The following is a 57,671-nucleotide window of genomic DNA, read 5'->3' as shown; positions in this document are numbered from 1 at the left end:
GAAGATCAGCACCCCGAAGACGGTGCCGACGATGGTGCCGCGCCCGCCGGCGAGCAGGGTGCCGCCGATGACGACCGCGGCGATGGCGTCGAGCTCGTAGAGCCCGCCGTGGGTAGCGCTGCCGGTCGTGGTGCGGCTGACCAGCATGATCGCGGCGATGCCGCAGCAGACACCGACGAGGACGTAGAGGAGCACGGTGTGGCGGCGTACGTTGATGCCGGCCAGGCGCGAGGCCTCCGGGTTGCCGCCGATGGCCAGGGTGCGCCGGCCGAAGGTGGTGCGGTTGAGCACGACCCAGCCGATCACGGCCACGATGACGAAGATCCAGACCAGGACCGAGATCCCGAGGATGTCGCGGGAGAACGCGTCGGTGAAGCCGGGCACGCTGAGGATCTGGGTCTTGCGCGCCGAGATGATCTCGGCCAGACCGCGGGCGCTGGCCATCATCGCGAGGGTGGCGATGAACGGCACCACTCCGCCGTACGCCACCAGCAGGCCGTTGATCAGACCGGCGCCCGCGCCGACCAGGAGCGCCGTGGTGACGATGAAGATCCAGTGGTAGTCGTTGGCCATGGCCTGCGTGGACAGCGTCGTGCACCAGACCGAGGAGAGCGCGACCAGCGCGCCCACCGAGAGGTCGATGCCACCACCGGTGATGACGAACGTCATCCCGATGCTGACCACGCCGATCACCGCCGCGAGGCGCAGGATCGTCATCACGTTGTCGACCGAGGCGAACCGGTCGCCGCCGGAGATGACGCCGACCAGGGCCAGCAGCGCCAGCGCCAGGACCAGGCCGAGGTTGTGGCCCGCGCCGCCGCGCAGCAGCCGAGCGACGCCGCCGGGCTCCGCCCGCCGCCCTCCGGCAGCCTCCTTCTCCACCCGGACCGTGTCCACCGGGGTCACAGCGTCTGTGGGGGTGTCGCTCATGCGACCTCTCCTTCCATCACGAGGTCCAGGACCTTCGACTCGTCGATCTCGGTGGCGGGTCCCTCGTGGACGACGGAGCCCTCGCTGATGACGAGGACCCGGTCGGCGAGACCGAGCACCTCCTCCACCTCGCTGGACACCACGACCACGGCGACACCTTCGTCGGCCAGGCGGCGGACGAGGTTGTAGATCTCGGTGCGTGCCCCGACGTCGACGCCCCGGGTGGGCTCGTCGAGGAGCAGCACCTTGCAGTCGCGCAGCAGCCACCGGGCGAGCACGACCTTCTGCTGGTTGCCGCCCGACAGGTTGCGGACCGGCCGGTCCACCCCGGCCGGGCGTACGTCGAGCGAGCGGCTGAGCTCCTCGGCGGCGCGGCGCTCGGCGCCGGTGTCGAGGAAGCTGCCCTTGGAGAACCGGTTCAGGGACGAGACGGTCACGTTGCGGTAGACCGCCTGGTCGAGCAGCAGCCCCTGGCTCTTCCGCTCCTCCGGGGCGAGGCCGATCCCGGCGGCCACCGCGGCGCGTACCGAGCCGCGGCGCAGCCGGCGGCCGTTGACGGTGACCGTGCCCGAGCTGGAGCGGCGGGCGCCGTAGACGGTCTCGAGGATCTCCGAGCGGCCGGAGCCGACCAGGCCGGCCAGACCGACGATCTCGCCGGCGTGGACGCGGAGGTCGACGTCGTGGAAGCGGTCGCCGGACAGGCCGGTGGCCTCGAGCACCGGCGTGCCGTCCCGACCGGGTGCGATCGCGGGGCGCTCTGGGAAGACGTACTCGATCTGGCGGCCGGTCATCAGCGTGATCAGCTCCCGGGTCGGGGTCTCCTCGACCGAGAGCCCGGTCGCCACGGTGCGGCCGTCCTTGAGGACCGTGATCCGGTCGCCGATCTGGCGGATCTCCTCGAGGCGGTGGGAGATGTAGATGATCGCGACGCCCTCCGCGGTGAGGCCGCGCATCACCCGGAAGAGGTTGTCCACCTCCTCCTGGTCGAGAACCGCCGACGGCTCGTCGAGGATGAGCAGGCGGGTGTCGTGGGACAGCGCCCGCGCCATGCTGACGATCTGCTGCCCGGCGGGCGAGAGGTCGCCGACCAGACGGTTCGGGTCGACCTCGCTGTGGCCGAGCCGAGCCAGGAGCGTACGCACCCGCTGGGTCGCCTCCGCCCGGCGGCTGAACCCGGCGGTGGCGAGCTCGTGGCCGAGGAAGATGTTCTCGGTCACGGTGAGCCCGGGCACCAGGTCGAGCTCCTGGTAGATCGTCGAGATGCCGCGCTTCATGGCGGCGACCGGCGTGGTCAGCCGGACCGGCTCGCCCTCCCAGAGGATCTCCCCCTCGTCGGGCTGGTACGCCGCCGAGAGCACCTTGATGAGGGTCGACTTGCCGGCGCCGTTCTGGCCGAGAAGGCAGTGCACCTCCCCCGCGCGGACGTCGAGGTCGACGCCGCCGAGGGCGAGCACGCCGGGGAACCGCTTCACGATCCCGGTCATCTCGAGCAGTACGTCACCCCCGTCTGCGCTGGCGGCGGGGCCGTCCGGCGACGGCTTCGGGGTCTGGGTCATCGGGTTCCTCCGTGCAGTTCGGGCAGGTCGGCGAGAACGGTGGGGTCGGAGAGCACCGGTTCCAGGGAGACCAGTGCGCCGCCGCGTACCGCGGCGGTGGGGCCGAAGGCAGAGATCGCGACCTGGGTGCCACCGGCACGCGGCGCGAGGACGTCGGCGGCGAGCCGCGCCTCGACGGCCGGGCGCAGCCACTCGCCGAGCACGGCGAAGTAGCCGCCGAGCACGACGGTGCCCGGGTTGAGCGTGTTGACCAGGACGGCGGCGCCCGTGCCGAGCCAGGTCCCGACCTCGTCCAGCGCGGCCAGGGTGCGGCCGTCGGCGAGCCGGGCTCGCTCGACCAGGGTGGCGAGGCGCTCCTCCAGGGTCAGCACGGGGTCGCGGACCGGGTCGTCGGGGTCGGTGGCCGCCTCGAGCAGCGCCCGCAGGCCGACCACGGTCTCCCAGCAGCCGGTGCGGCCGCAGCCGCACAGCCGACCGCGAGGGTCGACCGGAAGGTGGCCGATCTCGCCGGCCCAGCCGTGCCGGCCCGGGGCCACCCGCCCGCCGCTGACGATCGCGCCGCCCAGGCCGACCTCGCCGTAGAGCACCACCATGTCGGCGCGGTCGGGATCGGCCGGGTCGAGCTCGGCGGTCGCGGCGAGGGTGGCCTCGTTGGCCACGCGCACCGGCGGCACCGGCGCGGCGCCAGCGGCCAGCCGGCGGCGTACGTCCTCGGCGGCGTCGATGTCGCGCCAGCCGAGGTTGGGGGCGAGGGTGACCCGCTGCGTGGCGGTGTCGACGAGGCCCGCGACACCGATGGTGATGCCCGCGACGGTGGTGCCGGCGGTCCGCGCCTCGGCGAGGGCGTCGTCGACCAGGCCCGCGACCTCGGCCAGCACATCCTCCGGCGGAAGCCTGCGTCCGTCGATGCCGCGACGGAACTCGGCGATCACGGACCCGGCGAGGTCGACGGCGACGACGGCGAGATGGTCGACGTTGATCTCCGCACCGACCCCGCACACCGACCTGCCGACGAGCCGGACCTGGACGCCGGGGCGGCCGGCGCCGCGACGGTCGGCGTCCTCGCAGGTGACCAGCCCGAGCTCGGCGAGCTCCTCGATCAGTCCGGTCGCGACCGTGCGGGTCAGTCCGGTCTCCTCGGCCAGGCGCCCACGCGAGCGCGGGCCGCGGTCGCGGAGCGACCGCAGGAGCAGGCCCATCCGCGCGGCCCGCACTGCCGCCGGGTCGGCGGTGGCGGAGACCCGCACGGTGATGTCTGCGTCGCGCACGGGTGCCTCCTGTCCGGGGTGAAGGGGTCCATCACAGACACAGCCTGTGATGGCAGTCACAGAATTCGGTGACCGAGAGACAAACTAGTGACCGCGCTCACGTTGTACAACCCTTTCGCGGCGGTTTCTGCAAAGTTTCTGTCGAACTTTGAAAAGTGATTGGACAAAGTAGCCGAAAGGGGCACCCGGCCACGGCTGGCCGGATGCCCCTTTCAGGTCGATCGCGAGGGTCACTCGCTGGGTGCGATCACCACCTCGTCACTGCCGGTGAGCGCCGGGATGTCACCCTCGCCGGGGTCGGTGTACTCCGCCACGAAGACGGCGTTCAGATCGTCCTGCCCGGGGTCGTGGCCACCGGGGACGGTCGTCACGATCGAGCCGCTGCAGCCGTTCGCGGTGGACTGCGGGTGCCCGTGCTCGTCGTGGCCCAGGACGTACGTCACCGAGACCCGGGAGCAGTCGACGGCCTGGTCATCGGTCACCTCGACCTGGAACTGGACGGTGTCACCGAAGTGGAACGCCTCGCCGGGCGCCGGGCTGGTCGTCAGGGTCACCACCGGAACGTCGTTGCCGACGACAATGTCGACGTCCGCCGAGGCGTGCTTGCCGCGGCCCGCCTTGCCCTTGTCCGTGACGGTCAGCGTCGCACGGTAGGCCCCCGGCTCCTCGTAGGTGTGGGTGGCGGTCTTCCCGGTGGCGTCGAAGGTGCCGTCACCGTCGAAGTCCCACTGGTAGACGAGCTTGTCGCCGTCAGGATCGGTCGTCCCGGCGCTGTCGAAGGCGACAGTCAGCGGCGGCTGACCCGCGGTCTTGTCGGCGCTGATGACCGGCTTCGGGCTGTGGTTGCCGGTGCGGGCGATGTAGTCGATCCGGGAGACCTGGGCCTCCTCGTTCTCGCTGAAGAACCCGTCGCCGTACTCGAGCATGTAGAGCGAGCCGTCCTTGCCGAATTCCAGGTCCATCACGTTGTCCGTGACGAAGCTGGAGAGCACCGACTCGATGCCGGTGAGCTCGCCGTCGGCGTCGAGCCGCATGCCCTTGATGTAGTCCCGGCCCCACTCCGCGAACAGCGGGACACCGTCGTAGTACGCCGGCCAGGCGCCGGAGAGCGGGTCCTTCGTCGCGGACTTCCGGAAGTCGTATGCCGGTCCGGCCATCGGCGCGATGCCGCCGGTGCCGAGCTCGGGGAACTCCGCGGACTGGCCGTAGGTGTACCAGACCGTCGGCTGCGTCACCGGCGGGAGCTGGGTCAGACCGGTGTTGTGGCGCGAGTCGTTGACGGGCGCCTCGCAGTCGAACGCCGGACCCGAGACCCCGGTCGCGAAGTCGTAGTCGCGGTAGGGCAGCTCAGCGGTCGCGCACAGCGGCCAGCCGTAGTTGGCCGGCTTCGTGACGACGGTCCACTTGCCCTGGCCGGCCGGGCCGCGGTCCGGGTTCGCGGAGGAGGCGTCGGGCGAGTAGTCGGCCACGTAGACGCGGTCGGTCTCCCGGTCGATCTCGATCCGGAACGGGTTGCGCAGACCCATCGCGTAGATCTCGGGGCGGGTCTTGTCGGTGCCTGGCGCGAACAGGTTCCCGGCAGGGACGGTGTAGCCGCCGCCGGCCTTCGGCTTGATCCGGAGGAGCTTGCCGCGCAGGTCGTCGGTGTTGGCGGCCGTACGCCTCGCGTCGAAGGCAGGGCTGCGGTTCTCGCGGTCGTCGAGCGGGGCGTACCCGTCGGACTGGAACGGGTCGGTGTCGTCACCGGTGGCGAGGATCAGGTTGCCCGCGGAGTCGAAGACGATGTCGCCGCCGACGTGGCAGCAGCGCCCGCGGTCCACCGGTACGTCGATGATCTGCTGCTCGGTGGACAGGTCGATCTTGCCGCCGGCGTACTGGTAGCGCGAGAGCCGGATCGCACCCTTGAAGGGCTCGAAGTCGGCAGGCGTGCCGTACTCGGGGGCGTCACCCTCGTTGACGTCCGGCGTGGCCGGGTCGTCGACAGGGGTGTTCATCGGGGGCGAGTAGTAGACGTAGACCCACTTGTTGGTCCGGCCGTTGTATCCGGGGTCCAGAGCGATGCTCTGCAGACCCTCCTCGTCGTGCTGGTAGACGTCGAACTGTGCTGCGACGCTGTTGACGCCGGTGTCGGCGTCGTTGAGCCAGACCTTCCCGGCCCGGGTGGTGTGGAGGACATCCCCGTTGGGCAGGACCGCAAGGTCCATCGGCTCACCGGGGCGGTCGTTGAGGGTCACCTTCTCGAAGTCGGCGTCCGGCGGAGGGGCGGCCGTAGGGGCCGCGTCCGCGGACGTCGTGAGGGGGAGAACCAGGAGCCCTGAGACCACGGTCGTGGCGACGCTCCAGAGGGTGAATCTGCGCACGGTCCATCTCCTTCTCTCGCTGTCATGGAGGGGAGCGAGATCGTCCGCGAACGTATCGATGTGACGCCGGTCACGTCAAGTGACTTGCGTACTTTCGCAAGATGATTTCGAAAGATGGGACGATAGTGCGCCTCTGAGACGGCCGAGAGTGGTGTTTAGACCTCGCCGCTGCTGGGCGCGTACACCGAGGCGCTGATCAAGTGGGCGGCCCCGATGACGCCGCCCTCGTCGCCCAGCTCGCTGAGCACGATCGGGAGGTTGCCTGTCGCCAGCGGCAGCGAGCGGCGGTAGGTCACGCTGCGGATCTCGGCGAGCAGGCCATGGCCGAGCTTGCTGACCCGGCCGCCGATGACGATCAGGCCGGGGTTGAAGAACGAGACCAGGCTGGCCAGGACCTGGCCGATGCGGTGTCCGCTCTCCCGGATGAGCTGCACCGCCTGGGCGTCGCCGCGGGCCACCGCGATCGCGATGTCCTCGGCGCTCAGCTCACCCTTCTCCGCGAGCAGCTCGGCCAGCACGGGCGAGCGTCCGGAACGGGCCGCGGCGAGCGCCTCGCGAGCGAGCGCCGCCCCGCCGGAGAACGCCTCCAGGCAGCCGGTGTTGCCGCAGGCGCAGGTCGGCCCGAAGTCCTCGACGCGGATGTGTCCGATGTCCCCCGCGCAGCCGTCGACGCCGCGGTAGAGCTCCCCGTCGACGACGATCCCGCAGCCGATGCCGGTGCCGATCTTGACGTAGAGGAAGTCACGAGCGGTCCGGGCGACACCCGCGTGCTGCTCCCCTGCCGCGAGGACGTTCACGTCGTTGTCGAGCACGACCGGACAGCCCAGCTCCCGGGCGACCGCGTCGCGCACCGGGTAGCCGTCCCAGCCCGGCATGATCGGCGGCGACACCGAGACGCCGCGGTGGAAGTCGACCGGTCCGGGTACGCCGACGCCCGCGCCCATCGGCTCGGTGACGTCGTGCTCGTCCAGGAGCGCACGTACCTCGTCGAGGGCGGTCGCGAGCACCTTCTCCGGGCCGCTGCGGATGTCGCACGCCCGGGTGCGGGTGCCGATCACCGACAGCCGGCCGTCGGTGAGGCCCACCGACATGCTGGTGGCGCCGATCGAGATGCCGACGAACCGGATGTCCGGCGCGAGGTCGACCAGGGTCGAGCGCCGGCCGCCCCGGGAGGCCGCCGGCCCCACCTCGTGGGCCAGGCCCAGCTCGGTGAGCCGGCCGACCTCGGCCGCGATCGTGGTGCGGGAGACGTTCAGCCGGTCAGCGAGCTGAACCCGCGACAGCGGGCCCTCGTCACGGAGCTGGGCGAGCAGTCGTGCCTGCATGGAAGTCTCGGCCCGGCCGGCGAGTGAATGGCGCATACCGGCGATCCTGCCATGTGACACGCCTTCCTAGCCCAGGAGCGCGTCGACGAAGGCCTCAGGGGTGAACGGTGCCAGGTCGTCGGGACCCTCACCGAGGCCGACGAGCTTGACCGGAACACCGAGCTCGCGCTGCACAGCGACGACGATGCCGCCCTTGGCGGAGCCGTCGAGCTTGGTGAGGACGATGCCGCTGACCGCGACGGCCTCGCTGAAGACGCGGGCCTGGATGAGGCCGTTCTGGCCGGTGGTGGCATCGAGGACGAGCAGCACCTCGGTGACCGGGGTCTGCTTCTCGATGACGCGCTTGACCTTGCCGAGCTCGTCCATCAGGCCGGCCTTGTTCTGCAGCCGGCCGGCGGTGTCGACGATGACGGTGTCGACGCCGGTGTCGAGGCCCTCCTTGACCGAGTCGAACGCGACGCTGGCCGGGTCGGTGCCCTCCGGGCCGCGGACGACCTCGACGCCGACGCGCTCCCCCCAGGTGGTCAGCTGCTCGGCGGCGGCCGCACGGAAGGTGTCGGCGGCGCCGAGGACGACCTTGCGGTCCTCGGAGACCAGGATGCGGGCGAGCTTGCCGGTGGTGGTGGTCTTGCCGGTGCCGTTGACGCCGACCATCAGCACCACACCGGGGGCGCCGTCGGCGCCGCTGACCTGGAGCCGGCGGTCCATGCCCGGGTCGACCAGCTTGATCAGCTCGTCACGCAGCGCCGCCTTGGCGTCGACCTTGCCGCCCTCGACGCGCAGCCGGGTGCGCAGCCCCTCGACCAGCTCCTGGGTCGGAGCGACGCCGATGTCGGCGGTGAGCAGCAGATCCTCGATGGACTCCCAGGTGTCCTCATCGAGCCTGTCGGAGGAGAGCAGGTTGAGCAGACCGCGGCCCAGCGCGTTGGAGCCGGCCAGGCGCTGGCGCAGCCGCACCAGGCGGGAGGCGGTGCTCTCCGGCTTCTCGATGACCGGCGCGGCGGGCTCCGCGGGCACGGTCTCCGGCTCGGCCTCCCCGACCGTCGGCTCCTCGGGGCGGGTGATGACATCGGTCCCCGCCTCGGTCGGCAGCGAACGGTCCTTGCGGCGCCGGGTGCTGGCGACCAGACCGGCGATGCCGCCGCCGATGATCGCGACAGCGGCGACCGCGATGATGACGATGAGGGTGACCATGTCCATGGGCCTCATCCAATCAAACTAGCCCTGATTTTCCGTAGTTCCTGGCTTGCGCTCACCGAGCAGCTCGGTGAGGCGGTCCTCGCGGCGGGTCTGCAGCCGGGTGGCCGGGCTGAGCGTGGGGGCCGTGTCGACGGCCCGCTCCATCGCCTGACCGAGCTTGGTGGCGTACGGCATCTTCTGTCCGCGGTGGGGGAAGACCGTGTAGACGATCACGAGTCCGGCCAGCGCGACGATGAGCAGCATCGCCACGAAGATGACAAGGATGGTCGTCACTGGCTCGGCCAGCCTCCTTCTGGATACGCACGGACGGCGTCCACCCTCGCACACCTCGCGCCCGGAGCACACAACGGCACGCGCGGGCACGCGCGCCCGCGCCCGATGCATCCCGTCGTACGGCGCGGGATCTCGACAACGTCCACCGGGCCGGTAGTGTTTCACGGCATGAGGATCATCGGGACAATGATGGTCCGGGACGAGGTCGACATCGTCGCCGCGATGATCGAGCACCACCTGGACCAGGGTGTCGACACGTTGATCGTCACGGACAACGCGTCGGTCGACGGGACCACCGAGGTGCTCGAGCGCTACGCCGCCACGGGACGGGTCGAGCTCCATCACGACCCCGTCCACGAGAAGCAGCAGGGCAAGGTCGTCACCGCGATGGCCCGACGTGCCCGCACCCACTTCCGCGCCGACTGGGTCCTCAACCTCGACGCCGACGAGTTCCTGGTGCCCAAGGACAAGGGCCTGACCGTACGCCAGGCGCTCGAGGCCACTCCCCTGTCGCTGAACGCCTTCACCGTCGAGGTCGAGAACCTCGTCGGCCCGCCCGCCTGGACCGGCGGCGGCATCAACCGGCTCCAGTGGCGCGACCGGCGCTCCGACGAGCGCCTCGAGGCGGTCGGGCTCCATGCGCATCCGACGCCCAACGCCATCCACCGCGGCGAGTCGGACATCAAGGTCGTCCAGGGCAACCACTTCGTCTCGCTGATGAGCAACGGCCAGCCGCCCGACGAGGTCGCTCTCGAGGTGCTCCACCTCCCCTGGCGCTCCTGGGCCCAGCTGGAGCGCAAGGTGATCAACGCCGGCAAGGGCTACGAGGCCAATCCCGACCTGAAGCCGAGCCCGCGCCACCACGGGATGCGCGACTACCAGCGCTACCTGAGCGGCACGTTGCAGGACGCCTACCTCGCGCGCACGCCGACCCGGGCCGAGCTCGCCGCCGGCGCCTTCTCCGGGGACTACTCGTTCGACGACTGGCTGACCTACCACCTGCACATCGTGCTCGGCCGATCGCTCATCCCCGACCTCATGCGTGACGTGCTCGATCCGGAGAACGACAAGGCGGTGCCCGACGACGAGCACGCCCTCGGTGCCGAGCGCGGCCGGGCCGCACTGGCGGCCGAGCCCTACATCCCACCCCGCACACGCTGAAACTCTCTTCTCAGGAGGACCTGTCTTGCCCACCTTCAGGGGCGCCGTACGCCGCGGCCTCGCCGCCGCAGGTCTGCAGACCGTCCGTGCCGCCGACGCCGAGGCCGCGCGCCTGCACGGCCGGATCGACGAGCTCAAGCAGCGCAACCAGAAGCTGCGTACGAAGGTGGAGGGGCTGCAGGGCGACCGAAACCGCACCACAGCGGTGCCGGCCATCCCGGGCCTGGACCGGCTCGAGCTGCGTCGCGAGCAGGTGCTCGCCGGGGTCAAGCCCGACGCCCTGATCTTGGAGATCGGCCCCGCGCACAACGCGATCCTGCCCAAGCGGGACGGCTATGACGTACGCATCGTCGACTATCTCGACCGCGAGGGTCTGGTTCAGCGCTATGCCGGTTTCCCCCAGTACGACCCCGACGACATCGAGGAGGTCGACTACGTCTTCCGGCCGGGAACTCCCTGGTCAGACGTGATCCCGGAGCGCTTCGACCTCGTCGTCGCCTCCCACGTCATCGAGCACACGACCTCGATGATCGACTTCATCAACGAGTGCGAGAAGCTGCTCAACCCCGAAGGCGTGCTCGCCCTCGTGATCCCTGACCACCGCTACTGCTTCGACCGGTTCCGCGAGCGCGCCTCGCTCTCGCGCGTCATCGACGCCTCCCTCTACCCGTCCTCGGTGCACACCATGGGCGCGGTCATCGAGGAGCGGCTCAACGCGGCCAAGCACGGCGGCATCACCGCCTGGGGTCCGCGCCACAAGGGCGACTACACCTTCGCCCACGGCCTCGACGCCGTGAAGGCGAGTGGGACCGAGGCCCAGCGCGGGGAGCGCTACATCGACACCCACAACTGGGTCTGCACCCCCCACCACCTCCGCCTGCTGCTCCAGGACCTCGCCGACCTCGACTTCATCTCGATGCGGGAGACGTCCTTCCACGACACCGTCAAGCACGAGTTCTTCATCAACCTCTCCCCCACCGGCGAAGGCACCAGCCTCACCCGCGAGGCGCTCGTCGTCCTGGCCGACGACGAGCGCCGCGTCCTCGACCAGGCAGTCTTCGAGAAGTAGGTGTAGCCGAGTCGGCGCAACTGCGCGCCCTGGTGTAGCCGAGTCGGCGCAACTGCGCGCCCTGGTGTAGCCGAGTCGGCGCAACTGCGCGCCTTGGAGCGAAGCGAAGCGAGCGAGGCGCGCGGTTGCGCCGACTCGGCGCGTAATCCTCTACCTCATCGCCCCATCGCCCGAAGCGTCACCAAGGACGGCCGAAGCGTCGCTTAGGTCGGCCGACTTGGCACCGCCATGACGCCTCGGCCGGCGTAAGTGACGCCTCGGCCGACCGGCGTGACGTCTCGGCGGGTCAGCGGCGCCGAACCTCACGAAGCGCAAGCGCAGCGGCAAGGCCCACGACGACCCCGAGAAGCGTCTCGACGAAACGTGACCACAGCAGAGCGTCGACCGGCTGTGGGTGGCCGAGCTGGACCATCAGCAGCGAGAGCGGGGTGATGGCGACGAGGGCGAGGCCGTAGTGACGCCCGACGAGCAACTCGGTGACCGCTTGGAGCGCGGCGACGACCACCGCGACGACGAGCGCGGGGAGGGAGACCGAGAGCAGCACCGCTGCCAGGACCAGGCCGACCAGGGTGCCGACCACACGCTGCAGCCCGCGGGTCGTCTGCGCCAGCAGCCCGGTGACGCCGAACGGCACTGCCGCGGCCACCATCGCCCAGTAGGTGTGGCTGAGCCCGAGCGCGGTGGAGACCGTACCGGCGACCACGACCGCCACGACGACCGCGGTGGCGTGGTCGAGCCGTACCTCACCACGGCTCGCCTCGACCGAGGCTCCGCTGCCGACCAGCCGCTCCTCGAGCAGACCGAGGAGCACGGCGATCAGGGCCGCGGCGGCCGCCACGCCGACCGCCACCACGACCCCCGACGGGGTCACCGGGAGCGCGGCACAGGTCGCCACCGCGAACACCGGGAACATCGGTCCCGGAGGCCGCAGCACGAACCGGTCCGAGAGCATCGATCCGGCCGCAGCCCAGACCGCGGCAATGGGGATGACGAGCCAGGCCCGCTGCGAGAATGTCGCCACGAGCGCGCCGCACAGGACCGCGAAGCACATCAGCGCCCCGGCAGCGGCTTGGGTCCGCCACCGTCCCCGCAGAGGCTGGCGCCCGCCGTAGATCGAGGCGAAGGTGCCGAAACAGGCGTACGCCGCCAGCTCGATGTGTCCGGTCACGGCCAGCGCGATCAGCCCGACGAGCAGCGTCACGCTCGCGCGCCAGGCGGGCGAGTGGCTTCCTGGCGCCGGTGAGACCCGGAGTGACTCCTCCATCAGCCGCTCGAGCCGGCTCCGGTCGCCGCCCAACCCATCTCCCCCGTGCCGTACCGCCCTCATCGCACCAGACACCTTACGGCCACCCGGAACCACCAGATAGTCCAGGGAGTTTCCGTCCGTACCAGCCGGTCGAGCGACGGAAACTCCCCGGACTACCCGGCGGGTTCAGCTAAGCCGGTCGAGAAGCTCAGCGACACCGTCCCCGCGCAGGTCCGCCATCACCTCGCGCCTTCCGGCCATCGCCATGACCAAGTCGAGCAGGCGCCCGTTGATCTCGGGGCCGTCGCCGGCCACGAACTCGGCGTCGACCGCTCGGAGCCGAAGGCCCTGCACCAGCGACTTGCTGTTGACCGCGAAGTCCTTGGTGGCGAAGAACCCGGCGACAGCCGAGAGCCCTTCGGGGTCGGGGTCGTGCCGGATGCCGAGGGGCCGCCGGATGTCCTCGCCGTGCACGATCATCTCCCCCAGCCCGCCGACGCTCTCCTTCCGTGGCAGCGCGATGGGTCCGATCCGGGCGTACATCTCGAGCGTCTCCTCCGGCGAGGATCCGCGGAACTCCTCGAGCCGCCTGCGGTTGTGCACGGCCGGATCGAACCGCGCCCCGATCATGCTGCGCAGCCAGGCCGCGAACGAGAGTCGCGAGGCGGCGCCGAGGTGCGCGACGACCTCCTCCGCGTCCCACTCCCCGCAGAGGGTGGCCGAGCGCCACTGCTCGGGCGAGAGCGACCTCAGGTCATCGACCAGTGCGTCCCGCTCGCGCAGCTGGATCACCGACAGCTTCGTCATGCGGACACTCTGACAGGTCCCTAGGAGCGGTCGCGCCTGGCGCGCTCCTCGAGCGCGATGTCGAGGAGGGACCGGGCGCGGGCGTCGAAGCCGTGGTCGCGGTGGATGCGGGCGGCCTCGGCGCGGATGTGCTCGTCGGTGCCGAAGACGACCGAGGGGTCGGGCATCGAGGACCACTTCACCAGGTCCTCGGGGGTCTCGTAGACCTGCACGGTGTCGCCGAAGACGTCGCGGAGACCGACGACGTCGTCGGAGATGACCCGGGCGCCGGAGGCGACGGCGTCGAAGAGCCGGTTGGAGATGAAGCCGTAGTCGCGCATGTCGGACCAGTGGTCGTTGAGCACGACCCCAGCGGCCCGGTATTCGGCGCCGAGCCGGGTGTTGGACATGAACTGGGCCTTGACGTAGTGGCGCGGGATGTAGGGCTCCCAGCCGTGGCCGTAGACCGACAGCGGCAGTCCTGCCGAGACCGCGTCGTGGATGATCGGGCGCTCGACGTCGCGCGAGGTGCCGACGAAGAGCACCGCGTGACCGGAGTCGGGCAGCGCCCGGTCGGGGTTGAACAGCTCGGGGTCGGTGGCCTGCAGCAGCGGGTCGATGCGGATGCCCCACCGCGCCGACATCCGCTCGGCCCAGATCGGCCCGGCTGCCAGCAGCCGGTCGAACGAGGCCGCCTCGGCGCGGGTGACCGCGTCGGGGTGGGAGATCACCCAGCCGATGTTGATCCGGCCGTCGGGCGCCGGGAAGTAGCGCGAGAGACCGCGCAGGGTGACCACGACGTCGTCGTCGAGCGCGCTCGGCCGCTCCCACTCGTAGTGGTGGTCGACGACCGCGGACTGGCCGAGCCTGCGCAGCGAGCGGGCCAGCGCACCGGCGAAGTGGGTGTCACCCCACCGCTCCCCCTCCGGCGCGCCGGGCGCGGAGATCTTGATCGACCAGCGCAGCTGCGGGACGCCCTCGACGACCGAGGCGCGCGGCATCGGGGCGAGGATCGGGCGGGTGGCGGCGTACGTCTTCGCGGGGCCGGTCGGGTTGCCGGCCGCCGCCCGGCCGACGACCTGGTAGCCGCAGGCCGCCCAGGCGGCGACGTCGTCGCGGGGCTCGGTGCGCCCGAGCCAGCGGTCGAGGTAGATCAGCCGGTTGCGCGGGGCCCGGGCGAAGCGGCCCTTCGACTTCGACTCGTGGTGGACGACCTCGGAGGAGGTCACGACCCGGAACGAGCCCGGCCGCAGCGCGACGAGCCGGTGGCACAGGTCGACGTCCTCCATGCCGTTGGTGAAGATCGGGTCAAACCCCTCGCATGCGACGACGTCGCGGTAGCGCATCACCAGCGCGGCGCCGGTGAGCGCGGAGAACCGGTGACCGTCGAGGCCGGCGGCGTCCTCGGGCGGATACTCGGCGAGCATGTTGTAGGGCAGCCCGCCGTAGGGCGGGAAGACCACCCCGGCCGACTGCACCGACCCGCTCGGGTAGAGCAGCAGCGGCTGGACCGCGAGCACCTCGGGATCCTCGAGCGCCTCGACCAGAGGCGAGAGCCAGCCGGCCAGCGCCGTGGTGTCGTTGTTGAGGAAGACCACGGTCTCCCCGGTGACGTACGGGATGGCGAGGTTGTTGCCGAGCGCGAAGTTGTGGTTGACGGTGCTGTGCACCACCTTCACCTCGGGGAAGCGAAGCGGCAGCGAGTCGAGCACCGCCGAGACCCGGGCCGAGGAGCCGTTGTCCCAGACCACGATCTCGAGCCGCTTCTCCCCCGCGCCGTGCTCCATCGCGGCCTCGACCGCGCCCACCGTCAGCAGCGAGTCGTCGTAGGTGGGGATGACCACCGAGACCACGTCCGGGTCCGGCGTGCGGGAACCGAGCGCGGCCCAGTCGATGAAGGTCCGGTTGCGTACGACGTCCTCCCACGACTCGAGGTCGAAGGGGTCGAGCGGGAGCCGGTCCTGGCGCGGACGGCGGGGGTTGATGCCCTGGCGGCGCTCGACGCCGACCTCGGGCACGACCTCGATCACCGCCTTCGAGGTCAGCCGCAGCGCGAGGTCGTAGGCCCAGCCGAAGCCGATGTCGTCACGGGGCCCACCGACCTCTTCCAGAAGCGGCGCGGAGATCAGCAGTCGCGAGACCAGGGTCCGCATCAACGGACCGGGCACGTCGGGTCCCGGCGAGGCCGGAGGTACGTCGATGGCGAACCGCTGCTCCGCCTGCCACGGGCGCTCCAGCACGTCGGCGACCAGCGGCCTCCCGGCCGCATCGGCCACCGAGACCAGCCGCGCGAGACGGCCGGGCCTCCAGACATCTCCCCCAGCGACGTACGCGACGAAGTCGCCGTTGACCTGCGAGAACGCAGCGACCACGCCGGGCTCGCCGCGGTCCGGATCGCCGAGCACCACCTGGGCGCCAGGGACGACCTCAGGGATGACCTCGGCGACCGACGGGGTCAGGCCGCGGTCGATGACGATGACCTCGGTGCTCACCCCGGTCTGGGTGGCCACACTGTCCAGCGTCGCCCGGGCGAGCTCGTCGGAGGCGCCCAGATCGACGATGACGGTGACCGTGCCGACCGGCTCACGACCGGCGGGGGCAGCCGGGACGCGGTCGATGTCCGGCCGCCAGGTCTTCGGGCCGCCCTGCCGGGCCTGCCACTCCGCGCGCCGGTCGCGGATCCAGTCGCGCAGGTCGGGGAACCGGCCGTCGACCTGCTCCAGCCAGTCGTTGGCGCGGCGTCCGTTGCGGGCGCCCCGGTCGACGTAGTGACCGATCGCGCCGCCGTAGAAGTTCTCGGTCTTGCGCCGCTCGGTGTAGCCGTCGGTGTCGAAGAGCGGGTGCGTGGGCTGCAGCCACAGCTCGGCGCGCAGCCAGTAGAGGAACGGGTCCTGATCGCCCATCTGCTTGCGCAGCCGCGGGGTCAGCCGCGCGACGAAGAACTCCGGGTCGAAGAGCGGGCTGGGCTGCGCCAGGGGCTTGGCCGGGTCCTGCTCGAGATAGTGCCGGGCGGCGCGTTTGCGGTCGAGGCGCTGCCCGACCTGCTCGGCGTACCACTCGTGGTCGAACAGCGGGCAGTCGACGAGCAGACGTACGTCGTCGGCCCGGCTGTAGAGGGGCGAGTCGTTGTAGACCTTGCGGGCAAGGTCTCGCCCCCTGCGCAGTCCGCCACGTGCGATGCGCTTCAACTCTTCGTCCACTAAAGGTCCCCCAAGACGCTCTAGATCGTGCTTCGGCAGTGGGTCAGACTGTCACAGTGCCGAGTGGCGGTGAACGGCGCCACGCACGTTCACCCAACTGTCAAGGTCAATTCTGCCGCCACAGCGGCATGACCGCCTCCCGGATCTCGTCGGGCATCGGCGTCACCGGACGCGACGGGTCGGTGTTGTCGACGTACACGTGCACGAACCTGCCCTCCGCCGCGGCCTCCTCGCCCGGCCCCTGGAAGAGCCCGATCCGGTAGATGACCGACGAGCTCCCGACCTTGTCGACGACCAGCCCGGCCTCGACCGGCTCGGGGAACCCGATCTCGCGCAGGTAGCGGCACGAGGTCTCCGCGACGATCCCGATCTTCGGCAGCTTCCGCACGTTCACGCCGGTCGTCTCGAACAGGTAGGCGTTGACGGCGGTGTCGAAGTACTCGTAGTAGGTCGCGTTGTTGAGGTGACCGTACGCGTCGTCGTCGCGCCAACGGGTGGTGATCGTGCGCCAGTGCACGTAGTCGGCGCGGGTCGGGGCCTTGCGGTCAGGAGTGCTCATCGCCGCTGATCTTAGATCCTAGAGCTCGTCCTCGACCGCACGGACCAGATAGGGCGCCAGCGTCATCGAGAAGGTCGCGGTGATGTGGCTCCGGTCGCGATAGGCCTGAACGTGGCCGACCACCAGGGGACACCGGTCCTCGTCGCAGTAGGCCGCAGAGAGGTCGATCAGCGAAGCGCCCGGCCCTGCCAGGCGGACCGCTTCGGCGAGCGGGTCAGAGGTGGCGTACGCCTCCTGGCGGGTCATCTCGCACGCGCCGGCGTCCGCGAGCGTCTCGATCTCGTCGAGGCAGGTCGCCGCCTCGGGGGTGAGGTACGGGTTGTCGGCGAGCGCGATGATCTTCGTGCCCCGCTCGAGGATCGGCTTCCAGGCCTGGGCGAGCTGGTCGACGGCCGGGTTCGGCTCGCCGGCCGCGAGGTTCGGATTGCGGCGTTGGGTGACCAGCACGACGTCGTATGCCCCCTGGTCGAGCTGCTCGATCAACGCCTTGCGGTAGGCGCGGCGCGGGTCACCCGCGGTGGCCGGGAGCAGTCCACCGCCGTTGGCGACCAACGTGTCGACCGACCATCCTGAGCTCTCGGCGACCCGGGTCAGGCCGGGGATCAGCGAAGCGCCGTGCGAGTCACCGACCAGCGCGACCCTGAGCGCATCCGGGTCGTCGGAGCCGAGGTGGCAGACCTCGGGGCGGGCGTCGGCGGCGTACGTCTCGATCTCGGGGAGGTAGCACCGGTAGGCCCGGCCGGTGTCATCCTTGCGGGCGATCGGCGCAGGGAGAAGTACGCCGTCGAGCTCCGGGTTCCGGCACCCCTCCATCAGGGCGGCGGCGCCGAAGCACTCGGTGTCTCCCGATGCGAGCGCCTCAGCCTGGGCGCGACTCTCCTCGACCAGGTTGCGCCCGTGCAGGATCCCGGGGACCGCGACGGCGGCGACCAGGGCCGCTCCGAGCGCCCCGAAGAGGAAGGCCCGCGGGGTGGTCGCCAAGATCGGTCCGGTGCGGAACGGCGTCTCCACGAACCGGTAGGTCAGGGCCGCGAGGCCGATGGTGACCAGGAGGATCAGCGGCTCACGGACCCAGGTGCCGAGCACGGGGCCGGTCTCGGGGAGCACGACCACCAGCGGCCAGTGCCACAGATAGAGCGAGTAGGAGACCGTCCCGATCCACTGCACGACCGGATGGCCGACGACCCGAATCCCGACGCCGCGGGGCGCGCCCGCCCAGATGACCAGCGCGGTGCCGACAACCGGCAGCAGCGCCACCCAGCCAGGGAACGGCAGCGAGTCGTTGAAGAGCAACAGCGCGCCGAACACCCCGAGCCAGCCGGCCACCGCTGCGTACGGCGCCCAGCGCCCGGGCACGCGCTTGAGGGAGAACGGCAGCACAGCGATGAGACTGCCGACCGCGAACTCCCAGGCGCGCACGTAGGTGACGAAGTAGGAGTCGGCGCCGTCCGTCGCGGTGACATACACCGAGGCCACGAAGCTGACCACGAAGACGGCAAGGAAGACGGCCCGGATCGCCGTCAGCCGCACCTTCGGCCGTCGCCGGGTCAGGAGCGCCGCCGCGACGATCAGCAGCGGCCAGACGAAGTAGAACTGCTCCTCGACCGACAGTGACCAGTAGTGCTGCGCGGGCGAGGGCGGGTCCTCGGCGGCGAGGTAGTCGACCGCCGCCCAGGACAGCTGCCAGTTCTCCACGTAGAACGCGGCCGCGACCGTCTCCCGCAGGAACTGCTGCCACAGGGCCTCCGGCACCAGGACGTACGTCGCCACCGCACTGCACACGAGCACCAGCAGCGCCGCCGGAAGCAGCCGCCGGATCCGGCGCGCCCAGAAGGCGCCCAGCCGCACCCCGCCCGGCTTGGCGGCCTCTCGCACCAGGTGGGAGGTGATCAGGAAGCCCGAGATGACGAAGAAGACGTCAACGCCGGCGTAACCGCCCCGGATCGCGCCCGGCCACAGGTGGAAGAGCACGACCCCCAGCACCGCGGCCGTACGCAGCGCCTGGATCTCCGGCCGCTTGTCCCGCGCGGGCTGCCCGGCCTGTCCGGGCTGCCCGTCCTTGGCGGGCGCGACGGCGACAGCGGTCACCGGCGCACCCTGCGGACGATCCGGCCGGCGACGCGGCGTGCCTTGCGGACACCCCGTTCGCCGAAGGTCAGCGGGATCTCGATCCCATGGCGCGGGCGACCGTCGAGCTCGACGATCTGCGCACGCTCGCCGATCCGCTCGCCGATGACGTCCTCGTGAATGATCACCGGCCCGTCGAACTCACCCAGCGCGTCGCGGCCCTCGAACCGCATCCGCCAGCGACCGCCCGACAGCGCGGCGGTCGGCAGCGCGACCTCGAGACTGCCCGAGGCGAGCTCGGCGGCGCCGTAGTCCAGCGTGCGGCGCCGGCGGTCGTGGAGGAACACGACGCGGAGCCTATCGGGCACGACCATCGTGTGGGTCAGGTGCAGGTGGGCGCGGCCGTCGACGAGCGAGAGCGAGGTGGCGGTCACCGGGTCGGTCGCGCCCGAGACCACCTGGCGCAGCAGCTCCGGGCCGTCGTCGAGGGCCGCCATGATCCGGCCGAGCCGCCAGCCCAGCGCCACACCGGCCTCACCAGCCTCGTCTGCCTGGACCGCCTCGGCAACCACCGTGAACAGGTCGCGGTGCTTGAGCACCAGGTCGGCGAGGTCGTCGCCGACGAGCGTCTCGTCGCCCAGCGAGATCGTCGCGACGGCGTTGACCAGCGGCCGCTGGAGCGTACGCAGCGGCACCACGCCGCTGTCGGCAACCAGCTGCAGCGTCTCCAGGATGTCGGCGACCGCCCGGTCGCCCCAACGGACGTCCTCGCCGATCAGCCGGGCGGCGGTGGCCCACTGGCCCGACTCGACGAGCCGCCAGCCCCACCGCTTGTCGCGCTCGAGGCCGTCGACGACACCGTCGTCGAAGAGTCCGACCAGCTCGGCGACCAGAACCCGGGCCGGCTCCAGCGCCTCCGGGTCGATCACGGACATGCCCCGCAGCGCGCGCACGATCGCCATCCAGCCGTCGGCGTCGAAGATCAGCGAGGCGTACTCCGCGCGCACCTGCGGGTCGCCGAGCTCGATGATCCGGCGGGCGCAGCGCAGCTCCTGCTCGAGATAGCTGATGATCCCGGCCGGCGAGTGGGACTTCGCGGTCATCGACCCCGGTCCGGGCCGGTCGCGGTAGACGTAGACCGTCTCGGTCACGATGTCGAAGCGGGCGGTGGTCAGCGCGTGGACCATCGGCTCGATGTCGTTGGAGCGTGAGGCGTCGGGGAACGAGATCTGGGCCGTGTCCCAGAAGTCGCGCCGGAAGACCCGGTTCCAGCAGGCCCGGTTGCGCAGCGCGGACGGCACGTCGGACAGCGTCACCAGGGTGCGCTCCTCGTCGAAGGCCGGCCATGCCCGCACCGGCCACCAGACCCGGTCGCTGAAGAGCTTGAAGAACCGGCCGACGACCATGTCCGAGCCGGTCTGCCGCGTCTTGCGCAGCATCGCGGCGTACGCCCCGCGGGGCACCAGGTCGTCGCCGTCCGCGAACGCGAGGAAGCGGCCCCTGGCCAGCGAGACACCGTGGTTGCGCGCCTGTCCCCCGCCCTTCCCGGGCGAGCGGACCACCGTCAGGCGCGGGTCGCGGGCGGCGTACGCCTCGGCGATCTCGAACGTCTCGTCGGTCGAGGCGTCGTCGACGACGATGACCTCCAGGTCCACCGGATCGGCAGGCGTGGACTGGTCCTCGAGGATCGAGGAGAGCAGCTCGCCGACCCACAGGCCGACATCGTGCGTCGGGACGATGACGGAGAGCTCAGGCGTGGTCATCGGGCTGCACCCTCCAGATCGCCGGCCAGATCGCTCGACAGCCCGTCGAGCAGCCGCAGGTAGTCGCGCGACATGTCGTAGGGCGTGTACGCACGGGTGAACTCATGAGCGGCCCGATGCCGCGACTCCTGCCCGTCCAGGGCCTCCAGGATCGCCGCCGCCAGCGCCACCGGCTCATCGGGCTCCGGCGCGTACGTCACCACCCATGGCTGATCGGCGAACTGCCGCGCGACCGGGGTGTCCTCGGGGATCAGGGCGGTACGACCGAAGGTGCCCGCGGCCAGCAGCGAGCCGGAGTTGAGGATGCGGCGGTACGGCAGCGCGACGACGTCGCTGGCCCGCATCCAGTCGGAGAAGTCGGCCGTCTCGACGAAGCCGAGCCGTTTGACGATGTTGGGCGCCGAGAGCATCTCCTCGACCGTCTCCACGTCGGAGGCGGGCACCACCTTGCCGGCCACGACGAAGGTCAGGTCGGGCACCTGCTCGGCCGCGATCTCCACCGCCCGGCAGAGCACGTCAAGGCCCTTGTAGGCCCGGATCTGACCGATGAAGCCGACCGTCGGCACCCCCTGCGGGACCCCGATGCGCTCGCGCGAGGCGACGTCGTCACCGCCGTCGGGGTAGACGCCGAGGTAGGACGAGTGCGGCAGGTCGACGACCTTGTCGGGCGGCAGCGCGTAGTAGGCCGCGGTCTCCTCGACGGTCGCCGGGTTGAGCTGGATGATCCGGGTCGCGTAACTCGCCAGCGCCTTGGCGACCGCGAGCTCGACATCGACGTAGTCGGCCTCGTGAGCGATCGAGTTGTGCACCGTCCACAGCACGTCGGCGCCACGGTCGCGCAGGCCACTCAGCACGTCCTCGAACCGGGCCTCGTTCGCCCAGGCCTCCTCGACGCTCTCGCAGCCGGCGGTCACCGGCGAGGTCCAGTGGACATGGAGCACGTCCCCCGGCCCCAGGTGCTCCGCGCGCGCCTCGAGCCGGTGCAGACCCTGCACTCCCTCGACCACGTCCCAGCCCGCCGCCCGCGGTGCCACGGTGAGCATCGTGAGGTAGGGGTTGCTCCGGTAGTAGGGGAACGACAGCAGGGTCGAAGGCATGTGGGGGTCCTCAAAGTACTTAACCGTGACGATCCCCCGAACGTCGAGACCACGTCTCGCCGGTGCCCCGGTTGGCCGGTGACCGCAGGATTCTAGGCAGGCAAAAGAGCCCACTTTGACCACTCGGACGGCTTCCCCGCATGCCTTCATCACGGGTTCATCGACGGTTCATCGAACCCACCCTTGCTGGTGGCCGAGCCCGTCGAGACGCCGTCAGCCAGGGCCGCCTCTCGCCTTCACCCATTCGTCGTACGGCACGGGGTCGGCGTCGTTCTCCGCCTGGCCGACGATGCTCTCGGTGAACCAGGTTCGCAGCGACACCATCTCGGGCGTGGAGCGCAGGGTGAGCAGCTGGTGGGTCTCCCCGAGCTCGTCGGCCAGGTTGTCCGCGGCCAGCAGCTCACGGACCACAGGCCCCATCTCACGGGGAAGGGTCATCTCGACGTCGACGTACTCCAGCCCCGCCGCGGCTGCGTCCAGGGCGGTACGACGTCCCAGGTGGCGCGCGAATGCCGGCCGCGTCACCAGCCGCTCGATGAGCTCGCCGAGCTCACGCGGCGGAGTCGGGCCGTCCTCGGAGTCGATGAGCTGGAGCTCCCGGACCAGATCGTCGAGGCGCTGGTCGATCTGAAGCCCCAGCTGCACCGGGCAGGCGGGAAGCCGCACGGTGACCCAGTCCGCGGGAAGGGCGGCCGGCTCCGGCAGCGCCTGCTCACCGAACTCCACCGCGGGAGGCCGTACGTCGTGCTCGACGCCGTCGCCGGCGAGCTCGGCCCAGATGCGCCGCCCGTCGGCACGCTCATCGATCCCCCACGACTCCGCCAGCACCGACACGATGGCCAAGCCGCGTCCCGTGGTGCCCTGGCTCTCGACCGGGGGCGGGGCCACGGCAGGGAGCGGGACCAGCGCGCCGTCGTCCTCGACGCTGAGCCGTACGGCCGGTTCGAGGTCACGCAGACGGATGTGCATGTAGGGGCTGCCGCTGTGCAGGGCCGAGTTCGCGGCCATCTCCGTGATGCACAGGGCGGCATCATCGACAAGATGCTCACGGCCCCACTCCACGAGGCCGTCGGTGACGAATCTGCGCGCACCCGGCACGCTGGCGGTCTCGGCGGCGAGGCGCACTCGCAGCTCAGGACGGCCCCCGTCTGGCACAGACATCATGTGGCCAGTGTGCCCCTCGTTCGCCCCAGCCGTCAGCGGCTCGACCTCAGTACGTCGATCAGGAGGCAGTCATGGAGTGTCGGGCGCGGTGTCGGCGGACCGCCGCGCGGTTGGCACAGCGGACCGAGCAGTAGCGCTGCCGTCCGTTGCGGGTGACGTCCACGACCACCGCCGAACACGGGTCCCCCTCCACCTTCCCCGCTTCGCACCGGCCCAGCCGATGGATACCCCGGGTGGTCAGGTGCAGCGCCGTGCCCACGCTGATCACCGCTCGCAGCACGTCGGGAAGGGAGTCGTTGGTGTCATCGCGGTAGTGGATGTGCCACCCTTCGCGCCCGTGATCCGTCAGCCTCGGATAGGCGGTCGCCTGCGCCATCAGCTCGTTGAGCAACCGCGCCCGTTCGCCCGGCTCCGGCGCGTCGACGACGCGGAGCCACTCGTCGATCACGTGCCGAGTGCGCGCGTGGTCATCCGGAGACTCGCCGAAGTCCATCGTCATCCCGAACTCCCTGGTCCGAGCCTCGATACCGGCCCGGTCCTCGGGCCAGTCGTCGGCGAGCGAGGCGGCCATGAGCACGGCGTACTCGCCGTAAGGGTTGAGATGCATAAGACCATTACAGCAGAGTGGCGAGCATGACCGACAGCGCAACAGAGGAGTCCCGGCACACGGACGCCACCCACGACCACGGCTGGCTCACCGAGTCCAGCCATCAGACCTCGGAGGGCCGGGTCGTCTACGTGCGTTGCGCACTCTGCGGCGTACGTCGCGTCGACCTGCAGCCTCATCCACTCCTCCCGCCGCGGGCGCTGAGCCGCGAGCATGGGTGAGCCAGCAATCAAGACACGCGCGCCGTCTCAGGCTGAGCACCCTTGGTCGACCTCCGAGCCGTGACACTCGTCGTCGCCGGCCACATGACGATGGCGGCAAGGACGAGGAGCGCGCCAGCGGGAGCTTCAGACCAGGGGGCTGTGTCGTGGGAGACATAGCCCGCAGCGATTGGACCAACGAGGAAGTATGTCGGCAGCACAGTCGTCGCGGCGATCAGCAGCGCTGTGACCACCGTGCTCACGGACCGTGCGGTGGACGGCCGGTCTTCGGAAGCCTCGGGCCATCCAGTCGGGATGGACCCACCCGCTGCGATCAGGGCAGCAATGATCAGCGCGATGGGCCACAGCACGCCAACGACAATCAGCGCCGTCAGGTCGAAGTCCGGAACCGAGACCGGCCTGCCCGCGATCCCAGATGCCAAGGCCAGCACGCCGGTGCCGGCGCGCACGGCAGCCGGGATGACGGCGAGCAGCCACAGGATGAGCCGACGAAAGGTGGGCGCCAGCAGGAACGGCAGTGCGAACGCCGCGACGGCCAGCAACAGGACCGAGAGCCCGTAGAGCTCAGCTGCATGCCCGATCGGATGCCACGGGCTGGCCGGCCACTGGTAGTCGTAGAGGTGGTCCTGCCGCTTGAGACAGGCAGGTTCGTCGAAGCCACCACGCGGACACACCCCGGACCAGCGTTGCCACGCTGCCAGGTAGGCAAGAACCCCTGACCCAGCGAGCGCGGCCGAGGTGAGCACGCGTGCGCCGCGGTGTCTCGGTATCACGCGCTCATGGAAGCATGCCGTTCAGCCGGTTGAGGTCGGTGCTGCCGTGCCTCCTCGATGTTGAGGACGGTCTCGCAGTCGCCGCTGGCGGCCCTTCAGGGTCAGGCGTCGTGCTCGCGCGCGGCTCGACGCGCGGGAACACTCAGGCAGGCTGGGCGTCGCGCAACCGCTGCGAGATGACGGTGGTGACACCGTCGCCGCGCATGGTGACGCCGTAGAGGGCGTCGCCGACCTCCATGGTGCGCTTCTGGTGGGTGATGACGAGCAGCTGTGAGGACTCGCGCAGCTCCTCGTAGATCTCCAGGAGCCGGCCGAGGTTGGTGTCGTCGAGCGCGGCCTCGACCTCGTCGAGGATGTAGAAGGGGCTCGGCCGCGCCTTGAACAGGGACACCAGGAACGCGACCGCCACCAGGGACCGCTCGCCACCGGAGAGCAGCGAGAGCCGCTTGACCTTCTTGCCCGGCGGCCGCGCCTCGACCTCGATGCCGGTGGTGAGCATGTTCTCCGGGTCAGTGAGGACCAGGCGACCCTCACCGCCCGGGAAGAGCCGCGCGAAGACGTGGTCGAAGGCGACGCGTACGTCCTCCCAGGCCTCGGTGAAGACCTGCTCGACGCGGTTGTCGACCTCCTTGACGATGTCGAGGAGGTCCTTGCGGGTCTGCTTGAGGTCCTCGAGCTGCTCGGTGAGGAACTTGTGACGCTCCTCCATGGCGGCGAACTCCTCCAGGGCCAGCGGGTTGACCTTGCCCAGCGCGCGCAGGTTCTTCTCGGCGATCTTGAGCCGCTTGGCCTGCTCGGCACGGACGTAGGCGATCGGCTCGCGCTCGTTGCCGTCCTCGTCGGGGTGCTGCGGGACCAGCTGGTCGGGGCCGTAGTCCTTCACGATTGCCTCGGCGTCGAGACCGAGCTCCTCGAGGATCCGCTCCTCGAGCTGCTCGATGCGCATGCGCTGCTGGGCGCGGGCCATCTCGTCGCGGTGGACGGAGTTGACCAGCTCCTCGAGCTCCTTGCCGAGGTTGCGCAGCAGCGAGCGGCACTCGCGCAGCGCCTGCTCGCGCCCGGCGCGGGACTCCTCGATCTCGGTGCGGGCGCGAGCGGCCTGCTGCACCGAGACCTCCAGACGGTCCAGCGCGTACGCCACCGCGGTGCCGACCGCTCGCGCGGCCTCGCCCTCGCGACGCATCTGCTCACGGCGGGCGGCCGCCTTGGCGCGCTGCTCGCGCTCCTGACGGGCCGCGCGGAGCAGTCCGTCGGCACGGCCGGCCAGTGCGCGGGCACGCTCCTCGGAGGTACGCAGCGCCAACCGCGCGTCCATCTCGCGCTGTCGTGCGTCGCGGGCGGCCTGGGCCAGCCCGTCGCGGGCACTGAGATCGGGCTCGTCCTCGGGGTCCTCCTCGGCCATCGCCAGGCGCTCCTCGAGCTCGGCGAGCCCGGCGACGGCGTTCTCGCGCGCCTCCTGCGCCTGCTCGACGGCGGCCAGCAGCCGCTCGGCCTCGCCACGAGCCGCACGCGACTGCGCGCCGAACTGGCCGAGCTCCTCGGCGACGGCGGCCAGGGTCGCGTCGGACTCGTGCAGCTTGGCCAGCGCGACGTCGACGCGCTTCTGCGCTGCCAGCCGCTCGGCCTCGAGCCGGGAGGTCTCGAAGGTGGCCCGCTCGGAGACGGCATTGGCCTCGGCGAGCTGGGCGGTGGCCTCGTCGACCGCGGCCTGCACCTCGATCAGGCTGGGTACGCTGGAGGAGCCGCCGGAGGCGAAGTGGGCCCCGATCAGATCGCCCTCGCGGGTCACCGCGGTGACCTCGGGATTCTCCGCCGCGAGCGCCCTAGCGGTGGCGAGGTCCTCGACCACCGCGACCTTGTCGAGCAGCCGCGCCACCGCGGGCCGCAGCACCGGCTGGCACTCGACCACGTCCAGGGCGTACTCGGCACCGGCCGGCAGCGCCGGCCAGCCGCCGGTCTCCTCGGGAGAGCCGCCCAGGAGCAGCCCGGCCCGGCCGAGGTCCTCGGTCTTGAGATGCTCGATCGCGCCGACGGCACGCTCGGCGGACTCGACGACGACCGCGTCCGACGCGGTCCCGAGCGCCGCCGCGACCGCGGCCTCGTAGCCGGAGCGGACCGCCAGCAGCGAGGCGACCGAGCCCAGCACTCCCGGAAGGTCGGAGCCGAGCAGCGCGCCGGCGCCGTCCTTGCGGTTCAGGCCCATCTCCAGGGCGTCCTTGCGGGCGGCCAGCGTCGAGCGGTCCCGGTCGGCCTGCTGAGCCTCGGCCTGGAGCTTGGCGAGTCGCTCCTCGATGTCCTCGAGGGCAGCGGCAGCTGCCTCGTGCTCGGCATCGAGGCCCTCCTCCCCCGCGTCCAGCCCGGCGACCTTGGTCTCCAATGCGGTGAAGTCGCGCTGGGCCCGCTCGGCGCGCGCCAGCGCCTCCTCGCGAGCGGCGGTCAGGCGCCCGACCTCGTCGTCGGCGGCAGCGGCCCGCGACTTGAGCGCGTTGACCTGACCGGTCAACCTTGCCAGCCCCTCGCGGCGGTCGGCGGCGGCGCGCTCGAGCCCCTTGACCCGGCGCTCCTCCTCGGCCGCGGCGTCCTCTGCTTCCTTACGAGACTCGACGGCCTCCTCGAGGGAGTAGCGAAGCTCCTCGACCTCGGCGTCGGCGGTCTCCTCCTGCTCGCGCGCCACCTCGGCCTGGGCCTCGAGCTCCTCGGGGTCGCGCCCCTGGCGCACCTCCAGGTCCTCGGAGCCAGCCGCGTTGCGCACCCGCTCGGAGGCCAGCGACTGGGTGCCGCGCAGCCGCTCGCGCAGCGAGTTCAGCGCGAACCAGGTCTCCTGCGCGGCGGCCAGCGCCGGCAGGTCCTCGCGCAGCGCGGCCTCCAGGACCGCCTCCTGCTCGCGTCCCTCCGCGATGGTCTCCTCGACCTCGGCCCGCCGGGCCAGCAGCGCACCCTCGTCGGCGAGCTCCTTGTCGAGCTCGGTCTTGGCGGTGACCAGGTCGTCGGCGTAGATGCGGGCCTTGGCGTCGCGTACGTCCATCTGCACCGTCTGCGCCTGCCGGGCGACCTCTGCCTGGCGGCCGAGCGGCTTGAGCTGGCGGCGGATCTCGACGAGCAGGTCCTGGAGCCGGTCCAGGTTGACCTGCGTGGAGTCGAGCTTGCGCAGCGCCTTCTCCTTGCGCTTGCGGTGCTTGAGTACGCCGGCGGCCTCCTCGATGAAGCCGCGGCGGTCCTCCGGGGTCGCCCGCAGGATCGTGTCGAGCTGGCCCTGGCCGACGATGACGTGCATCTCGCGGCCGATGCCGGAGTCCGACAGGAGGTCCTGGACGTCGAGCAGCCGGCACGGGCTGCCGTTGATGGCATACTCCGAGCCGCCGTTGCGGAACATCGTGCGCGAGATGGTGACCTCGGCGTACTCGATCGGCAGCGCGCCGTCGGTGTTGTCGATCGTCAGCGAGACCTCGGCACGGCCCAGCGGGGCACGGCCGGCCGTACCGGCGAAGATGACGTCCTCCATCTTGCCGCCGCGCAGGCTCTTGGCGCCCTGCTCACCCATGACCCAGGCGAGCGCGTCGACCACGTTGGACTTGCCCGAGCCGTTGGGGCCGACGATGCAGGTGATCCCCGGTTCGAGCTCGAGGGTCGTCGCGGAGGCGAACGACTTGAAACCCTTCAGCGTCAGACGCTTGAGGTACATCGGCTTCTCCCCCGGCTCAGGACCACGTGGTCGTACACAGTTCGCAACACATCAGCGTGGCTGAGGTGAGCCAGCAAATCTAATCGCCGCTGCTCAGGGGAACCCCAGCGGGTCGAGGATAACCCGCCGGGTCCGTCGATCTGGGGACCTCGGCCCCCACGACAGCCGGAGTCAGAGCCCCAGCGTCCGCTTCACCTCGGCCCGCAGCTCCCGCAGGTGGGCGTCCGCGGCCGTACGCAGACCGGCGACCGCCTCGGGATCCGGGACGACCCGCTCGGTGAACCGCTCGGCCAGGTCGGGGGCGTCGAAGGCGGAGACGTTGGCGTCGAGGCCGATGCGCTTCATGAAGTTGCGGTTCTTGTTGGTCGCGATCATCACGATCGACGGCACGCCGTACATCGTGGCCACCACCGAGCCGTGGAACTTCATGCTCGCGAACGCGGTGCACTCCCCGATCGCCCGGGTGAGCTCGTCGAGGTCCTCGGTGTAGACGACCTCCTTGCCCGGGATGTCGAGGGCGTCGGCGTTGGCCACGTCGCGGCGACCGACCTCCATCGTGCCGAGGATGAGGTGACGTACGCGCCACCCCTCCGCGATCGCCTTGCCGGCCATCTCCTCGACGCGCGAGTAGTCGTCGGGCTCCTCCAGGTTGGGCCGGTAGCGGGTGACCACGCCGAGGATCGGCGCACCCTCGGGCTTGGTCGCCGGAGGCAGGTCCAGCGAGCAGACCATGTCGGGAGCGACCTTGATGTCCAGGTCGGCGGAGATGTTCTCGAGGATCCAGTCGGCGGTCGGCTGGTCGCGGACGCCGATGAACTTCACGTTCGGGTGCTCGAGGAACTTCCTGTGCCTCTCGATGATGTGAGGCTTGATCTCGGTGTTGCGGTAGATCGGCACCCCGACACCGACCACGAAGACCGGCTTGGCCAGCATCTTGTGGTTGAAGTAGCGCGGGTCCGCCTGCCACGACTGCAGGATGTCCCCGCCGCCGATGAGGATGGCGTCCACCTCGTCGACGATCTCGGGCAGCGGCCGGTCGTAGTAGGGCTTGGTCATGTTGTCGGCCAGCACCCGCAGCTCGAACTCTTTGCCGAAGTACTGCTCGTACACCGACAGGAACAGCTCGTCGCCGTAGTTGCCTGCCCCGAAGAACCCGGCGAGCCCGATGACCGGCTTACGGCCGCGTCGCTCACGGCGGCCCAGCGCCGCCCTGATCTGCTCCTTGAGCGGGGCGGGAAGACGGCGGGCCGCGGACCGCAGGACCGGGTGATGGCGCAACGAGGACAACGGAGAGCTCCTGGGGGATCACGAAACGGGCCGCCGACGGCGGCGAACCGCGCGAGCGTAGCGACGCCGGATGACTGCGAGCGCCCGCCAGACGATGTGCAGATGAACGCCAGGCAACGGCTACATGTCACCTGGGGCGATTCGACTCCACGGGCGAACAGCACCAAGGGCACCCCCACAGGTATCCTTCGGCACACCCCCGGCAGCATCTGGCTGCCCCATGCGTCACCGAGGAGCTACTACCGTGGCACGCGTCCCCACACGTCTCACCCTGTCCAAGACCCTTGCTGCGGGAGGTCTGGTTCTCAGTCTTGCCACCACCGCGATGGCCATCCTGGGGCAGGAGCAGGCTGCGCTGGCGGCTCTCGGACTCGCCGTCGCCGGGTTCGGCAGCGCCACCCTTCTGGTGACCAGGGCTTGGGGACGCGCCAACACCGAGGTCAACGGATCCATCAACGACCACACCCTGGCGACGGCAGCCCGCGTCGAACTGACCGAGCGCCGTGTCCTCGCCGCCATCGACGCAGCTCGCTTCGAAGCCGCCAAGCGATCGGGCACCGACCGGCTCTGAGGGTCAGCCGGTCAGCGCGACATCTCCACCGCAGATCTCGTCGAACCAGGCCCACAGGGCAGCCTCAGGCGGCTCGCCGCCCGGCACAGTCGCAATCTGTGAGACCTCGCGCGCATTGGTCATCGCGTCCACGAGGTCTTCGGCCGCAAGGTAGCTGTTGGCCGGCGCCTCGATCCTGCTCCCCGCCGGGACATGCGCAACCGCACCCGCGGCTGCTGCCTCAGCCGCCAGACGCTGGACAACCGTCTGCTGGGTCTGGGTGATGACGACATGCTCGGCCGTTGCGAACATCACCGAGTCAGTGGTCTGACCGACGTCGAAGATGACCGGCAACGCTCGGCCCTTGAGGCTCTCCAAGATCCAGGCTCGCACATAGGGAACACCGCGCATGCGAACGTCGAACCCCGACTCGACGAGGGAGTGGGCGACGTCCACGGCACGGTCGAGCTCGACCTTGCTCGGCACCGTCGACAGCGAGACGACGACGCTGCCTAGACCCGACCGTAGGCGTGGCGCGTTGCGAGGAGCGACCGCGGCCGGGAACGGCGCGCGGGTGACCCGCCCCAGAGACTCCGGCCCATTCCCGCCTTCCCGCACGCTCCACATGGGCTCGGCGCCGAAGGCCGTGCGAACCATGGACTCGACATAGCCACGGTCGTACGTCAGCAGCGGCACGTCCACGACGTACTCGTCTCGGTCGGTGATGATCACGGCCGACTCCGCCCGGATGCCGGTCTCGAGGCGCGGCGGGAAGGAAAGGGTCGTCGGATCGATGCAGACGACCGTCTTGGCAACAAGGCTGTCGTCCCAGCTCGCGCTCTCGACGGCGCCGCGCGCGATCAGGTCCTGCACCGGCTCGATGTAGCGGTCGGACCGGAACCGCTCGAAGTTCAGGGACTCGACATGAACGACCGCGATGCGCGGCGCTGCGATGCCTGCCCGCGAGGAGGCCAGTCGACTGATCCAGTCGGCCGCCTCGCGTTGCCGCGGCCCGTCCTGTCGCCAGTCCCCGAGGACAACGAGGTCATACTCCGGCGAGGGGCCCTGCGCCAGCTGAAAGCGCCTGGCGGCCGGGAACGCTCTCCTGTCGCGTCCGAGGAACGGCGAGGCTCCGTGCCGGATCTCGTCGTGCCAGGCCAGCAGGGCCGATCGATAGACCATCCTCGCCGGATGCCGCCACCCTCGGCGGAACTCGTCTCGAGACAGGCTTCCAGCGCTCATTCTCATGAACTGAAGAGGCTCATCGAGGTCCACCACGGCTCCGTCGCCGAACACCGCCTCGATACGGAAGTGGAACTCGGTATCGGCGGCTTTCCGGACCGGGTCGAAGGAGCCCAGGAGCGGCCAGACCTGGTCCTTGCGGAACATCAGGGTCGGCGCGACCGCCTGCCGGGCGACGTTCTGGCGCCGCGACACGATCAGGTCGTCGGACAGCTTCAGCGCCATCGTACGAACAGCGACGACCGACCGCTGTGACTCCAGTGCCGCCACCTCGCGCTCGATGCGCTCGGGGTGAGCCCAGTCATCGGAGTCCTGGAAGGTGACGTAGACGCCGGTGGCCTCGTCGATCGCGCGGTTGCGAGCGACGTACGTGCCACCGTTCTGCTCTTGAGTGATCACCCGAACCCGCGGGTCCAAGGCGCTCGCCTCCGCATAGATGCCCTCGAAGTCGCCGCCGGAGGCGTCATCGACGACCAGGATCTCGAGGTCCTGCCAGGTCTGAGCCACGATGGAACGCACCGAGACCAGGAGCTCTGGGCCGGGCTGGAAGGAGCTGATGACGACCGTGACCGGCGGACCTGTGACGACCCCAGGCTCGATGCTCGCCGCAAGACGGTCGAACGGACAGGCTCCGTCAGCTGCCGGCTCGAGGGTGAGCGGAGCGAGTCCAGACATGACGGTGTCGTTGATCTGCCGGAGCCATGCCTCCTCGGTCGAAGCCGGCCGCACTGCCGGGTTCGCGAGATCGACCGCCGCGTGCTCCCTGGCCTCATCATCGAGCCGAAGGTGCGGCAGAACGGCGGCGAAGTCTTCGCCACGACCCCGCTCGACCAGCAGGTGACACAGGAGCTCCCCCTCGTGAAGCTCCAACAGCTGTGGGTCGCGCTTCGCGATCGCCAGCAGCGTCTCGAGCGCCTCATCAAGCTCGTCGACGCTCTTGGGGGCCACACCGACACAGTGCGCAAGGGCCGCGGCCCAACGCGACGCACGGGGCCCGTCGAGCTGACGAGCGTAGATCCTCATCAGCTCCTGGCTGGCGAGTGAGTCCATCCGCTTGGCGACTCGCCCCACGGTGGACGCCGCGACCCAGGTGCGGCTCAGCTCGGCCGCGATCCGAACCAGGTCTGGCCGGTCCTCGCCATGAGCGCCCCGAAGAATCGGAAGCTGGCCGAGGTCACCCACGAAGGGCTGTGATGTCATCTGGTCTCAGGGTCTTTCTCGTCACATCGACTCCGCTAGGAGCGAGCCCCCGCTCGAAGGCGTGTCACTTGCCTGAGATCAAGATCGCCACAACCTGCCGTACTTTTGCAGCCCGGAGCATATCACCGGGTAACCTGCTTCCGCCCCATTATTGGAGCGGCCCCACAGCCCAGGATCGGACGGAATCACCCGGTGACCCTGACCACCACTCCCCCACCACCGTCACCGTCGCCGACATCGAGGCCGACGCACCCGGCGCCTCCGGTCGACGGCCTGCGCCTCGACATCGAGGGGCTGCGCGCGATCGCCATCGGCACCGTGCTGATCTACCACGCCGGCGCGGCCTTCCTGCCCGGCGGGTTCATCGGGGTGGACATCTTCTTCGTCATCTCAGGGTTCCTGATCACAGGCGTGCTGATCCGAGAGGTCGAGAAGACGACGCGGGTCTCGCTGCCACGCTTCTACGCGCGCCGGGCCAAGCGACTGTTCCCAGCCGCAGCACTCGTCCTGGCCGTGACCTCGCTCGTCACCTGGCTGACCAGCTCGGAGGTGCACTGGCGCACCTTCGGCGGCGACATCGTCGCCGCTGCCCTATACGTGGTCAACTGGCGCCTCGCAGATCGTTCTGTGGACTACCTGGCCGAAGGGACCGGCGCCTCACCGGTCCAACACTTCTGGTCGTTGGCGGTCGAGGAGCAGTTCTACATCGTCTGGCCCCTCCTTCTGCTGGCAGTCGCTCTTGTCGTACGTCGCACCGGACTGCAGCTGCGCCCGCTCATGGCCGTCGGCCTGTCCCTCATCGCGCTCCCGTCCCTGGCCTGGTCGATTGCGCTGACTGCTTCGAATGCACCGGTGGCCTTCTTCGTGAGCACGACCCGGCTGTGGGAGCTGGGCATCGGGGCACTCATCGCGGTCGGCGCCGGTCTATGGGGCTCTTTGCCCGCGGCCGTCGCCCGGCTCTTGGGATGGGGTGGCCTCGGCGCCATCCTGGCGGCGGCGCTCGTCTTCGACGAAAGCTTCGCCTGGCCGGGCGCGTGGGCACTGGTGCCGACATTGGGTACGGCAGCCATCATCATCGCCGGCAGCCGACACCGCACAGAGGTGCAGCGCCTGCTCTCCCTCAAACCGGCGGTGTGGCTCGGCGGCCTCTCCTACTCGCTCTACCTGTGGCACTGGCCGATCCTCATCGGATATCAGAATCTGTTCGGCCAGCCCAGCCAGACCGTCGGACTGCTGCTCATCCTCGGGTCCGTGGCGCCCGCATGGCTGTCCCTGCATCTGCTTGAGAACCCCGTGCGCTTTTCTCCTGCACTCGCCCGGTCGACGCGTAAGACGCTCGCGATCGGGGTCGCCTTGTCGATGGTCGGCGTCCTCGCTGGTGGCCTCCTGATGCTCGCCGTGCCTTCATCCAGCTCCACCGGTTACGCACAGGGTGCCGCGGCCCTCACCGTCAGCGACGACAGCGTGACCGGCATCAAGAACCCGGCGACGGCCTCGGGCATCACCCCGGCCCCGGCTGATGCGGTCGACGACGTGCCAGATGCCTATGCTCGCGGCTGTCAGGCCGAGATGGCCGACACACAGCCGAAGACCTGCGAGTTCGGCAAACCCGACGGCGACCGCACCGTCGTCCTGGCCGGCGACTCCAAGGCGCTGCAGTGGTCGGGGGTGCTGGACGCGATCGCCACCGACGCCGGCTGGCGTCTGCTCACCACGACCAAGTCCTCATGTGGACTCTTCGATGCAACCCGTGACGAAGGCGGGTCCGAGTACACCGCCTGTCACGAACACAATGCGCACGCCGTCGACGAGCTCATCGAGCTCGGACCGGATGCGGTCATCGTCTCCCAGCGGCACAACTCGGCGATCGACCCGGAGACGGGGAAGAACAGTCAGGCTGCCATGGTCGCCGGACTCGTCAGTGTCTGGAAGCGGCTGACAGATGCCGGCATCGACGTCGTCGTCCTCAATGACAACCCGACGCCTGTTGACGCCTCGGGTGAGAACTATCAGGTCTACGAGTGCGTGGCCGATCATCGCGACGACCTTTCTGCCTGCTCGTTCTCCCGGTCAGCGGGCGTCGCCGAGAGCGGTACGCCGGCGCTTCTCGAGGCTGCCCGACGTGTCCCAGCCGTCCAGGTCGTCGACATGACCGACACGATCTGCAACGACACCACGTGTCCCCCGGTGATCGGCAACGTGTTGGTCTATCGCCAGGGGTCCCACCTGACGAACCGGTACGTGATGTCCACCCGAGCGATCCTCCAACGTCGGCTCGAGCAGACGATCACGCCATAAAACGGCCGAAACCGACTCCGTTGACCAGAGTCGGTTCCCCCTGAGCGAGGACGACTCGCTCGTGGTGTTGACAGAGCTACCCGCTCAGGCGGGCTGCATCTCCTGCATCGAGGAGTCGAGGTCGGCGGTGTGTGCCGCGACCAGCGCGTCGTTCTCCGTCTTCAGAGAGAGAACCAGATCCTCAAGCTCACGCACACGCGCACGCAGCCGAGCATTCTCGGCGGTGAGATGTGCGGGAGTCCGCAGGTCGCTGCTCATGTAGCCGATCAGCGCCTTCGCCATGAATACGTTCCTTCGCTGGAATCATAGAAGTTCCCGAACTATCGGGCCGTCTACAAGGGTGGCACCCCTAGGTGCCTTGCGTCAATGCCGCGTCCCGACAGAGAAACCAGCCAGGACCTTTGCCATATCCTGGTCACGTTCGTCACCGGCCGCGTTGACCTCGGTCTCTCCTCGGTTGTACTTCCAACTGGTGGCGACGGCGCGGAAGTGCCGGTAGCTGACCGTGTCGAGATGCGTGGGCTGCGCCTCGAACACCGAGTGGACACCGAACCAGGCTGTGTCAGGCAGCTTCGAGGGAACTACGGTCCACTTGGTCGGGCAGGCGGGGGCGTCCGCCTCGAGGAACGGGTAGTTCGAATAGACCAGACCGTCATGGTCCTCACGGGCACCCGCGATCCACACACCCCCGTACTCCACGGCGCCGTGCTCGTCGGCCAGCTCATAGATCGACCGCTCGGAGACGACCAGCTCATCGACGTCGGCGTTGATTACCCCGGCGGCCAGCCCGAGATACTTCTGCCGAGCATGCTCGAAGCCACCGGACTGGCAGAAGTCCGAGTCCCAGTACACCCCAGAGCCAGCCTGCGGGCCGTACTTGAAGGGCCAGTCGACCACGACGGCGATCTCGATCCCCTCGATGCCGGTCAGTGCCTCGCGCACGGCCTCGGGGCCATAGGTCGACCCGTTGTCGTAGACGAGGACGGCGTCGGTGCCATGCACCTGGGCGTAGTAGGTCGCCCAGTCACGAATCCAGGACGGATCGTTGTCCTTGGACATGGTCATCAGCACTCGGCGGCCGCGGAAGAGACCGAGGTCCGAGTGGCCGACCGGGGTGACCTCGAGGCCTGCGGCCCGTACCGCGTCGGCCTGGGTGAGATCCACGCGCGCCCGAAGGACCTTCTTGAAGTCACGTACGACACTGCCGCTGGGCACATCGAGCTCGAGGTTCAGCAGCGGAGGCCCGACGAGAACGACATCCCCGTGATCCTCGAAGACGTCGTAGAAGACGGTGGTGTCATCGAACTTCTCGAGGTAGTCGGCTTGGCGCATGTGCTCGGGGCGCGGGGGCGTCCGCTTCACGGGCGCGTCAGCAGCAAGCACCAGAGGGGCGACGCGATCGATGCGCACGATCGGCTCTGGCGTGGGGATCGGGGTGGGCTCGACAGCGGCCCGGCCGGCGTACAGGCGGTCGATGAGGTCGGCATAGCTGCGAGAGATCCCTGCTGGTGCCAAGCGCCGGCTGAAGGCCAGCGCCGCCTGTGCTACCGCTTCGGCCTCGAACCAACGGGACTCGAGAATCTCGGCGATCGACGCGGCCGCGTCACCGGGGTCGAAGAACCGAACCCACGGCTCGTGGCCGAAGTCGGCACGCAGGTGGGGCTCATCAGGGATCACGACCGGGACACCATAGGTCGCCGCGAGGTGCAGGCTGCCCGAGTTGAGGACCTTCTCATAGGGGAGCACCATCACGTCGGCCGCGGAGAACCAGTCGGATATCTCCTCGTCCGGCACGAAGTCGAGATGGGAAGTCACCGCGACGCCTGCGTCCGCAAGAGCGTCGAGACGCTCGGTGAGATCGACACTGGTCTTACCGGCGAGCAGCATCTCGAGGCCATCGACCGAAGCAGCGGCCAACGCGACCGCATCGAACAGGCTGTTGATGCCCTTGTACGGCCGGATCTGCCCGAGGAAGAGCACGCCGGTGGTGTCTGAGCCGGCACCGATGGCCTCGCGCGCCTCGGCCTTGGGCAGGCTGCTGCCGTAGACCCCGGCATAGCTCGGGTGTGGGATGTGGATGACCTTCGCCGGATGGATCCGGTAGGCGTCCGCAACGACCTGGACCGTCTGGGAGTTCATCACATGAACGACATCGGCCAGGTCGGCGATGCCTTGGTGAAGCCGGACGGCCGCCGCGTGGAAGGCGGTGTCATGGGGAAGCTCGTTGTGAACCGTCCAGAGAATCGGCCGGCCGTGAGCCTTTGCCTGAGCCAACGCATCGAGGAGCTCGGTGACCGCCTGCTCGGCCTCATCGACCGAGGCACAGTTCTCGGTTACGGGCGAGGGCCAGTGCAGGTGGATGACACCGCCCGACCAGGGCCTGCGCAGATCCGTGATGAGCTCTCCGGCCCAGGTCTTCCCGGCCATCTCGTAGCCACGAGCGCGGGCCTCCAAGGTGAGGAGGTTGATGTACGGATTGTCCTGCCACGCGGGGAAGGTCAAGACACGTTTGGCTGATGGCTCAGCGGACGTCCCTGTCGTCGCGGTCCCCTGGTTCTTGCCGCGAGCTCCTTTCACCGGCTGGAGCAGGAATTCGAGATGACGAGTGCGATGCACGAGAAGCCGGACCCGCCTGCCGGGAAGGTCCCAGGAGTATCTGCCGGGCACTCCATCCGTGACCGCGACCTTGACATCGCGCGACGGTCGTCCGGTGCGGGTCATCCGCATCACTGTCTGCCATGTGTCACCGAGGTAGTCCTCATCGACGGGGATGACAGCCTGCCAGCGGATCGGTGCACCGGCCCGATGGACACCGGCTCGAAATGCCGGCACGACCCGCTCCTTCGAGCCACCCCTGGCGCGCAGGACCAGCACGAGGTTCTCGAGGTCGTCGCTTCCCCTTCCCAGCGAAGCCACTCCACGCAGGACCAGGCCGTCGTCGCGGCCCGTGGCTGACTGGACTTCGAACTTCGCGGACTCTTCGTCGACGAGCAGATAGGTGACCGCTGACGTCGCGTCACCGTCGAACGAGCGGCGGCTCCAGTGCTGGACGGCATCCGTGCCGACCGCGGCGATGAGCTTCTCGATCCGAGGGAGGAGCTTGTCGCGTTCCGCCGAGGAAGCCGCGGCACCCTGGGCCAAGGGCCTGATCACACGGCGTACGATCCAGTCGCTGATCAGGCCTCGCTCCACCTCCACCTCCGGATCGAGCCTCTCGAGCAGGTCGAGGACCTGCACGACCCCGTCGACGGTGTCCGTGAACGGTTGGCGTGGCAGGTCTTCCGACTCTGGCCAGCGACGCGAAGCCCCACCTGCAGCCAGGAAGGGCATCAGCGCACCTGGCTCGTCGGGCACCACGGTGCCATGCAGATCGATCAGCTCGGCTGTGAACCGTTCCAGTGTCGCTACCTGTGCGTCGTCGAGGACTCGGATCGAGCGCGCCCGGCTCTCCCATTGCGTCCGCACGAAGTGACGTACATGACGATCTGCCCTCTCGCCAGAGAGCCGCTCGCGCAGCACCCTGAGCGCTGTGCCGCTCTGGTCGATCCAGTCGCCGAAGGTGGGCTCGCGAAGATAGTCCGCGGAGATCGCGGCGCCGTGGCGCCGGTGCCGGTAGACGAGCTGAGGCACCACGGAGATGCGCTCTGCGGCGGTTGCGACCGTCGCTGAGAACACGAGGTCCTCGCAGTGCGCACGATCGGGGAAGGTGACACCGCTGGCGTCGATCAGCGATCGGCGGTAGACCTTGTTCCACACCACGTGGTCTTCGAGGAACTCAGGGCGCTCCTCCACATGGAATCCAGAGGCTCCGTGACGATAGAGGCTGCTCGTCTGCGTCCAATAGGCGCCCGAGCGGCCATCTTGGTAGATGTCCTCGCCAGCGCCCGCCACGATGTCGGCGTCATCGGCAACCGCGGCCGCCATCAGCGACCCGAGAGCACCTTCGACCAAGACGTCGTCGGAGTCGAGAAAGAAGACGTACTCCCCCGTCGCGTGTGCGAGGCCGACGTTGCGCGCCGAGCCCAGGCCGCCGTTGGCCACGACCACCACCGAGAACCGAGAGTCACGGGCCGCGTATTCACGGGCGATCGCCTCGGAATCATCTGGTGAACCGTCGATCACGATGACCGCGTCCCACGCGGCGTACTCCTGGAGGGTGATCGACTCGAGACAGGCACGCAGCCAACGCTCAACGTTGTAGACAGGAACGATCACACTCACCGTGGGAAGCGGCGAGGCGGGCTGGTGCGGGTTCATAGCGACGTGGGGGACCTTGAACTCTTGCTGTGATGTAATTGGGCGCCGCAATTGTAAGGTCAAACCGGCACACCGTTCGCAATCAGTAAAAATCGAATCCGGAAGCATTTCTCGTGCCTCGTGTCGCGCCCCCACGCCCGAAGAACCCCACCATCTCAGTCGTCATGGCCGTACGCGATGTCGGCGACTGGATCGCCGCAGCGGTCGACTCGGTGCTTGCTCAGAGCCTCGACGACCTCGAGCTCATCGTCATCGACGATGGCTCGACCGATGACACGTTGAACCGGCTCGCGCAGGTCGAAGACCCGCGCGTCGTCCTGCGATCTGCTACCGGCAGCGGTGGGGCGGCAGCGCGCAACCAGGGGATCGCCATGGCCAGGGGCGAATACCTCGCGTTCGCCGATGGCGACGACATCGTCCCCACCTACGCCTACGAGCGCCTGGTGGGTCAAGCGCGCAGCACGGGTGCGGAGATGGTCGTGGGCAACTACATGACCTTCACCCCGAGCAAGGCGTGGACGCGGCAGACGAACCTTCCGCTCTATGGCGCGGTCCGTGTCGGTGTCACGCTCGCCTCTGAACCGGACTTCATCCGAGACCGGGTCTGCTGGAACCGCGTGTTCAAGCGGGCGAGCTGGAACACGCTCGGTCTTGCGTTTGCCGATTCGAAGCGCTCCAACGACATCCGGGTGATGACGGACGCCTACTGTGCCCTCGCGTTCGACGTCATCCCGGACGTGGTCTACGGCTATCGCAAGCGGGTCGGCCGCAGCTCGATGACCTCGCAGCGCTCAGCGCCCGACGCTCTCGCCGAGCACTTGGCTCAGGAGCTCGGCTGCATCGAGGCCATCGAGGCCTACGGCGACGACCAGGTGGCCACGAAGTACTTCGAGGGCATCCTCGGCCACGACGTGTGGCATCACATCCGACCGGTCCTCGCCCGAGGCGGCGCCACCGATCCGGCCTACGCTGCGGCGCGCGAGCTGACCGCTGTCCTGCTGAAGCATGCTCCCGAGTCATCCCTCAAGGCGATCAACCAGACGGAGAGGCTGACCTACCGGTTCATCATCGCGGACAGGTGGGAAGCTGCGGCCATCGTGGCCGAAGAGAGCCCGGAGCGCCTGCGGGAGCTCTTGACGGCCTTCGGGCACGAGGAGTTCGTCACCCTGTGCCACCAGACCGCGCCCCATAACAACGCAGCCCTGGTGCGCATCACCCGAAGGGCCTACCTCGACGACGTCGTGACTGACGCTGACCACGCCATCGACGATGCCGACCTGGTCGAACGCCTCCAGGCCGCCAAGCGTATGCAAGAAGCCGGCATCCCGACGAAGCGTTTCAAGGCTGCCGAGCTCGCCGTGCTCGCCGAGCAGTTGGAAGACGTCGCATCCGTACGGGCGCGCATCCAGCAGATCGTCGAGGCGGCAGCGGAGGTCACGCCCGTCGAGCAGACCGCCGCCCCGAGGCGGAGCCTGCTGGCGCGTCTCGCGCGGCACTGACAGACGCCTGGCTCTCAGCCGCGGCGGCGGCGCTCACGCAGCTGCATGAGCTCCTTCTTCTCCTTGCTGGTCAGCGAGTCGGCGCCCTCGGCGTGGATCTTCTCGAGGAGCTCGTCCATCCGCTGGTCGTCCTTGGAGACGGTCGAGGACTCCCAGGGACCGGTGACGACGGTCGGGCCCGACTTGCGCTTCTTGGCCTTGGCGGGCTTGGCCGCCCTCGGCTGCCCCGGACCGCCGGCGACCTGCGGGATCCAGGGGAACCGGTCGAGCAGGCCGAACTGGCGCGCCACGAAGGCGTTGACGGCGAGGCCGACGACGAAGACGAGCAGCATCACCCAGCTGCGGTAGCCGAGGTACTGGATCAGTTGGATGCCGACGAGGATCACGCCGAAGAGCCAGGCCGGGATGTTGAACATGAACATCCGGTCGGGCCACTGCGCGATCCACAGCAGCACCACCATCATCTCCAGCATCCCGAGACCGGCGAGGAGGTAGGACGGGTCCAGCACCGCACCGAAGACGACGGTCAGGAACGAGAGCACCGCGGTGAACGCCACCAGCATCCAGGCGAACCGGACCCGGCCGAGCTCGTTGCGCTCGAGGTCGGAGCCGAAGTACCAGAAGAAGAAGATCGCCAGGACGTCGAAGATGCTGAACTGCGGGTAGGCGAACGGCCAGGTGAACAGCGTCCACAGCTTGAGCTCGGCGAGGTTGGGCTGGATCAGGGCCAGCCCGGCCAGCACGCCCTGCCCGCCCATCACGGCGAAGAGGATCAGCCCAACGATGCTCGCGAAGACCACGAGCCACGTCGTGGTCACCCCCAATGAACCGATGTGGAACCAAGGCTCGTGGGGGTAACGACCGCCTGGGGTCAACCGGAAACGTTCTCGCACGGGGCCGAGCCTATCCACGCATTGGTTGCCGCGTCAGCAGGGCACTCCCACCGACATCCTCGATGTTGCCCAGATCCGGGGGAAGCGCCGGATCGTTGCGCCACGGATGCTGCCGAAAGGCCGCTCGCGCGCCGTACCTGTCGATCATCGCGATCAGCGCGGTGAGGTCCTCGGCACGGTCCTGGGCGACCAGCCACGCCATCAGCCGTTGAGCACGTGGAACCGCCGTGTTCTCGAACGGCACCCCGGCGTCGTACCAGAACTCAAGGACGGCGCCGCGCAGCAGCTTCCAGTAGCGGCTCGGGTCCTCGGTGTCGGGGTGGACCGCCGCGCGGAAGTGCTCCCACATGTCGATCGGCAGGACCTCGACGAGCAGGGTCTCCATGAGCTTCGCCGAGCCGGCGGCGCGTACGAGGTCGATCGTCTGGCGCTTGGTGTCGATCCGCTCGACGAGGTTCGCGATCTGTGCACGCTTCTGCGTCGCCGAGGACCGATCGGAGCGGACCTGCCAGTCGTAGACGATCTCCGTCATGACATCGAAGGAGTCAGCGGCGAGGAACACCTGGGTGAGCGCGACCTGGTCCTGGTAGCGAGTGCGCTCGGGGAAGGCGATCGCGTTCTCCGTCCAGAACGACCGCCGGAAGATCTTGTTCCACACGAAGATGTCGGCGAGCATCAGCGGCGCGTCCTCGATCCGGCACCTGAGCCGTTCCTCCGCGTGGTTGCGGCGCATCAGCGGCGTCATGAACCTGCGCTCCACACCGCCCTCGACCGCGACCCGCTCCGCCGCACCGACCGCGAAGTCCGAGCCCGTTCGCCGCAGCGACCGCACCATCGCCGACCATGCATCATGCGGCAGGATGTCGTCGGGGTCGACGAACGTCAGCAGCTCTCCTGTCGCTGCGTCGATCCCGGTGTGACGCGCTCGCGACACCCCCGAGTTCGGCTGGGTGATGACCGTGACGCAGGGCTCCTCCGCGGCCAGTCGCCGCAGGATCTGCGCCGACCCGTCGGTCGAACCGTCGTCGACCACGATCACCTCGAGCTTCGAGATCTCGCTTCGTGGCTGGTCCAGGATGCTTCGTAGGCTCTTCTCGACGTACTCCGCCACGTTGTAGACCGGTACGACCACACTGAGCGTCGGCCTGAACCCTGCCAGGTCCCTCACCCGACGGACTCCGGCTTCGCTCAGCTTCCTCCAGCCGGTCACCCCCGAGCAACTCTCACAGTCGGGCGTCCTTCCGGGAGCTTGTGGGGAGCCACCTGTTGTCCTTGTCGAGCTGTTGACCAACCGCTGGCAGGGAGCGTGGTGCACGCCTGTGCCGGTAGGGGTGGGCCGTGGATTGTCTTCCCCGAGATCCGGATGACCACGTCGCCACCCGGCTATACCGCCATCCCGAACAAGGCGGTGCTCGTCTGCTGAACCCAGGACGAACGCACCAGAGATTAACCCACGGGAATCCGGTTTCCTTAACCAACGCTGAGGATCGTCGGAACTGTCACACGGCCGCAATATTCGGGTGACCCGAAGGGGCCTTGAGGAATAGTCCAGATGGACTATCTACCCCGGGATTCGCCGGGGTCGAGGTGCCGGCTGGCAGGTGGGGCAGAAGTAGGAGGAGCGGTTCATGAAGGCGGTGCGGCGCATCGGGGCACCACACCGGTCGCAGGGCTCGCCCTCACGTCCGTACGCCGCGAGCGACCGCTCGAAGTAGCCCGACTCGCCGTTCACGTTGACGTAGAGCGCGTCGAAGGAGGTGCCGCCCTGGGCCAGCGCCTCGGTCATCACGTCGCGTACGTGGCCGAGCAGCTCGCGCACCTTCGGGCCGGTCAGCCGGTCCCCCGGCCGTTCGCCGTGCAGCTTGGCGCGCCAGAGCGCCTCGTCGGCGTAGATGTTGCCGACACCGCTGATCACGGTCTGGTTGAGCAGGATCCGCTTGATGCCGCTGGCCGATCGCCGGACCCGCCGGACGACCGCCTCCGCGTCGAAGGCAGTCTCGAGCGGGTCGGGGGCGATGTGGACGATCTCGGGCGGGAGCTCGGCTCCCCCGGGGCTGATCGAGAGGCCGCCGAACATGCGCTGGTCGACGAAGCGGAGCTCGCGACCCTCCGCGGCTCCTTCGAGGCGGATGCGGACGCGCAGGTGCCGTTCGTCGGGCGACTCGGGCGGCTGGACGAGGATCTGGCCGCTCATCCCGAGGTGGGCCATGAGGGCGTCACCGGAGTCCAGCGGCAGCCACAGGTACTTGCCGCGGCGGCGGGCGCCGACGAGCACGCGCCCCCTCAGCTCCTCGGCGAAGGCCGAGGCACCAGCGAGGTGGCGGCGTACGGGCCTGGGATGCAGGACCTCGACGGCGAGGATCCTCGCGCCGAGTACGTGACGCTCGAGGCCGGCGCGTACGACCTCGACCTCGGGGAGCTCAGGCAACGACTGACCTCAGGCCGAGGAGGATGCGGAGGCCTGGATCTCGCCGTAGGCCGTCTCCGCGGCGGCCTGCTCGGCCTCCTTCTTGGAGCGGCCGACGCCGTTGCCGTAGAGCTGCTCGCCGACCCGGACCTTCGCGGTGAAGGTCTTCATGTGGTCGGGGCCCTCGTCGGTGATGACGTATTCGGGCACACCGAGGGCACGCTCGGCGGCGAGCTCCTGCAGCGAGGTCTTCCAGTCGAGCCCGGCACCGAGGTCGGAGGCCGCCTCGATGAGAGGGTCGAAGAGTCGGTGGACGAGGACGGTGGAGACCTCGATGCCACCGGAGAGGTGGACCGCTCCGATCACCGCTTCCACGGTGTCGGAGACGATCGACGCCTTCTCGCGCCCGCCGGTGGCCTCCTCGCCACGGCCCAGCTTGATGTGCTGGCCGAGGCCGATGGCCTGACCGACCTCGGCCAGGGCGCGGGCGTTCACAACTGCCGCCCGCAGCTTGGCCAGCTTGCCCTCGGGCAGGTCTGGGTGGGTGCGATAGAGGGTCTCGGTGACCACGACGCCGAGCACCGAGTCGCCCAGGAACTCCAGGCGCTCGTTGGTGGGCAGGCCACCGTTCTCGTAGGCGTAGGACCGGTGTGTCAGCGAACGCTCAAGCAGCTCGGGGTCCAGGATCGGATCCCCGAGCGCTTTGCGAAGCTCGGCGTAGTTGGTCAGGAGACTAACCGCGTGTCAGATCAGAGGACCTGGCGACGCTCGGCGCGAGCGCCGTACTGGCCGCACTCGCCGCACGCACGGTGCGGGATGTGCTTGGCGCCGCAGGCGGGGTTCGCGCACGTCACCAGGGTCGGCGCAACGGCCTTCCAGGCCGAGCGGCGGTGGCGGGTGTTGCTGCGCGACATCTTCCGCTTCGGGACAGCCACTGTTTTCTCCTCTTATTCGGCCGGTCGGATCTCGACCGGCTACTGAAGCCTAGTTACTGGCGAACTCTAGTTGCTGGGCTCATCTTTCAGCGAAGCCAGCCCCGCCCAGCGCGGGTCGACCTTGTCGCCGTGGTCGTGCCCGGGATCGTCCGCGAGCCGCGCCCCACACTCGGGGCACAGTCCCGGACAGTCGTCCTGGCACATCGGCTGGAACGGCAGCGCGAGCACCACCGCATCCCTGAGCACCGGCTCGAGGTCGATCAGATCGCCCTCGGTCCGACTGGTCTCGTCGTCCTCATCAGGCGCCTGGCCGTCACGAGAGTCGTCGTAGACGTACAGCTCCTGGATGTCGACCTCGGCTTCGTCCTCGATCGGCTCCAGGCACCGCACGCACTCGCCCTCGAGGACAGCGAAAGCCGTCCCCGTGACCAGCACACCCTCCATGACCGCCTCGAGCCGCAGGTCGAACTCGACCGGCGAACCCTCGGGGACAGAGAGGACTTCGATACCAAGATCCGCCGGCGCCGGCACCGTCAGCTCCACGTGACGCTCGGACCCCGGGCGGCGGCCGAGCTCGCGTGTATCGAGCACGAGCGGCGCTCTCGGGTCCAGGGCAGTCATGTTTCACTTCCGGATGAGGGCACGACAGATCAGATGAGATCTTACCGGGACCGGACGACGGCGACCAAAAGGACGGTCACCACACCGGCCACGCACGCGACACCGGCGATGCCCGTCGCGACCCAGGCCCCCGACTGGAAGACCGGTGCGGTGGCCAGGTCGCCGCCGGCTGGGTTCGGCGGAGCGATGTGGGCGGCGAAGACCGCGAAAGCCGCCGCAGCCCAGACCGCGACCGCCGGCCCCGCCAGGCGTGGCGTGACGGTGAGCCCGAGCGCGGTGAGCAGGCTGGTCACGACGGTGAGCGGGATCAGATAGCGCCAGTACGCTCCCCCACCACCAGCCGCGTAGTTGAGCTGGATCCCGACGACGACCACGGTCAGGGCGAGCAGCAGCAGCGCCGTCGCCACCCGGACGGGCTCCCGCCGCGGCCGGGAGAACGCGCGGAGGCCGACGACCAACCCGAGCACGAGCGGGGCGAGGGTGATCACGACCCCGATCGCGACATGCTCCTGGAGCGCCGGCGGGATCAGCAGCTGGCGCCAGATGTCGGGGTCGGTGGCGACGTCGAGCACGGGGCGTACCTCCCGTTCCTGCAGGGGGCCGCCGGGCTTGCCGACGAGGTCGGTCTGCATGCCGGACCAGTTGCCGGTGGCACGGAAGTTGCGGATGTAGAACCACGCGTTGACGGCGACGGCGAGGAGCACGGCGACCCCCAGACGCAGGATGCCCGTCCAGTCGCGGCGCGGGCCGAACAGCCAGACCAGGCCGAGGGTCGTCGCGCACAGGCCGATGAAGACGACGCCGGGGAGCCGGGTGCCGAGGGCGGCCGCGGCGTACAGACCGAAGAGCACCAGCCCGCCGGTCCGGGGCCCGTGGCGGAGCAGCCAGACGGTCTGGCCGACCAGGAGGGTGGCCCACAGCACGAACAGGTTGTCGTTGAAGACGACGCCGCCGAGCCTGGTCAGGGCCGGGCTGAGCGCGGTGACCAGGCCGGCCGCGACCGACACCTCGGGGCGGCTGGGCACGATCTGGCGCGTCGTCCACATCACCGCGGCCACGACCAGGCAGGTGATCACGAGGGCGATGCCGCGGGCCGCCATCCCGGCGGCGAGCAGGTGGCCGGCATCGGTGAGCGGACCGACCACGGGGGCCAGCAGCAGGTAGAAGAGCGGTGGATGCTGGCCGGTCCAGTCGAAGGGCAGCGTGTAGCCCCAGATCTGCGGCATCCGCATCGGGTCGCCGATGCTGATCAGGGTGCCGTGCCAGAGCTGGTAGGCGTGGTCGACATGAGCCACCTCGTCCTTGGTGCCGTAGAGCGGCGAGGAGAGCGCATAGCCGGCACACACGCCGGCGCAGGTGATGAGGTTGGCGATCAGGCCGGCGGTCCAGAGCTGTGGTGCGGTGGGCCGTGCGGTGGGCACAGACGTCTCCCGAGTGGTTCGTTGGCTGGTGACGGGGCAGATGTTGGGGCAGGTGTTGGAAGGTCGCCGGCGCGACGGGTCAGGAAGGCGGCGACGAGGGCGACGACGACGTCGGCCAGCACGGCGATCCCACGGGCCAGCAGGGCGACCAGCAGCGCCAGCCCGGGCGAGAGTACGCCGGAGAGGGCCACGACCAGGACGGCCTCGCGCAGCCCGGCGCCGGCCGGGAGCCCGATCGCGGCCATGCCCAGGCTGAACCCGAGCGCATAACCGCCGACGCTGGCCAGCAACGAGGGCAGCGGGTCGCCGCCCAGGCCGACCACGACCACCCAGATCTGGAGGCCGAGCAGGAGCCAGACCACGCCCTGCAGCGCCAGCGCCGTGCCGATCCCCCGCCAGGTCGGCAGTACCTCGAGCGGCTCGCGTCGCACCAGCCGCAGCCCGGTGTCGGCCACCTTCGCGAAGACCGGCGGATGCAGTGCGACCAGGATCAGCGGGAGGAGCAGAACCGCCCACCAGTAGCGCGCGAACGTCTCCTGCCCGAGGAACGGCATCAGCAGCACCGAGACCATCACCCCCGCGCCGACCGCGATCGCCAGCACGAGAACACCCTGGGTCAGGGACGTACGCCGCGGCACCCGCTCGGCACGGGCGAGCTCCATCTGGCCGACGATCGTCCACACCGAGCCGGGCAGGTACTTCCCCAGCTGGCTGACGTAGAAGATCCTGGCTGCGGGCACCAGCGGCAGCGGCGAGCCGAGATCGGCCAGCACCACCCGCCACATCAACAGCGCCACGCCCTGGGCGAGCACGGTCAGCAGCAAGGCGACCCCGAGCACCCACAGCGGCAGCTCCTCGAAGCCCCGCACGAGGGCGTTCCAGTTGCGGTGGATCGCGTACGCCGCCACCAGGACGACGACCGCGACGACCACCGCCTTGAGCGGCACCGCCTTCGTCCAACCTCGGCCCACGGGTCCTCCTTGGCAGCACTTTTCGGGTGCCGACATCTCAGATGCGGGGTGTGCTGCTCGATCTTTCCTTGATCACGACCCTAACGTTGAGGTGATGCACATCGTCGCCTTCGGCACCTACGACGTGGCCTCCCATCCGCGGGTCGCGGTACTCATCGAGGGCTTACGCGCCTGTGGCGCGGAGGTCACCGAGGTCAACCGGCCACTCGGCCTGGACACCGCGGCGAGGGTGGCGATCCTGCGACAACCGTGGCGTCTGCCGCTGCTCGTGCTGCGCCTGCTGACCTGCTGGAGCGCCCTCGTCGCCGAGTCGATCCGTCGCCGTCGGCGCGGGCGTCCCGACGCCGTCCTGATCGGCTATCTGGGCCATTTCGACGTGCACCTGGCCCGTCTCCTCCATCCGCGTTCGACCATCCTGCTCGACCACATGGTCTCGGCCGCCGGGGTGGCCACCAACCGGCGGCTGGCCGGATCCGGCGGGTTGAAGCTGCGCCTGATGAAGGCGATCGACGCGATGGCGCTGAAGCAGGCCGACGTGGTCATCGTGGACACGGTCGAGCAGCAGGAGGGACTGCCCGAGGACGTACGCCGGCACTCGGTCGTGTGCCCGGTGGGTGCCACCAAGGAGTGGTTCGACGCGGGCGCCCGGGCGCTCGAGCGGCCGACCGAGGAGCCGCTGAAGGCTGTCTTCGTCGGCCTCTTCTCCCCCACCCACGGCGCCCCGGTGATCGCCGACGCCCTCGACATCCTCGCCGACGACGAGCGGATCGAGGTGACGATGGTGGGCCAGGGCCAGCAGTACGAGGAGGCGCGGCGCCTCGCGGCCGGCAACCCGCGCGTCTCCTGGGTCGACTGGGTCGACGCCGAGGACCTGCCCGACTTCGTCGCCGGGTTCGACGTGAGCCTCGGCATCTTCGGCACCGTCCCGCAGGCACGCCGGGTGGTGCCCAACAAGGCGTTCCAGGGCGCCGCCGCCGGCGCGGTCGTCGTCACCTCCGACACCGCGCCCCAGCGGCGGATGCTGGAGAGCGCGGCCATGCTGGTCTCCCCCGGCAGCCCGGAGGAGCTCGCCTCGGCCCTGACCAAGCTCGCCGACGACCCCGACGAGGCCCAGCGCCTGCGCGAGGCCGCCTACGAGCAGGCCCGCGAGCACTACACCCCGCGGGCCGTCGCCTCCCCCATCCTCGAATGTCTGACCTGAACCCGACCCGACCCAGGACCCCGATGTCGCTCACCGCCACCGACCGCCCGCTGCCGCCGCTCGCACCCCGCGCCTGGCTCCGCTACGACGTCGTCAGCCGGATCATCGACCGGCTGGCTCCGAGGACAGCGCTGGAGATCGGCTGCGGCCAGGGTGCGTTCGGCGCACGCCTGGCGATGCGCGCCGACTATCTCGGCGTCGAGCCGGACGCGGACTCGTTCGCGGTGGCGTACGAGCGGATCACCTGCATGGGCGGCACGGTGCTCAACGCGATGTCCTCCGAGCTGGACTCGGAGAGGACGTACGACATGGTCTGCGCCTTCGAGGTGCTCGAGCACATCGAGGACGACAAGGGGGCGCTGGCCGAGTGGGTCACCCACATCCGCCCCGGCGGGCAGCTGGTGCTCTCGGTGCCGGCCTTCCAGGAGCGGTTCGGGCCGATGGACCGGCATGCCGGGCACTTCCGTCGCTACAGCCCCTCCGAGCTCACCGAGCGGTTGGAGGAGGCCGGTCTGGGCGAGGTCGACATCACCGTCTACGGCTGGCCGCTCGGCTACGCCCTGGAGGCGGTCCGCAACCGGATCGACGCCCGGAAGCTGGAGAAGGTGGGCGACCTCACACCCGAGGAGCTCACCCGGGCGACCGGGCGTACGTTCCAGCCCAGCGGTCAGCTCAAGGGGGCCGCCATCGCCCTCGCGACCAGCCCGTTCATGGCCCTGCAGCGGCTACGGCCCGACACCGGCACCGGGCTGGTGGCCGTCGCGACCAAGCTCGACTGACCCGCCGGCCGGAACGCCTGAAAGACAACTTGAACGACCTACCGCGCGCGCTACCGGCGCCGGTTCCCGACTACTCATAGATTTTCGGCTTGTGCCCTCCCCTGTTGTGACTGGATCCGATCGGTGGCGCTCAGGCGTCGTCCTGGCACTTCTCGTCCTCTTCGTCGCGGTGACCTTCGGTCCCGCGCTCGTGGGTCAGGGCATGCTGCTGGACACCGGATGGCTGCACGCGATGATGCCGTACGCCGCCGACGGCCCGATCCCGCAAGGGACGCTGTGGTGCCGCGGGGACACGTGGGACTACTACCTGCCCGGTGTCCAGAACATCGTCGAGGGCGTACGCCACGGCAACTGGCAGACCTGGGCACCCTACGAGGTGGGCGGTGCGCCGCTGGCCTCGCTGCCGAACCATGCGGTGCTGAGCCCGGTCTCGTGGCCCTACTGGGTGATGCCTCTGTGGCTGGCGCCGGCCTGGGTGAAGCTGACCGAGCTGGTCCTGGTGCTGGCCGGGATGGTGCTGTTCCTCGGCCGGCTCGGGGTGCGGCGCAGCATCGCGCTGGTCGCCGGCCTGGTCTTCTTCACCTCCGGTTTCATGATGATGTGGACCAACTGGCCGCACACCAAGGTCGCCTGCCTGATCCCGCTGCTGCTGTGGGCTCTGGATCGTGCGGTGCGGGAGCGCGGCGCGCGCGACCTGGCCGCCGTCGGTCTGGTGGTCGCCGCGATGCTGCTCGGCGGGTTCCCGGCGGTGACGATGTTCGCGCTGACCCTGGGCGGGATCTACGTGGTCGTCCGGGCGCTGGCGCTGCGGGACGTGCGGCGCACGCTGGTCGCGGGCGGCATCGCCGCCGGCGGGGTCGGGCTCGGGGTCGCGCTCTCCGCGGTCCAGGTGCTCCCCTTCGCGCTCAACATGAGCGCTCTCGGGCTCGACGGGCGGGTCCCCAACCAGGTCAAGCCGGCCAGTCTCGTGCTGACGACGGTGGCCCCTGACGTCTACGGCACCTGCGTCGACGGGCTCTGGTTCGGCGAGGACAACCCGATCGAGTCGATCTCCTTCATCGGCGTCGCGGCGCTGATCCTGGTCCTGTGCGCCCTGGTCGTCAGGCTCCCCGGCGGCCGCCGCCCCTCGACGCCCGCCCTGCTCGCGGTCGTACTGGCCGCCGTCGTCTGGCTGCTGTGGATCGGCGGGCTGCCGCTCGAACTGCTGCAGAAGCTGCCCGGCTACAGCTCCAACAGCTTCGGGCGGGCGAACTCGATCTTCGGGTTCCTGTGTGCGGTGCTGGCCGGGATCGGGCTGGAGCGCCTCGTCCAGCGGGCCGAGGTGTCGCGGTCTGCCGATGAGGAGGGTCGGTCGTGGCGTCCGCGTCTGGTGGTCTCGCTGGTCGTGCTGCTGGCGGCCGCCGGGGTGGCGGCGTACTTCCTGTACGCGGCGTACGTCTACATCGACGGCGCGCCGCGGCCGATCCCCGATGTCGCCGCGAAGCTGCGGGTGCCGGCGCTGCTGGGAGTGGTCTCGGTCGTCGCGGTGGCGGCGACGCTGCTGCTGCGGGGCCGGCTGCGGCTGCTGGGCCCGCTGGTGCTCGTGCTGGCGGTGCTCGCGCAGAGCACGATGTTCGCGCGCGAGGTGCTGCCGCTCACCGACCGTGACGAGTTCTACCCGGTCACGCCGGCCCACGAGTTCCTGAAGAAGAACCTCGGAGAGGAGCGGTACGGCGCCTCGAGCTGGGAGCACTCGGCCGTCGCCGACCACTACCGACTGCGTACGCCGACGGGCCATGAGTTCACCTCGGCGGAGTGGAAGGCGCTGATCGCCGCGGTCAGCCCGGACGCCCAGCTGTCCCCGACCTACAGCGACTTCCCCGCCAACGTGCCCACTCCGGGGCGCCAACCGGTGCTCGACCAGCTCTCGGTCCGCTACTGGGTGACCCAGCCGATGGAGGTCATCGGGGTCTCCTCGCCGACACCGGTGCCGGGCGCGCAACGGCAGCCGCTCACCGTGATGCCCGGCCAGCAGGCGATCTGCCAGGTCCCGCAGGGCGACCTGCGTGGGATCGAGATCACCGTGCCCGATGGCCTGAAGCCGCGGGCGCAGACGCCGACGGTCGTGCGGGTGAGCGTCGGAGCCGGCGCCGAGAAGGTCACCTCCGAGCGGGCCATCGCCGTGAACCGGCCGCTCAAGCGCGGGGAGAGGCTGCGCGTCGCGATCCCCGACCACCGCTTCGCGTCCGGTCCGGTGCCGGTCACCATCTCGTTCACGGGGAAGCGGAAGCCTGTCCAACTGGCCGGCCGCACCGACGGTTCCGCAGTCTGCACGGCGGTCCGTCCGGAGAAGGGCGACGGCCTGCGGGTGGTCCACGCCTCGGCCGGCGCGGTCGTCTACGAGCGCGCGAGCGCACTTCCCCGGATCCGCTGGGCAGGGACCAGCGAGGTCGTGACGGACGGTCCCACGCGGGTGCGACGGCTGACCGAGGGCGTCGCCCCCGGCACGGTGCTCCTCGACGACGACTCGACGCCGGCTGCGTCCGGCTCGACCGCCGAGGTGGACGTACGTCGCGACGAGGCCGAGACGATCTCGGCCGAGGTCACCGCGGACGGAGCCGGCTACCTGGTCGTCGCCGACTCGATCGCCCGCCCGGGCTGGTCGGCGACAGTCGACGGCCGACCCGTGGAGCTGGTCGCCGGCAACCATGCCTTCGCCGCCGTGCCCGTCCCGGACGGAACCCACACGGTCACCCTCCGTTATGACGCGCCCGGCCTGCGCGCTGGGGCGGTGATCTCCGCAGTCGGCGTTCTCGGACTTCTTGCCCTCCTGTTCATCCCGACCGTGTTCCGCAGGTGGCGGCGAAGGAGGAACGACCCCGTGACCCCTCAGGACACCATCATCTAGAACGCGTTCCACCCAGCGACACCGCGGGCGTGACACCGGTCCGCGGACGTACCAAGGTCTCGCTCATGGCTGTTCAGATCGCCGGCGAGGTGCGCCACACCTACGCCGAGCTGGATGGCCGGGAGATCTCCGACGCCCCTGCGGCGAGAAGGTGAGCTGACCATGCCGTACGTGACGGTCGACCGCCCGGCCGACGGCGTCGCCGTCCTCACCCTGGACCGTCCCGAACGGATGAACGCCATGTCGTTCGACGTGATGGTGCCGGTGCGCGACCAGCTGGTCGAGATCGGCCACGACAACAGCGTCCGGGCGATCGTGATCACCGGCGCCGGCCGTGCGTTCTGTGCAGGCGCGGACCAGGAGTCGGCCGGGCGGCCACCGCACACCGAGGGGCTCGCCCGACCGGGCTACGCGTTGCGGTCGCTGGATCTCCTGGAGGACGTGATCGGGACGATCCGCCGCCTCCACCAACCGGTCATCGCAGCGGTCAACGGTGCGACCATCGGTGGCGGGCTCTGCCTGACTCTCGCCTGCGACATCCGGATCGCCTCCACCGCGGCGTACTTCCGTGCGGCCGGTATCAACAACGGCCTCACCGCGAGCGAGCTCGGGCTCAGCTATCTGCTGCCGCGGGCGGTCGGCTCCAGCCACGCGGCGGATCTGATGTTCACCGGCCGCGACCTGAGCGCTGAGGAGGCAGCCCGCATCGGGCTCGTCTCGCGCCTGGCCGACCCGGTGCTCGAGGAGGCCGTCGCGATCGGGACGCGGATCGCGGAGCTCTCCCAGCCGGGCATCGAGCTGACCAAGAAGTCGCTCCATGCCGGGATCGCAGCCGGTTCGATGGAGAGCTACATGCCGATCGAGGGCATCGGCCAGCTCTACCTACGCCTGCTCACCGACAACTTCGAGGAGGCCACGCGCGCCCGCAAGGAGGGGCGGCCGGCTCGCTTCCGCGACGACCTGCCCCGACCTCAGGACCGTCCCTAGCCCACCGAGCTACCCGGCTCGCGGGCGACGGAGCGGACACGGCGTAGACCGGTGTTGAACACCAGGTTGCCTTAGCACATACGCCGGATGACACCCGCGAGGGGCCGTCGGGCCGCGGAATCCACGCGGTAATGTGGCAGTTCAGAAGCCCCTCATCTGCCCCGAATTCTGTGTTCGGTCCCACTACTTGCCCTGAGGTCCCTGTGAAGCTTGTCGTTCAAGTCCCCTGCCTCAACGAGGAGGAGACGCTCCCGTCCGTGCTGGAGTCGATTCCGAAGCAGATCCCCGGAATCGACGAGATCGTGATCCTGATCGTCGACGACGGGTGCACGGACCGGACGGTCGAGGTGGCCAAGGAGCACGGCGTGCGCGAATTCGTGCACCACTCCCGCAACCAGGGGCTGGGCCGTTCCTTCCACGACGGGGTCGTTCGCGCGCTCGAGCTGGGCGCCGACATCGTGGTCAACACCGACGGCGACAACCAGTACCCGCAGGACCGCATCGCCGACCTGGTCCAGCCGATCATCCACGGCCAGGCCGACATCGTCATCGGCGACCGGCAGGTCGACCGGATCGAGCACTTCTCCGGGCTGAAGAAGAAGCTGCAGAAGGTCGGCTCCAAGGTGGTCAACATGGCCGCCGAGACCGATCTGCCCGACGCGGCCAGCGGCTTCCGCGCCTACTCGCGCGAGTCGCTGATGCTGCTCAACACCGTGACCCGCTTCTCCTACTGCATGGAGACGATCATCCAGGCGGGCAACAAGCGAATGAAGATCGCCTCGGTGCCGATCGAGACCAACGCCAAGACGCGTGAGTCGCGGCTGTTCAAGTCGATGCCGGAGCACATCATGAAGTCGGGAGCTGCGATCGTGCGCTCCTACATGATGTACAAGCCGTACGCCATCTTCGTCTGGCTCACCGCCTTCTTCTTCGTCCTCGGGGCGATCCCGTTCTTCCGCTACCTCGTGCTGTGGCTGAGCGGCGACAACGGCAACCACATCCAGTCGCTGCTGCTCGGTGGCGTACTGATCAACCTGGCCTTCATGTCCGCGATGCTCGGCGTGATCTCCGACCTGATCCGCACCAACCGAGTGCTCATCGAGGACGACCTGGAGCACACCAAGAAGGCTCGCTTCGGCAAGTCTGGCACCGAGATGCTCCGCGACCAGACCTCGGTCGCCGAGTTCGACCTGCCGCACACCCCGCGCGCGAGCAAGTCATCTGCCCAGTCCGGCGAGACGTGGACGACCAGCCTGTGACGACGACCCACTCCGACCCGGTCTCCGCCACGGGGGCCGGGTCGTCGGCTACCCCCAGCCCCGCGAGGCCCAGTCTGAAGAAGCGGCTGCTCAAGATCGGGCTCGCCCTCGCCGTCGTGCTCGGCGGCGCGTATCTGGTCTGGCGTCAGCGTGCCGACCTGGCCATCGCGGTCCAGGAGCTGAGCCTCGGCCGCGTCGCGATCGCCGGGGTCCTGGCGATCGTCGGCACCATGCTGATCGGCCAGACCTGGGTCGCTCTCCTGCACGGCATGGGTATCCGGCCGTCGCTGCGCGACTCCCACTCGGTCTTCTACGTCTCCCAGCTGGGCAAGTACCTGCCCGGCTCGGTGTGGCCGGTCGTCGCGCAGATGCAGTTCGGGCTGCGCTGGGGCGTCGCGCGCCGGACGATGCTCGGCGCCAACATCCTCTTCATGGGCGTCGTCGTCGCCAGCGGCATCGGCATGGGCGCGCTCCTGCTCCCCTGGTCGTCGTCCGAGGGCCTCGACCGCTATTGGTGGCTGCTGCTTCTGCTGGTGCCGCTGGCCGTCTGCCTGCACCCGCGTGTCGTCCCGGGCGTGCTCGACTGGCTCTTCGCCCGGCTCGGCCGGGAACCCCTCAACGTACGCCTCACCGCGCGGGGACTCTTCACCGCGATCGGCTGGGCGGTGCTCGCCTGGGTCGCCTTCGGCCTCCACCTGGCCGTGATGATGCAGTCGTACGCCTCGATCGGGCTGCTCGAGGTCGCGGCCGCGACCGGTGGGATGGCCCTGGCGTGGGCCGCGGGGATCGCGTTCATCCCGGCGCCGGCCGGCGCGGGGATCCGTGAGGGGCTGCTCGCCCTCACCCTCGGCCCGATCATCGGGGTCCCCGAGGCGCTCACCGTGGCGCTCGCCTCCCGTGTCCTCCTGCTCATCGCCGACGTGCTGCTGGCTGCTCTGGGGGCGATTGTCGGTCGGCGTACGTCCTGACCGGCCAGGCCGCGAGGCAGACCGCAAGCACACCGCACACCACGCCCGCGGCGACCATGAGCTCGGCTCCTCGGGACTCGGAGTTCGGAAGTCGGCCGGCGTAGGTGGCCGAGGTGACGAACCAGTCGAAGATCAGCAGGGCGTAGACGCCCAGCACGAGCGTGATCACGGCCGCCGCGAGCCGGCTCCGTGACTCGCGTGAGCCGGCCGGGATCAGGTCGACGATCGCCATGATGCCGACCGCGAGCGCCGTGGCCAGCAGCGGCATGAGCGGCATCAGGTAGCGGTCGTTCGGGTTCCCGCCGCCCGCGACGAAGCCGACCAGGTTCGCCAGGACGAGCGCCGCGTGGGCCGTGAGCAGCAGCCATCCGGCCGCCGACGAGGGCTCGTCCGTCGGTCGGGTGGTGCTGCGGCGGGCGAGCAGGACAAGAAGGCCGAGCACCGCGACGACGGCGAGCACGTCGGCGCCCGTCGCGTATCCCTCGGCGAGCAGCGGCGCCCACAGTCGCTCGTACCAGTCCGCCCAGAGCGAGCCGTCCGTCACGACCTGCCACCAGGTGCCGTTCGGCTCCCGGTCGAACTTGTCCAGCAGTGCCTCGGAGGCGGTCGGGTCGCCGTAGAGGACGATGTTGCGGACGTAGAACCACCCGGTGGCGAGCGCGGGAACGCCGGTGGCCACGGCCGAGGCCCCCAGAGCCCGGCTCACGCCGCGACGCGAGTGGTCCCTCAGCAGCAGAGCCACCGCGATGGCTGCACCGCACAGGACGACGGTCAGGACCCCAGGCGCCTTCGCCCCTGCCGCAGCGGCCCCGGCCAGCGCGACCAGTGTCAGGCGCCCCGGCGACAGGCCGCGGTTCAGGATCCGGATCGTGGCCAGCAGGGTCAGCGATGACGCCGCGACCGCGACCCCGTCGTTGGCGATGTGCCCGCCGGCGGTCACCAGTACGGCACACGAGGCGCTGATCCCGGTGGCCAGGAACGCGACCGCCGCCCGCCGGGTCACCTCGAAGGCGATCAGGCCCACCAGCAGTACGCACAGCGCGGAGCCGACGGCATTGATGAGGCGCATCCCGACGATCATCACCTGCGGTGCGTCGAGAGCCCCGGCCGCGGCCACGAACGGCAGCGACATCAGGTAGTAGAGCGGAGGATGGTTGGCGGTCCAGATGTGGCGGTGCGGCTCGTCCACCATGGTTTCCAGCCCCTCGACGACCTGGGGATACCGACGGGCATCGGTCGTCACGGGCGTGTCGATCGTCGGCAGCCGTCCGGAGGCGAGCTCCACCGCGTAGCCGGCGTTCGGCCCCTCGTCGCGGGTCTGGTACTGCAGCGCCCGGGTCAGGGCGACGTAGCTGCTCAGGCTCAGCGCGAAGAACGCCATCAGCACCATCGCCGCCAGCAGCCGTCTTGGAAGACGTACGTCGGTGCGGTCCTCGTGTGTGGAGTGGAGCATTCGGGACCTTCGGATGGGCTTTGCGGGCTTTTGGTGAGCCTATGTCGGTTCTGTGGTGATCTCCTGCTCTTGGTGCGTGTCTTTGGGTGGCTCGGGTCTTCGGGCGTACGCGGGGTTGTTCTTGTGTTTTTCGGCTGTTGTGCGGGGTTGGTCTTGGGCCGCCGACCCGTTCTTCGAGAGTGTTCTCGACCTGCCCCGGAGTCAAGGACGGCCTGCGGCCGCCGGCTACGCCGGCCGCTTCGCGGTCCT

43 protein-coding genes (1 of these 43 running past the window's edge) are annotated in these 57,671 nt (G+C 69.7%); 12 read left to right on the top strand and 31 right to left on the bottom strand.

Features of this window, described 5'->3' with window-relative positions:
* From ACIO3S_RS28095 to ACIO3S_RS28065, 7 genes are all read right to left on the bottom strand, one after another.
* Positions 1-930, bottom strand: partial view of an ABC transporter permease gene (locus tag ACIO3S_RS28095; RefSeq protein WP_400469769.1) — the 5' portion only. It extends 126 nt beyond the left edge of the window; 930 of the gene's 1,056 nt are visible here — the first part of the coding sequence; the start codon lies at positions 928-930; the stop codon falls past the left edge of the window.
* Complete coding sequence (locus ACIO3S_RS28090) at positions 927-2,486, bottom strand: sugar ABC transporter ATP-binding protein (protein WP_400469766.1); 1,560 nt, start codon at positions 2,484-2,486, stop codon at positions 927-929. The genes ACIO3S_RS28095 and ACIO3S_RS28090 overlap by 4 nt, the downstream gene beginning before the upstream one ends.
* On the bottom strand, positions 2,483-3,754 hold the full coding sequence (locus tag ACIO3S_RS28085; RefSeq protein WP_400469763.1) for an ROK family protein: 1,272 nt from the start codon (positions 3,752-3,754) through the stop codon (positions 2,483-2,485). The genes ACIO3S_RS28090 and ACIO3S_RS28085 overlap by 4 nt, the downstream gene beginning before the upstream one ends.
* A gap of 230 nt (positions 3,755-3,984) precedes the next feature.
* Positions 3,985-6,114 carry a PQQ-dependent sugar dehydrogenase gene (locus ACIO3S_RS28080; RefSeq protein ID WP_400469760.1) on the bottom strand — a complete coding sequence of 710 codons (2,130 nt, stop codon included), beginning with the start codon at positions 6,112-6,114 and terminating at the stop codon, positions 3,985-3,987.
* A gap of 155 nt (positions 6,115-6,269) precedes the next feature.
* A complete protein-coding gene (locus ACIO3S_RS28075; protein ID WP_160024504.1) occupies positions 6,270-7,475 on the bottom strand; it encodes an ROK family transcriptional regulator in 1,206 nt (401 codons plus the stop codon).
* Positions 7,476-7,505: 30 nt separating this feature from the next.
* Complete coding sequence (gene ftsY / locus ACIO3S_RS28070; protein ID WP_400469906.1) at positions 7,506-8,639, bottom strand: signal recognition particle-docking protein FtsY; 1,134 nt, start codon at positions 8,637-8,639, stop codon at positions 7,506-7,508.
* 18 nt (positions 8,640-8,657) lie between these two features.
* Complete coding sequence (locus ACIO3S_RS28065; RefSeq protein ID WP_160024505.1) at positions 8,658-8,912, bottom strand: hypothetical protein; 255 nt, start codon at positions 8,910-8,912, stop codon at positions 8,658-8,660.
* A gap of 168 nt (positions 8,913-9,080) precedes the next feature.
* Here ACIO3S_RS28065 and ACIO3S_RS28060 point away from each other — a divergent pair, with 168 nt between their 5' ends.
* The gene (locus ACIO3S_RS28060; protein WP_400469756.1) at positions 9,081-10,073 is read left to right on the top strand and encodes a glycosyltransferase family 2 protein; all 993 of its coding nucleotides are present in this window, start codon (positions 9,081-9,083) and stop codon (positions 10,071-10,073) included.
* A 25-nt stretch (positions 10,074-10,098) separates the two neighbouring features.
* A complete protein-coding gene (locus ACIO3S_RS28055; RefSeq protein WP_400469753.1) occupies positions 10,099-11,142 on the top strand; it encodes a methyltransferase domain-containing protein in 1,044 nt (347 codons plus the stop codon).
* Positions 11,143-11,428: 286 nt separating this feature from the next.
* Here ACIO3S_RS28055 and ACIO3S_RS28050 read toward each other — a convergent pair whose 3' ends face one another.
* The 9 genes from ACIO3S_RS28050 to ACIO3S_RS28010 form a co-directional block, all read right to left on the bottom strand.
* Positions 11,429-12,469 carry an FUSC family protein gene (locus ACIO3S_RS28050; protein WP_400469750.1) on the bottom strand — a complete coding sequence of 347 codons (1,041 nt, stop codon included), beginning with the start codon at positions 12,467-12,469 and terminating at the stop codon, positions 11,429-11,431.
* 105 nt (positions 12,470-12,574) lie between these two features.
* Positions 12,575-13,195 (bottom strand): maleylpyruvate isomerase family mycothiol-dependent enzyme, encoded by a 621-nt coding sequence (locus ACIO3S_RS28045; protein WP_400469747.1) that lies wholly within the window; start codon positions 13,193-13,195, stop codon positions 12,575-12,577.
* A 20-nt stretch (positions 13,196-13,215) separates the two neighbouring features.
* Positions 13,216-16,374 carry a glycosyltransferase gene (locus ACIO3S_RS28040; protein ID WP_400469744.1) on the bottom strand — a complete coding sequence of 1,053 codons (3,159 nt, stop codon included), beginning with the start codon at positions 16,372-16,374 and terminating at the stop codon, positions 13,216-13,218.
* 106 nt (positions 16,375-16,480) lie between these two features.
* Positions 16,481-16,933 carry a thioesterase family protein gene (locus ACIO3S_RS28035; RefSeq protein WP_008358262.1) on the bottom strand — a complete coding sequence of 151 codons (453 nt, stop codon included), beginning with the start codon at positions 16,931-16,933 and terminating at the stop codon, positions 16,481-16,483.
* Between the two features lie 18 nt (positions 16,934-16,951).
* A complete protein-coding gene (locus ACIO3S_RS28030) occupies positions 16,952-19,021 on the bottom strand; it encodes an acyltransferase family protein (RefSeq protein ID WP_400469741.1) in 2,070 nt (689 codons plus the stop codon).
* Complete coding sequence (locus tag ACIO3S_RS28025; protein ID WP_400469739.1) at positions 19,018-20,763, bottom strand: glycosyltransferase family 2 protein; 1,746 nt, start codon at positions 20,761-20,763, stop codon at positions 19,018-19,020. Before ACIO3S_RS28025 ends, ACIO3S_RS28030 begins: the two co-directional genes overlap by 4 nt.
* Positions 20,760-21,860 (bottom strand): glycosyltransferase, encoded by a 1,101-nt coding sequence (locus tag ACIO3S_RS28020; RefSeq protein ID WP_400469736.1) that lies wholly within the window; start codon positions 21,858-21,860, stop codon positions 20,760-20,762. Before ACIO3S_RS28020 ends, ACIO3S_RS28025 begins: the two co-directional genes overlap by 4 nt.
* Positions 21,861-22,073: 213 nt before the next feature.
* Positions 22,074-23,024 carry an ATP-binding protein gene (locus tag ACIO3S_RS28015; RefSeq protein WP_400469733.1) on the bottom strand — a complete coding sequence of 317 codons (951 nt, stop codon included), beginning with the start codon at positions 23,022-23,024 and terminating at the stop codon, positions 22,074-22,076.
* Positions 23,025-23,082: 58 nt separating this feature from the next.
* Entirely contained in the window at positions 23,083-23,631 is a 549-nt protein-coding gene (locus tag ACIO3S_RS28010) for a CGNR zinc finger domain-containing protein (RefSeq protein ID WP_400469730.1), read from the bottom strand.
* 26 nt (positions 23,632-23,657) lie between these two features.
* Here ACIO3S_RS28010 and ACIO3S_RS28005 point away from each other — a divergent pair, with 26 nt between their 5' ends.
* A complete protein-coding gene (locus ACIO3S_RS28005) occupies positions 23,658-23,852 on the top strand; it encodes a hypothetical protein (protein ID WP_400469727.1) in 195 nt (64 codons plus the stop codon).
* 8 nt (positions 23,853-23,860) lie between these two features.
* On the opposite strand, the gene ACIO3S_RS28000 is transcribed toward ACIO3S_RS28005, so the two are convergent.
* The 3 genes from ACIO3S_RS28000 to ACIO3S_RS27990 all read right to left on the bottom strand — a co-directional run bounded on the left by ACIO3S_RS28000 (position 23,861) and on the right by ACIO3S_RS27990 (position 29,594).
* A complete protein-coding gene (locus ACIO3S_RS28000) occupies positions 23,861-24,598 on the bottom strand; it encodes a hypothetical protein (protein WP_400469724.1) in 738 nt (245 codons plus the stop codon).
* Positions 24,599-24,767: 169 nt separating this feature from the next.
* The gene (gene smc / locus ACIO3S_RS27995; protein WP_400469721.1) at positions 24,768-28,307 is read right to left on the bottom strand and encodes a chromosome segregation protein SMC; all 3,540 of its coding nucleotides are present in this window, start codon (positions 28,305-28,307) and stop codon (positions 24,768-24,770) included.
* Positions 28,308-28,478: 171 nt separating this feature from the next.
* Positions 28,479-29,594, bottom strand: coding sequence for a polysaccharide pyruvyl transferase family protein (locus ACIO3S_RS27990; protein WP_400469718.1), 1,116 nt, complete (start codon positions 29,592-29,594; stop codon positions 28,479-28,481).
* Positions 29,595-29,838: 244 nt separating this feature from the next.
* Between ACIO3S_RS27990 and ACIO3S_RS27985 the strand changes: the two genes are divergently transcribed.
* A complete protein-coding gene (locus tag ACIO3S_RS27985; RefSeq protein ID WP_400469715.1) occupies positions 29,839-30,165 on the top strand; it encodes a hypothetical protein in 327 nt (108 codons plus the stop codon).
* 3 nt (positions 30,166-30,168) lie between these two features.
* Here ACIO3S_RS27985 and ACIO3S_RS27980 read toward each other — a convergent pair whose 3' ends face one another.
* Positions 30,169-32,586, bottom strand: coding sequence for a glycosyltransferase (locus ACIO3S_RS27980; RefSeq protein WP_400469712.1), 2,418 nt, complete (start codon positions 32,584-32,586; stop codon positions 30,169-30,171).
* A gap of 192 nt (positions 32,587-32,778) precedes the next feature.
* Here ACIO3S_RS27980 and ACIO3S_RS27975 point away from each other — a divergent pair, with 192 nt between their 5' ends.
* A complete protein-coding gene (locus ACIO3S_RS27975) occupies positions 32,779-34,884 on the top strand; it encodes an acyltransferase family protein (protein WP_400469710.1) in 2,106 nt (701 codons plus the stop codon).
* 84 nt (positions 34,885-34,968) lie between these two features.
* On the opposite strand, the gene ACIO3S_RS27970 is transcribed toward ACIO3S_RS27975, so the two are convergent.
* The gene (locus ACIO3S_RS27970; RefSeq protein ID WP_160024522.1) at positions 34,969-35,166 is read right to left on the bottom strand and encodes a hypothetical protein; all 198 of its coding nucleotides are present in this window, start codon (positions 35,164-35,166) and stop codon (positions 34,969-34,971) included.
* 81 nt (positions 35,167-35,247) lie between these two features.
* Positions 35,248-39,141, bottom strand: coding sequence for a glycosyltransferase (locus ACIO3S_RS27965; protein ID WP_400469707.1), 3,894 nt, complete (start codon positions 39,139-39,141; stop codon positions 35,248-35,250).
* A 113-nt stretch (positions 39,142-39,254) separates the two neighbouring features.
* On the opposite strand from ACIO3S_RS27965, the gene ACIO3S_RS27960 reads away from it, so the two are divergent.
* A complete protein-coding gene (locus ACIO3S_RS27960) occupies positions 39,255-40,640 on the top strand; it encodes a glycosyltransferase family 2 protein (protein WP_400469704.1) in 1,386 nt (461 codons plus the stop codon).
* A 14-nt stretch (positions 40,641-40,654) separates the two neighbouring features.
* Here the strand turns inward: ACIO3S_RS27960 and ACIO3S_RS27955 are convergent, their stop codons facing one another.
* From ACIO3S_RS27955 to ACIO3S_RS27920, 8 genes are all read right to left on the bottom strand, one after another.
* Positions 40,655-41,458, bottom strand: a complete 804-nt coding sequence (locus ACIO3S_RS27955) for a DUF6576 domain-containing protein (RefSeq protein WP_400469701.1) — start codon at positions 41,456-41,458, stop codon at positions 40,655-40,657.
* Positions 41,459-41,543: 85 nt separating this feature from the next.
* A complete protein-coding gene (locus ACIO3S_RS27950; RefSeq protein WP_400469698.1) occupies positions 41,544-42,701 on the bottom strand; it encodes a glycosyltransferase family 2 protein in 1,158 nt (385 codons plus the stop codon).
* Positions 42,702-43,094: 393 nt separating this feature from the next.
* Positions 43,095-43,961, bottom strand: a complete 867-nt coding sequence (mutM, locus tag ACIO3S_RS27945) for a bifunctional DNA-formamidopyrimidine glycosylase/DNA-(apurinic or apyrimidinic site) lyase (protein ID WP_400469695.1) — start codon at positions 43,959-43,961, stop codon at positions 43,095-43,097.
* A gap of 9 nt (positions 43,962-43,970) precedes the next feature.
* On the bottom strand, positions 43,971-44,669 hold the full coding sequence (rnc, locus tag ACIO3S_RS27940; RefSeq protein ID WP_160029025.1) for a ribonuclease III: 699 nt from the start codon (positions 44,667-44,669) through the stop codon (positions 43,971-43,973).
* A gap of 20 nt (positions 44,670-44,689) precedes the next feature.
* Positions 44,690-44,875 (bottom strand): 50S ribosomal protein L32, encoded by a 186-nt coding sequence (gene rpmF, locus ACIO3S_RS27935; protein WP_008358292.1) that lies wholly within the window; start codon positions 44,873-44,875, stop codon positions 44,690-44,692.
* A gap of 66 nt (positions 44,876-44,941) precedes the next feature.
* The gene (locus tag ACIO3S_RS27930; protein ID WP_160024528.1) at positions 44,942-45,496 is read right to left on the bottom strand and encodes a YceD family protein; all 555 of its coding nucleotides are present in this window, start codon (positions 45,494-45,496) and stop codon (positions 44,942-44,944) included.
* A gap of 41 nt (positions 45,497-45,537) precedes the next feature.
* Entirely contained in the window at positions 45,538-46,917 is a 1,380-nt protein-coding gene (locus ACIO3S_RS27925) for an ArnT family glycosyltransferase (RefSeq protein ID WP_400469690.1), read from the bottom strand.
* The gene (locus ACIO3S_RS27920) at positions 46,869-47,888 is read right to left on the bottom strand and encodes a lysylphosphatidylglycerol synthase domain-containing protein (RefSeq protein WP_400469687.1); all 1,020 of its coding nucleotides are present in this window, start codon (positions 47,886-47,888) and stop codon (positions 46,869-46,871) included. Before ACIO3S_RS27920 ends, ACIO3S_RS27925 begins: the two co-directional genes overlap by 49 nt.
* Positions 47,889-47,982: 94 nt before the next feature.
* Here ACIO3S_RS27920 and ACIO3S_RS27915 point away from each other — a divergent pair, with 94 nt between their 5' ends.
* The 6 genes from ACIO3S_RS27915 (at position 47,983) to ACIO3S_RS27890 (ending at position 55,969) form a co-directional block, all read left to right on the top strand.
* Complete coding sequence (locus ACIO3S_RS27915) at positions 47,983-49,089, top strand: glycosyltransferase (RefSeq protein WP_400469684.1); 1,107 nt, start codon at positions 47,983-47,985, stop codon at positions 49,087-49,089.
* Positions 49,077-49,868 (top strand): methyltransferase domain-containing protein, encoded by a 792-nt coding sequence (locus tag ACIO3S_RS27910; protein WP_400469681.1) that lies wholly within the window; start codon positions 49,077-49,079, stop codon positions 49,866-49,868. Before ACIO3S_RS27915 ends, ACIO3S_RS27910 begins: the two co-directional genes overlap by 13 nt.
* A 106-nt stretch (positions 49,869-49,974) precedes the next feature.
* Entirely contained in the window at positions 49,975-52,755 is a 2,781-nt protein-coding gene (locus ACIO3S_RS27905) for a YfhO family protein (protein WP_400469678.1), read from the top strand.
* 162 nt (positions 52,756-52,917) lie between these two features.
* Positions 52,918-53,742 carry an enoyl-CoA hydratase gene (locus ACIO3S_RS27900; RefSeq protein WP_400469675.1) on the top strand — a complete coding sequence of 275 codons (825 nt, stop codon included), beginning with the start codon at positions 52,918-52,920 and terminating at the stop codon, positions 53,740-53,742.
* Positions 53,743-53,912: 170 nt separating this feature from the next.
* Complete coding sequence (locus ACIO3S_RS27895; protein ID WP_400469672.1) at positions 53,913-55,001, top strand: glycosyltransferase family 2 protein; 1,089 nt, start codon at positions 53,913-53,915, stop codon at positions 54,999-55,001.
* Entirely contained in the window at positions 54,998-55,969 is a 972-nt protein-coding gene (locus tag ACIO3S_RS27890; RefSeq protein WP_400469670.1) for a hypothetical protein, read from the top strand. Before ACIO3S_RS27895 ends, ACIO3S_RS27890 begins: the two co-directional genes overlap by 4 nt.
* Here the strand turns inward: ACIO3S_RS27890 and ACIO3S_RS27885 are convergent.
* Positions 55,911-57,422, bottom strand: a complete 1,512-nt coding sequence (locus ACIO3S_RS27885) for a phospholipid carrier-dependent glycosyltransferase (protein ID WP_400469667.1) — start codon at positions 57,420-57,422, stop codon at positions 55,911-55,913. The two genes, ACIO3S_RS27890 and ACIO3S_RS27885, sit on opposite strands and share 59 nt — an antisense overlap.
* Positions 57,423-57,671 lie beyond the last annotated feature (249 nt).

This window comes from Nocardioides sp. NPDC087217, assembly GCF_044744805.1.
Taxonomy (GTDB): Bacteria; Actinomycetota; Actinomycetes; order Propionibacteriales; family Nocardioidaceae; genus Nocardioides.
Note: the sequence above shows the minus strand (reverse complement) of the source record. Positions and strands in the feature narration are given on the sequence as shown.

Bases quoted from the DNA above. Each gene is read 5' to 3' on its own strand.
- ACIO3S_RS28090 (WP_400469766.1), bottom strand. From the start codon at position 2,486: ATGACCCAGACCCCGAAGCCGTCGCCGGACGGCCCCGCCGCCAGCGCA.
- ACIO3S_RS28075 (WP_160024504.1), bottom strand. From the start codon at position 7,475: ATGCGCCATTCACTCGCCGGCCGGGCCGAGACTTCCATGCAGGCACGA.
- ftsY (WP_400469906.1), bottom strand. From the start codon at position 8,639: ATGGACATGGTCACCCTCATCGTCATCATCGCGGTCGCCGCTGTCGCG.
- ACIO3S_RS28060 (WP_400469756.1), top strand. From the start codon at position 9,081: ATGAGGATCATCGGGACAATGATGGTCCGGGACGAGGTCGACATCGTC.
- ACIO3S_RS28050 (WP_400469750.1), bottom strand. From the start codon at position 12,469: ATGAGGGCGGTACGGCACGGGGGAGATGGGTTGGGCGGCGACCGGAGC.
- ACIO3S_RS28045 (WP_400469747.1), bottom strand. From the start codon at position 13,195: ATGACGAAGCTGTCGGTGATCCAGCTGCGCGAGCGGGACGCACTGGTC.
- ACIO3S_RS28035 (WP_008358262.1), bottom strand. From the start codon at position 16,933: ATGAGCACTCCTGACCGCAAGGCCCCGACCCGCGCCGACTACGTGCAC.
- ACIO3S_RS28025 (WP_400469739.1), bottom strand. From the start codon at position 20,763: ATGACCACGCCTGAGCTCTCCGTCATCGTCCCGACGCACGATGTCGGC.
- ACIO3S_RS28020 (WP_400469736.1), bottom strand. From the start codon at position 21,860: ATGCCTTCGACCCTGCTGTCGTTCCCCTACTACCGGAGCAACCCCTAC.
- ACIO3S_RS28015 (WP_400469733.1), bottom strand. From the start codon at position 23,024: ATGATGTCTGTGCCAGACGGGGGCCGTCCTGAGCTGCGAGTGCGCCTC.
- ACIO3S_RS28010 (WP_400469730.1), bottom strand. From the start codon at position 23,631: ATGCATCTCAACCCTTACGGCGAGTACGCCGTGCTCATGGCCGCCTCG.
- ACIO3S_RS28005 (WP_400469727.1), top strand. From the start codon at position 23,658: ATGACCGACAGCGCAACAGAGGAGTCCCGGCACACGGACGCCACCCAC.
- smc (WP_400469721.1), bottom strand. From the start codon at position 28,307: ATGTACCTCAAGCGTCTGACGCTGAAGGGTTTCAAGTCGTTCGCCTCC.
- ACIO3S_RS27980 (WP_400469712.1), bottom strand. From the start codon at position 32,586: ATGACATCACAGCCCTTCGTGGGTGACCTCGGCCAGCTTCCGATTCTT.
- ACIO3S_RS27970 (WP_160024522.1), bottom strand. From the start codon at position 35,166: ATGGCGAAGGCGCTGATCGGCTACATGAGCAGCGACCTGCGGACTCCC.
- ACIO3S_RS27965 (WP_400469707.1), bottom strand. From the start codon at position 39,141: ATGAACCCGCACCAGCCCGCCTCGCCGCTTCCCACGGTGAGTGTGATC.
- ACIO3S_RS27930 (WP_160024528.1), bottom strand. From the start codon at position 45,496: ATGACTGCCCTGGACCCGAGAGCGCCGCTCGTGCTCGATACACGCGAG.
- ACIO3S_RS27915 (WP_400469684.1), top strand. From the start codon at position 47,983: ATGCACATCGTCGCCTTCGGCACCTACGACGTGGCCTCCCATCCGCGG.
- ACIO3S_RS27910 (WP_400469681.1), top strand. From the start codon at position 49,077: ATGTCTGACCTGAACCCGACCCGACCCAGGACCCCGATGTCGCTCACC.
- ACIO3S_RS27900 (WP_400469675.1), top strand. From the start codon at position 52,918: ATGCCGTACGTGACGGTCGACCGCCCGGCCGACGGCGTCGCCGTCCTC.
- ACIO3S_RS27885 (WP_400469667.1), bottom strand. From the start codon at position 57,422: ATGCTCCACTCCACACACGAGGACCGCACCGACGTACGTCTTCCAAGA.